We start from the raw sequence: 41,687 nt of genomic DNA on the forward strand, positions 1-41,687 counted from the left end.
CCCCCCCCCCCCCCCCCCGCCGATTACGAGGCCAGCGAGCCGGCGGCGTTCACCTTGACCGCCTCATGCGCCTCGACCCGGCTCTTGACCCGCCCCAGCGAGCCGATCGCCACCGCCGCGATCAGCGCCGGCACCGCCAGCAGGCTCAGGATCACGCCCATGTCGAGCTGCATCGCCATCAACCAGCCGCCGGACAGCGACCCCACCACCGAACCGCAACGACCCACGGCGTTGGCGTAGCTCACCCCGGTGGCGCGGTTGCTGGTCGGGTAGAAGGCGGCGGCCAGGGCGTTGGCCCCCACTTGCGAACCGCTGACGCAGAACCCCACCCCGAACACCGCCAGCACCAGGAGCCAGAGCTGGCCGGCGCTGGCGCCGCACAGGGTCACGAAGACGGCGCCGATCACGTAGGTGACCGCCAGGGTACGGCAGGCGCCGAAACGGTCCATCAGTCGCCCCAGCAGAATGGCGCCGAGGGTGCCGCCGATCTGGAAGGTGGCGGTGACCCACGAGGCGCGGCTCAGGCTGGCGCCGGTGTTGTGCAGCAGGGTCGGCAGCCAGCTCGAGATCAGATAGATGATCAACAGGCTCATGAAGAAGCTCACCCACAGCAGCACGGTGCCGACGGCGAACGGAGCGCGGAACAGCTCGCGGACCGGCGCCTGGTCGCTGGCTTCGTGCGCGGTCAGCTCCGGGTGGGACGACTGGGCCGGCGCCAGACGCGCCACGACGGCGTCGATCGCGGCCTGCGGACGGCGCTTCAGCACCAGGAAACGCAGCGATTCCGGCAGGCTGCGGAGCAGCACCGGCACCAGCAGCAAGGGCAGCACGCCGCCCAAGAACAGCACGCCGCGCCAGCCGAAGCTGGCCAGGATCTGCGCCGAAGCCAGGCCGCCCAGCGCCGAGCCCACGGTGAAGCCGCAGAACATCAGCGTGACCAGGCTGGAGCGGCGCGCGCCCGGGCAATACTCGGAGGTCAGCGTGATGGCGTTGGGCATGGCGCCGCCCAGGCCCAGGCCGGTGAGAAAGCGCAGCACGATGAGCCAGGTGAGGTCCGGCGCCGCGGTCGAGGCCAGGCTGGCCAGACCGAAGAAGGCCACGGACAGCACCAGGATGGTCTTGCGCCCGACCCGGTCGGCGAGCGGGCCGAACAGCAGGGCGCCCGCCATCAGGCCGAACAGGCCGGCGCCGAACAGCGGGGCGAGCGCCGCCGCCGTCAAATGCCATTCCTCGCGGATGGCCGGGGCGATGAAGCCGATGGCGGCGGTGTCGAAGCCGTCGACCGCCACCACCAGAAAGCAGAGCCAGAGAATGCCGCGTTGCAGCCGTGAAAATGGCAGGGCATCGATGAAGTGCTGGACGTCCAGAGAGGCGCGCATGGGTTATCTCCTGAGTAGTGTGTGGGCGGCGCGTCGTGCACGCCGCTTCCGTTTTTGTTGTCGTGCGAATGCGGGATTGAGGGATCAGGCCACCTTGACCGTGATCGGGGCCAGGCCGTCGACGCGGGCCACCATGGTCTGGCCGCGCTCGATCGCGCCCACGCCTTCCGGCGTGCCGGTGAAGATCAGGTCGCCCGGCTGCAGTTCGAACAGGGTGGAGAGGTTGGCGATGGTCTCGCTCACCGACCAGATCAGGTGGGTCAGGTCGCTCTTCTGGCGGGTTTCGCCGTCCACGGTCAGCACGATCTCGCCGGCAGTGATCTCGCCGACGTTATCGCGCGCGCTGAGGACGCCGATCGGGGCGGAGTAGTCGAAGGCCTTGCCCACTTCCCACGGGCGGCCCATCTCGCGCATCTTCATCTGCAGGTCGCGGCGGGTCATGTCGAGGCCGACGGCGTAACCGAAGATATGGCTGGCGGCGTCTTCCACGGCGATGTCCTTGCCGCCCTTGCCGATTGCCACCACCAGCTCGATCTCGTAGTGGTAGTTGCTGGTCTGGGTCGGGTAGGGGATGGTCACGGTTTCACCAGCGGCCACCGGCACGACCGATTCCGGATCGTTCGGCTTGCAGAAGAAGAACGGCGGCTCGCGGTCCGGGTCGAAGCCCATTTCGCGGGCGTGGGCGGCGTAGTTGCGGCCGACGCAGTAGACGCGGCGCACCGGGAACAGCTCGGACGAACCGTCGACGGGCAGGCCGACGGTGGCAACGGGGGTGAACAGGTAACTCATGGTGGTCTCTTCCTGGTTTGATGTGGATCAGGGTCGGGTTCAAACGGTGGCCGGCTGCGGCGCGTCGGGCTGCCGTGCCGGCTCGGCGCGGCGGAACGCTTCGAGCTCGGCGCAGGCGCGGTCCACGGCGACGATGTTCGGGTAGGGCGACAGATCCACGCCGAAACGGCGCGCACTTTCCACCTGCGGCACCAGGTACACGTCGGCCAGCGTCGGCGTGTTGCCGAAGCAGAAATCGCCCCGGGTTTGGTCGGCCGCAAGTAGTGCTTCCAGCGCGCCGAAACCGGTCTCGATCCAGGTGGCGCACCACGCCAGCACGGCGGTTTCGTCACAGCCGAGCGTCTTGCGCAGGTACTCCAGCACGCGGCGGTTGTTGAGCGGATGGATGTCGCAGCCCACCAGCGCCGCCAGCGCACGGACGCGGGCACGGCCATCCGGGTCTGCCGGCAGCAACGGCGGGGTCGGGTAACGCTCTTCCAGCCACTCGATGATGGCGGGCGACTGGATCAGCGTGTGCTCGCCGTCGACCAGCGCCGGCACCAGCCCTTGCGGGTTGAGCGCCTTGAAGGTGGCGCCGAGGTGCTCCTCGCTGCGCAGGTCGACCGGCAGGTACTGGTAGTCCAGCCCCTTCAGGTTGAGCGCGATGCGCAGGCGGTGCGAGGTGCCGCTGCGGAAGAAGTTGTAGAGCTTCAGCACGTCGTTCCCCTCAGCCGCGCGCCAGGCAGTTGTCGGCGTTCCAGCCGTACAGCCATTCCATGGCGTCGTAGAAACGCTCGGCGCTGCGGCCTTTCCACAGCTCGTTGCGCACCAGCCGCTCCACGCCCTTGGCGTGGAAGATGCGGCCCATCTCGCGGGCGGAGAGCACGATGCGCGCGGTGCGGGCGACGCGAGAGCGTTGGTAGAGCTCGAAGGCCTTAATGAAGTCGTTGCCGTTGACGCGCAGCGCTTCGCCCAGCGTCACGGCGTCTTCCAGCGCCATGCAGGCGCCCTGGGCCAGGTATTGCAGCGTCGGGTGGGCGGCGTCGCCCAGCAGCGTGACGCGGCCGAACGACCAGGTGTCGATCGGTTCGCGGTCGGCGGTGGCCCAGCGTTTCCAGCTCTTGGGCAGCTCGATCAACTGGCGTGCCTTGGGGCAGATGCCCTGGAAGTAGCTCTGCACCTCTTCCGGGCTGCCTTCGGTGACGCCCCATTCTTCCTTGTCGCGGCTGTGGAAGGTCACCACCACGTTGTACTGCTCGCCGCCGCGCAGCGGGTAGTGCACCAGGTGGCAGTTGGGGCCGACCCAGATGCTGGCGGCGTTCCACTGCAGGTTTTCCGGGAAATCCTTCTTGTCGATCACGGCGCGGTACACCACGTGGCCGGAGACGCGCGGCGGATCGTTGACGAACTGCTTGCGCACCACCGACTTGACGCCGTCGGCGCCGATCAGGGCGATGCCGCGATAGGCGTTGCCGTGCTGGTCGTAGACGGTGACGCTGTCGGCATCCTGTTCCACGCGCTCGACGTGGGTGCCGGTCAGGAACTCGACGCGGCCGGTTTCCTTGGCGCCTTCCAGCAGCGACAGGTGGACGTCGACGCGATGGATCACGGCGTAGGGGTTGCCGAAGCGTTTACGGAACGCCTCGCCGGTGGGAATGCGGCCGACCAGGGTTTCGTCGAGCGCGTCGTGCATCACCATTTCGTCGGTGTAGACGGCGCGGCCGCGCGCCTTGTCGCCCACGCCCAGGGCGTCGAAGGCGTGGAAGGCGTTGGGGCCCAGCTGGATGCCGGCGCCGATCTCGCCGATCTGCGGCGCCTGCTCCAGCACTTTGACGGAAAAGCCTTGGCGTACCAGGGCCAGGGCGGCGGCGAGGCCGCCGATGCCGCCACCGGCGACGATCACGGGAAGGGTCTGAGTCATGTCTGTCTCCTCGATTTACAGGGGTTGGCTGTGCTGGCTGGCATCAGCCACGGTGGCGGACTTCGTAGAGGCCCAGCTTCTTGTGCAGGGGGGCTTCGTCGGCGATGAAGACGAAGGCCGGGGTGTCGGCGGAAGCGTTCTTCAGCGTCACCGGGGCGAAACCCGGAGCGCAGCAGGTGTCGGCTTCGGCCAACGTGAAGGTCTTGCCGTCGATCTCGGCGGCCACGCTTCCCTCGATGAGGTGGAACACCGCGGCGGGCGAGCGCGCCGGCAGCGCGAGCGTTTCGCCCGGGCGCAGCATCAGCGCCGCGTAGCCGAGAATGTTCTGGCAATCGCCGCCGGTTTCCGGGTTGACGTAGGCCACTTGCACCGCTTCGCCGGCCGGCTGGCGTGCCGCCAGGGCGAGCAGGGCGGCGCGCACCTCGGCCCAGGGGTAGCGCAGCATCGGGTAGCGCGGGGCGTTACGGCTGAAGATCGGGGAGGGCACCACGCCGCCGCGCAGGTAGGCGCGCTCGCTGCCTTCGCCGTTGATGGTCTGCGGCTGGCCTTCCTCGACGTAGGAGGCTTCCATGTAATAAACCAGCGGCAGGTCGAGCACGTCGAGCCACACCACCGGGGCGTCGCCGTCGTGGCCGTGTTCGTGCCACAGCCCGGTCGGGGTGAGGATCAGGTCGCCGCGCTGCATCGGGCATTTCTCACCGTCCACCGTGGTGTAGGCGCCTTCGCCCTCGACGATCATGCGCACCGCGTTCGGGGTGTGGCGGTGCGACGGCGCGATCTCGCCCGGTAGCAAGAGCTGCATGCCGAGGTAGATGGCGGAGCTGGCCTGCATTTTTTCCAGTCCGTGGCCGGGGTTGGCCAGCACCAGCACGCGGCGCTCGGCCTTTTCGATCGGAGTGAGCTCGCCGGCCTGCATCAGCAGCGGGCGCAGCGCCTCGTAATGCCAGTAGGTGGCCTGGGTGCGCGGGCGCGGTTGTCCCGGGGGCAGCACGGCGCGCAGGCTGGGCCACAGCGGCACCAGGTTCTGGGCGCCGAGGGCGGCGCGGTAAGCGGCGGGCAGATCGTCCAGTCGACCGAGTTCCAACATGAGCTGTCTCCATACGTGTGGGCCTGGCACCGAGCCGGATTCGAAACTCCTGATCCAACTCAAGGCGTTCAAGTCCTTGTTGTGATGGCTCTCAATGTAGTGAGCGGTCGACATTCGGTCTATGCAATGGTATGAATGGACGTCATTCGAAAAACGAATAGTGCTGGAGGGGAAATGCAGACAGCGGACGTGCGCCTGTTGCAGGTGTTCGACGAGATCTACAAGACGCGCAGCGTCACGCGCGCCGCGGACAACCTGGGGTTGGGGCAGCCGGCCGTCAGCATCGCGCTGGCCAAGCTGCGCGAGCATTTCGACGACCCGCTGTTCGTACGCATCGCCAACGGCATGGAGCCGACGCCGATGGCGCGCGAGCTGGAGCACGCGGTGCGTCAGGCGCTGGATGCACTGGACCTGGTGTTCGGCCACCGCATCGATTTCGACCCGGCCAGTTCCGAGCGCACCTTCTGCATCAGCATGACCGACATCAGCCAGCTGGTGCTGTTGCCCAAGCTGTGGGCGCAGCTGCGCAAGACCTCGCCGGGCGTGCACATCGACATCGTGCCGCTGTCGACCGAGACACCGCGCATGCTGGAAACGGGCGAGGCGGATCTGGCGCTGGGCTTCATGCCGCAGCTGGAAGCCGGCTTCTACCAGCAGTCGCTGTTCCGCCAGCGCTACGTGTGCGTGGCCAGCACCGACCACCCACGCATCCACGACGAACTGACCCTGGCGCAGTTCGAAACCGAGGAGCACGCCGTGGTCACCTCGTCAGGCACCGGGCACCTGATCCTGGATCGGGAAATCGCCCGCCAGGGCATCACCCGCCACATCGCGCTGCGCGTGCCCAATTACCTGGGCATCGCCTTCGTGGTCGAGCAGACCGACATGCTGGTGACGATTCCGGAACGACTGGCGCAAGTGCTGGAAGGGCGCGGCCGTTTCAAGGTGTTTCCGGTGCCGTTCGAGCTACCCGACTACGCCGTCAAGCAACACTGGCACGAGCGCTACCATCACGATCCGGGCAACCGCTGGCTCAGGCGGGTAATTTCCGACCTGCTGTCCGCGCCCGCCGCCGGAGCGGCTTAGGCCTCCCGCCACATCGCGTCGCCGGCAAACGACTCCGCCAGGAAATCGAGCATGGTGCGCAGCGTCGCCGGCATATGCCGGCGCGAGGCATAGACCGCGTAGATGCCCAGGTCGCGTGGCCGGTAGTCGTCGAGCACGGCCACCAGCTCGCCCGTGTCGAGCCAGGGCGCGGCCGCCTGCAGCGGCTGCATGGTGATGCCGACGCCCTGGCGCGCCGCTTCCAGCAGGGCGGCGGTTTCGTTGGCGCTGACGTTGCCGCCCACCGGCACCGAGACCGGCTGCCCGTCGCGGGAAAACGCCCACAGGCTCTTGCCGAAGTAGGAATAGGTCAGACAGTTGTGCAGCGCCAGCTGCTCGGCGCGCTGCGGTGTGCCGTGTTCGCGTAGGTAGGCGGGGGAGGCGCACACCACCGAGCGGCACAGCCCCAGCTTGCGCGCGATCAGGTTGGGGTCGAGGTCGTTGGTGATGCGGATGGCGAGGTCGATGCCTTCTTCCACCAGGTTCACCGAGCGGTTCAGCAACTGCATGTCGACGGCGGTGGCGGGGTAGCGCTTGACGTACTCCGCCACCGCCCGTGCCAGGTAAGACTGCCCCAGCCACACGCTGCAGGTCAGACGCAGGATGCCGCGCGGCGCGGCCTCGGGGGCGGTGACGGCGGCCTGCATCTCGTCTTCTATCTCCAGCATCTGGCGGCAACGCGGCAGCATCTCGCTGCCGGCCGAGGTCAGACTCAGCTTGCGCGTGGTCCGGTGCAGCAAGCGGGCGCCGGCCCACTCCTCCAATTCCGCCAAGTAGCGCGACACCATGGCGCGCGACATGTCCAGGCTGTCGGCGGCGTGAGACAGACTGCCGCGTTCCGCCACTTCGACGAATACGCGCATGGCTTTCAATCGATCCATGATTTGCTCGATTCATGCAACAAACTGATCGCCATTATGCGGTTTTTTGCATCGCTCCGAACCATTACCATGCAGCCCATATCGTTATTCGTCGCAAGGACACCATCATGAGCACAACCGTACTGCATTACCTCTACGACCCGCTGTGCGGCTGGTGCTACGGCGCCGCGCCGCTGGTCGAAGCCGCCCGTGCCATCCCGGGGCTGCGCGTGGCGCTGCACGGTGGCGGCATGATGAGTGGCGCCAACCGCCAACCGGTGAGCGTGGCGCTGCGCAACTACGTGATGCCGCACGACCACCGCATCGCCGCGCTGACCGGGCAGGTATTTGGTGCCGATTACTTCGACGGCCTGTTGCGTGACACGGGCGCGGTATTCGACTCCACGCCGCCGACCACCGCCATCCTCGCCGCCGAAGCGCTCGGCGAACGTGGCGCCGACCTGCTCAAGCGCATCCAGATCGCCCACTACGTCGAAGGCCGCCGTATCGCCGACACCGAAGTGCTGAGCCAGCTGGCGGCCGATATCGGCCTCGACCCGACAGCTTTCGCCGCCGAGTTTGCCCGTCAGGACGGCGCGGCCACCCAGGCCCACATCGCCGCCAGCCGTCACTTGCTGGGACAAGTCGGCGGACGGGGCTTCCCGACCTTCGCGCTACAGCAAGGGGACGTGCTGACGCTGCTCGATGCCGGCCGCTTCTTCGGCCAACCTGCCGCTTGGCTCCACTTCCTCGAACGGCAAGGACGACCAACGTTGGCCGAAGCCCCCGCGGCGGCAGCCCAGCCAGGCTGTGCCAACGGCAGCTGTACCATCTGACCGACCCGAGCACGCCGCAGCATGGGTAAAGCGCAGCGCAACCCATCGAGTCGGCGAGCCGCAACATTTTCGATATCCATCCCGCTTTTCGCCGTGTCCGGCGTGGCACGGCACCTCATCCAAGGAGAACACCATGAACGTCGTCATCATCGGCATCAGCGGCCGCGTCGGCTCGCGCCTCGCCACCGAACTACTGCAACGCGGCCACCAGGTCACCGGCATCGCCCGCGATATCGGCAAGGTGGCGCCACGCGCCGGCGTAACGCTGAAACAGGGCGACGCCACCGACTCGGCGGCACTGGCGCCGCTCTTGGCCGGCCACGACGCCGTGATCAGCGCCGCGATGTTCCTGTCGAGCAACGCCGACAGCCTGATTTCGGCAGTCAAGCAAGCCGGCGTGCCGCGCCTGCTGGTAGTCGGCGGCGCCGGCAGCCTGGAAGTCGCCCCGGGTGTGCAGCTGATCGACACCCCGGAATTCCCCGCGATCTACAAGGCCGAGGCGAGCGCCGGCCGCGACTTCCTGAATGCCCTGCGCGGCGAGGCGGCGCTGGACTGGACCTTCCTGTCGCCGTCCGCGCTGTTCGAACCCGGCGAACGCACCGGCCGGTTCCGCATCGGTGCCGATGAACTCCTGATCGACGCCCAGGGCAAGAGCTGGATTTCGATGGAAGACTACGCCATCGCGCTGGCCGACGAGTTGGAAGCGCCAATGCACGCGCGCCGCCGCTTCACCGTCGGGTACTGAGCCGTCAACGGCGGCGTTCCGCCATAAAGCGACAGCCTTGGGCAAAACCCAAGGCTGTTGTCTATCGGCGACGCTGCACCGACGTGTTCGCGTCACGGCCGGAATGCCACCCCGGGCGGTCTCGCTTTGCCGAAAGGCTAGCGCCGCGCCAGGATCTGCAGCCGGCCAAGCACCTGGCGCTTGCTGACCACGCCGAGAAAGCGCCGGTCGTTCAGGTTGTCCACCACCGGTATCCGCTCCAGCGGACTGGTGGCAAACAGGGTCCAGGCTTCCTTGAGGCTCGCCTGGGCCGGCAAGAGGTCGAAGGCCGTCTCGATGAGGCCTTCGATCGCGTCGTCCTGCCGTTCGGGATGGTCGCACAGCAAGGCGGCCAGCCGGTGGATCGAGACCACGCCGACAAAGCGGCCGGCGCTGTCGATGACGTAGAGGTAACGCGTTCGCGTCTGCTGGAAACAGGCGTTGGCCTGGGCCACCGTCGTCGACGGCGTCAGGTGGGTGGTGACGCTTTCCAGGAGCGACATCAGCTCGGTATCGTGGAGCTCATCGACCCGCGCCAGGTACGCATGGCGCCGGTTCAGCACGTCGTAGAGCGAGTTCGTCCTGATCTTGCGCGAAACGGCATACGCCAGAATGCTCCCGGCCATGAGCGGCAGCAGCAGGCCCGCGTTCATGGTCATCTCGAACACCATCAGCACCGCCATCAGCGGGGCGTGACTCACCGCCGCCATGAACGCCCCCATGCCGATCAGGGCGATCAGGGTGCCATCGCCCTGGGGTAGCACCGGGTACATCGCCACGGCAGCGGCGACAATCGCCCCCAGCGCCGCGCCGATGAACAACGACGGGGTAAAGATGCCGCCCACCGCGCCCGACCCCACGATCAATGCCGTGGCGGCTATCTTCGCCAGCAGCGCCCATGGCACCGGCTCGGACAATGGGTGCCCCTGCAGAATATCGATGATCGGCGCGTAGCCATTGCCGCACACCTCGGGAATGAACACCGCGATGGCCCCCATCAGGAGGCCGCCCAAGGCCATTTTCCACGGCATCGTGAGGGCAAGTTGCCGGAAAGCCTGCTTGCTGTTGTCGAGCACCAGCAAGAACAGCGGCGCCAGCAAGCCGGCCAGCAGACCGATCGGCAAGATCAGCAAGTAGACGCCCAGGCTCGGCACGGCAACGCCCGAGGCGAGGGCGAACGGCGCGTCGTGATGGCCGAAGGCGAGAATCGTCAGCGAGGCGGTGACCGCCGAGGCAAACAACGGCACCAGCAAATCCACGGTGAGGGCGCCCAACACGATTTCGGCAACGAACATCGCGCCCGCCAACGGCGTGTGGTAAACGGAAGCCAGGCCCGCCGCCGCGCCGCAGGCGGTCATCAAGCGCAACTGGCGTTCATTGGCCCAGCGCCGTCCGGTCAGCGACCCCGTCACCGCCGCGAGCTGCACCATGGCGCCTTCGCGGCCGATGGAACCGGCGGAAACGATCGAGGCCAGCGAAGACAGGCTGCGCAGCAGGGAGGGCCAGAGGGGAAGACGGCCGTTTCCATCCGATACCGCATCCATATACTCGCCATGCGACGCACCATGCTTGCGTTGCGCGTACAACAGGATCAAACCGGCCAGACCCCCGCCAAGAGCCGGAACGAACAAGCGCCAGCGCCAGTCGAGCTGCGCCATGATCACGGTGATATCCTGCGCCGAGCCGAACAGCACGCGGTCGCCGACATCGATGGCGTGCCGGAACAGACTGGTCACGCCCGCGGCGAGCATGCCAATCGGCACCGCCAGCAGCAGATTCACGGCGTTAATGTCGAGTCGTCCTAGTGTGCGGGAGCGGGCAGCATGCATATGACGGGCATCTTGAGGGAGAGGTTGACTTGCTGATTGCCCGGCATTATAGCGAAGTTGCCGAGCGGCTCGCGTTCGCGGGCGGCCGCAATCAAACGTCCTTGCCCTATTTGTTTCAGATGCAGAGCGGCGTGGGGCAAGCACCTCACGTCAAGCCGGAGAACGACGATGCGAAAACCACTTGCCATGATACTTGCCGCGTCACTGGCAACAACCGTGGCGCAGGCTCAAACCATGGACGCCCCGGATATGGCGCACATGGACCATGCTGCACACATGGCGGCCATCGCCCGGCAGCAGGCGGAAGTGGCGCAACGGGGCAAAGAAGTGATGCCGTTCGATCTGGGCGCAACCCAGCACATCTTCACCAAGACGCCAGAGGGCGGCATTCAGCGGGTCGTGGCACGACGCGCCGAAGATGCCGAGCAGGTGCGGCAGATCAGGCTGCACCTAGAAGACATCCGGAAACAGTTCTCGCAAGGCGATTTTTCCGGACCGCGCCATATCCACGGCGAACAGATGCCGGGGCTAGCGGCGCTTCAGGCGGCCAAACCCGGTCAAATCGCCGTCACGTACCGCGCCATTCCCGAGGGTGCGGAGCTGATCTACTCGACGGCCGACCCGCGGCTTGTCACCGCGCTGCATGACTGGTTCGACGCGCAAGTGTCCGACCACGGCAAGGATGCCGTAGCGGGCCACTGACACGGATGTCTCGCCGATAACATCGAGCCCTCCCGGTGAGGCCGCCACGCAGGGCGGTCGCCTTGTCGCTACCAGCACAGCATCCATGGTGCGCAGGAATGCCTTATGCGTGCTTGTGCGGCAGAAGGGGGCTGTCCTCATGGCCGCAGCGACTGCCGCCGAGGTGGCTCGCCGGCGTCGCCGGGCCTCGCCACGTCACGCCGCCAGGTTGATCCAGCTCGCGCAGGATGCCGCAATCGCGCGTGGCCCGGGCCGCCAGGCACTGGCCGCGCAGATCGATCAATTGCCTTTCCAGGGCCTGCAGCTCGGCCATCCTGGCCTGCACATGCTGCAGGTGGGTATCGATCAGTTCGTTGATCGACTCGCAGCTGGCATCCGGCTCGACGCGAGCCTGGAGCAGCGCCCGAATCTCGCCATGCGTCATGTCCAGCGCCCGGCAGCGGCGGATGAACGTCAGTCGCTCCACGTGGCTGTGGTCGTACCTGCGGTAGTTGTTGGCCTGATCGCGCACCGCCGCCGGCAGCAGACCCTCGCGTTCGTAGTAGCGCACGGTTTCCACCGGGCAGCCCGCCTGTTTTGCCAATTCACCGATTTTCATTTACCGCCCTTCGTTGCTTGACCCTGCAGTAACTACAGGGTGTTCAATGCACAGCATACGATGAAAAACGGAGCCTCACCATGGCCGGCTGCTGCGACCACGACCCCAATAACAAACCCGTCCCCTTGAAGCGGCATGCGGTCCCGGCTCGACGCCATGCGGGCCCGAAGTATCGTGTGGCTCCGATGACAGCGCAAAGCCATCGGCACGACCACGCTCACGACCATGCCGATGGCCAGTGCTGCGCTCCCGCCGCGATCGCCTTTGGCGCGCTCGCCGCGCCGGAAACGGTCGCAAACGGCATGCGAACCGCCATGCGCATCATGCAGATGGACTGCCCCACAGAAGAGGCGCTGATTCGCCGGAAACTGGACACGATGGCGTCCGTCAAGAGCCTGGAGTTCAACCTGATGCAGCGGGTGCTGACGGTGGTGCATGCCCCCGATGCGCTGGCCCCGATCCTGGAGGCGGTGCGCTCACTCGGCTTCGAGCCCGAAGTCCCGGATGCCCAAGGCCAGCTTGCAAAGCCGGTGGCGCAGAAGAAACCGTGGTGGCCTTTGGCTCTTGCCGGCACGGCGGCCATCGCCTCGGAGGCGGCGGGGTGGGGCGGTTTGCCGGGCAGCCTGTCCGCAGCATTGGCCATTCTCGCGGTCGCTTCATGTGGGCTGACCACCTACAAGAAGGGATGGGTGGCGATTCGCCACCGCAACCTGAACATCAACGCCCTCATGAGCATCGCCGTGACCGGCGCACTGTTGTTGGAACAGTGGCCCGAGGCGGCCATGGTGATGGTGCTGTTCACGCTCGCCGAACTGATCGAGGCCAAGTCGCTCGACCGGGCCCGCCATGCGATCAAGGGGCTGATGGAGCTGGCCCCGGAGGTGGCGACCCGTTTGCAAGCCGACGGGACGTGGCAGGAGGTCGAGGTCAGGACGGTGACGGTGGGCAGCCTGGTCCGGGTCCGACCCGGCGAGCGTATCGGGCTCGATGGCGAGATCGTGCGCGGCCGCTCCAGCATCAACCAGGCACCGATCACGGGTGAGAGCCTGCCGGTTGACAAGGGCGAGGGCGACGCCGTGTTTGCCGGCACCATCAACCAGTCGGGCTCCTTCGAGTACCGCGTCACGTCTGTAGCGGCCGATACCACGTTGGCGCGCATCATCCATGCCGTCGAACAAGCACAAGGTTCAAAAGCACCAACGCAGCGCTTTGTCGACCAGTTCGCCCGCGTCTATACCCCGGCCGTGTTCGCCATTGCCCTGGCCGTGGCCGTACTGCCGCCCTGGCTGCTGGGCGGCAACTGGCACGACTGGATCTACAAGGCGCTGGTCTTGCTGGTGATCGCCTGTCCGTGTGCGCTGGTGATTTCCACTCCGGTCACCATCGTCAGCGGCCTGGCCGCCGCGGCGCGTCATGGCATTCTGATCAAGGGCGGCATCTATCTGGAGCAAGGCCGCCTGCTGAAATGGCTGGCGCTCGACAAGACTGGCACCATTACCCATGGCCAACCACAACAAACCGACTTCGAGCTACACGCTGACGTCGCAGCGGAACACTGCCGCCGCCTGGCGGCCAGCCTGGCCGGCCGTTCTGACCACCCCGTATCGCAAGCCATCGCCAGCCGGGCCGAACAAGGCGGTATCAAACGGGACAATGTCGCCGCTTTCGAGGCGCTACCGGGGCGTGGCGTACGCGGCATGATCGCCGGCAAGCGCTACTTTCTCGGCAATCATCGCCTGGTGCATGAACTCGGTCGGTGCGCTCCTTCGCTGGAAGCGCGTCTCGATGAGCTGGAACGCGAGGGCAAAAGCGTCGTCATGCTCATCGACGAACACCAGGTCCTGGCCTTGTTCGCCGTGGCCGACACGGTCAAGAGCTCCAGTCGCGACGCCATCGCCGAACTGCACGAATTAGGAGTCAAGACAGTCATGCTGACCGGCGACAACCCTCATACGGCAGAAGCGATAGCGAAGCAAGTGGGCATCGACCAGGTTCGCGGTAACCAGATGCCCGAAGACAAGTTGAAAGCCGTCGAATCCTTCGAAAAAGCAGGTCCGGTGGGGATGGTAGGGGATGGCATCAACGACGCCCCGGCACTGGCTCGTGCCCGCATTGGCTTTGCCATGGGCGCGATGGGCACCGACACGGCGATCGAAACCGCTGACGTCGCCTTGATGGATGACGACTTGCGCAAGATTCCGACCTTTATCCGCCTGTCGCGTGCCACTCGCGCCGTGCTGCTCCAGAACATTACCCTGGCGCTGGGGATCAAGGGGCTATTCCTGGCACTGACCTTGGGCGGACTGGGAACGATGTGGATGGCGGTGTTCGCCGACGTGGGCGCGAGCCTGCTGGTCGTCGGGAATGGCTTGAGGCTGCTGCGAAAGTAGGCATCGTTTACAGCCCTCATTCCGGGCAGCCAAACGGCATCGGCCGCTTCAATCCGGCACCGGCAGGCGGCTGGACGATTTGATTTCCCGCAGCGCGAGGCTCGACTGGATCGAGTGAACACCCGGCATCTTGCGCAGCACGTTCTCGACGAAATCGCTGTAACCATCCAGGTTTTCCGCCACCACCTGCAGCAAGTAGTCGGCCGCCCCCGTGATCTTGTGACAGGCCAATACCTCCGGACGATCCCGTATCGCCTCCTCGAAGCGATTGGGCGCCTCGTCGGCATGCACGGCGAAGCTCACACTGACGAAGGCCAGCACGTCGTAGCCCAGTTTGCGGCGGTCGAGGTTGGCCTGGTAGTCCTTGATGTAGCCCTCGTCCTCCAGCCGCTTGAGCCGGCGCCAGCACGGCGTCACGCTCAGCGAGAGCTGTTCGGCCAACTTGGGGTTGGACAGGGCGCCATCCTGCTGCAACAGGCGCAAGATGGTCCGATCCGTCGCATCCAGCTCATGCCTTGGTTTGTTTCCGCTCATTTTCGCTGCTTTGTGAGTTTATCTTTCTCAAAGAATAGCTATTTTTGAGTTCAAAAAGCAAAACACATCCCGCCGGCAGACTACATACTTGTTCCCGTCATCTTCTTCACCGGATTGTCCACACCATGCTGACCGTCTACAGCCCAGCCCACCGGCTGCACCATGCTACCGAACTGAAAGACGGCCTGATCAAGCCGTGCTTCGAAATGCCCAGCCGGGCCGATACCATCCTCGCCCGAGTGCAGGCCGTCGGCCTGGGCGAGGTGATCGCCCCGCGCGACTACGACACCTCCCGCTATGCCCGCGTGCACAGCGAGCGCTATGTGCGCTTTCTCGAAAACGCCTGGGCCGAGTGGAGCGCACTGGGCCGCACGCACGATGCCTTGCCGCTGATCTGGCCGGTGCGCGATCTGCGCAGCGACATCGAGCCCGAGCACATCGACGGCAAGCTGGGCCTCTACGCCATGGACGCCGGCGTGGCGATCACCGCCGGCACCTGGGAAGCGGTGCGCACCAGCGCCAACCTGGCCCTGACCGGCATGGTCAAGCTGGAAGAGGGCGAGTACAGCGCCTTCGCGCTGTGCCGTCCGCCCGGTCACCACGCCGCCGCCGAATACATGGGCGGCTACTGCTACCTGAACAACGCTGCCATTGCCGCCCAGGCCTGCCTCGATGGCGGTGCCAAGCGCGTGGCGGTGCTCGACGTCGATTACCACCACGGTAATGGCACCCAGAGCATCTTCTACCAGCGCGCCGACGCGATGTTCGTGTCCCTGCACGGCGACCCGAAACAGTCCTACCCCTATTTCCTGGGGCACCGGGACGAGCAGGGCGCCGGCGCCGGGCTGGGTTTCAATCACAACTACCCGCTGCCGCACGGCACCGATTGGGGTGGTTACGGCGAGGCGCTCGCCCACGCCTGCCGCACCATCGCCTCCTATGCACCGGACGCGGTGGTGGTGTCGCTGGGGGTGGATACCTTCAAGGACGACCCGATCAGCCATTTCCGGCTCGATAACGAGGACTTCCTGCGCATCGGCGAGGTCATCGCCGGCATCGGCCGACCCACCCTGTTCGTGATGGAAGGGGGCTACATGGTCGACGACATCGGCGTCAACGCGGTGAACGTGCTGCGGGGTTTCGAGGCGGCGCGCTGAGTCTGTCGAGTTGCCTGCCCCAGGCGGTGAGGCTGATGCATAAATGTCATCGGCCAGTGAAATAAACGCGCTTTGCCCAGCGTGGCGGTGCCCGTAATATCGCCCATGCAATCACGGGCTACGCGGCAACCGTGCCCCATCCGCGCCATCAACGAGCAAGAGAACCCCGATGAACATCACCATTCGCCCCGCCCACAAAGAAGATGCCGCGCTGATTCTGCGCTTCATCACCGAGCTGGCCATTTACGAGAAAGCTGGCGACCAGGTGGCCGCCACCGTGGCGTCCATCGAAGCCAGCCTGTTCGGCGAGGATTCGCCGGCGCGCGCGCTGATCTGCGAAGTGAATGGCGAGGCGGCGGGCTATGCCGTCTACTTCTTCAATTACTCCACCTGGCAGGCGAAAAAGGGGTTGTATCTCGAGGATTTGTATATTTCGCCAGCCATGCGCGGTGATGGCGCCGGCAAACGCATGCTGCAGCAGCTGGCGGCCATCGCGGTGGAAAACGGCTGCGGCCGTTTCGAGTGGAGCGTGCTGGACTGGAACCAGCCCGCCATCGATTTCTACCGGTCGATCGGCGCCGAACCGCAAGACGAGTGGGTGCGCTACCGCATGTCGGGGTCCCCGCTGCGGGACTTTGCCGCCAGCGCCTGAGACGGTCGCAGGTCCACCGGAAATGCCGCGCGCCAACGATGAGAACCTGGCTCGCTTATCACGAAGACGGAGCCTTTGGAGCCGGTGAGGGCGAGGGGGTGTCAACCAAAGCAAAGAGGGTGCCCAAGGCACCCTCTTTGTTTGATTTAAAACGGAGCACGGTCAAGCGGCAAGCCGTTTCTCAGCCTTGCAACAGCGCCTCGTGCTGCAGTCCGAACATCAGGCCGCCCCAGTGCCTGCCCTGGTGGTAGATCGGCACCGAGACCAGCGCGAAGATGTCGCCGACGTCGCGCACGTAGGCCTGGAACAGGAACTCGCTCTTGTCGGTGCTGGTTCGATGCAGCATCGGGTTGCCCTTGTGGAAGCGCTTGTCGCGGCTTACCAGCGTGTTGCGTGCCACATCGTCGGTCTGCGGTTGGCAGTATTTGCTGACGTGGGTGGGAGGATAGGCCTCGTCGCCGACGCAGATCACCGCCAGGTCGCAGCCCGGCATGTCGGCGGCCAGCCGGTCGAAGTAGGGGCGGAAGAGCTGCTCGTAGGCCTTGTCGTAACTGGTGTGGTACTGCTGCGGGTTGGTGCCGGGAATCGGCTTGAAGGCCTTGTCGAACAGATCGAGCCCCTGGCCGGCGAGCTGCTCGAGCATCGCTTCGCACTCTACCTTGCTCTGGCGCAACCGGGCGGTGATGCGGTCGAACGCGGCGTCGGCCACCTGGAACAGGCCGAGTTTGGCCATGACCTGCTCGGCCGAGCCGATCAGCTCCCGAGAGGGGCCGATGCTGCCCTCCATCAACGTGGACATCTGTTCCGACAACTGATGCATGCGCCCGACGCTGCCGTGGATGTCGCGGTTGTTCTCGCTCAGTGTGCTCATGGCGCCCTGGATGGCACCGATCTCGCGATTGACCTGCTGGCTGCCCTGGACGAACTGGTTGAGCTGGCTCGTGGCGTCATCCAGCACGTCGCTCGCCTTGAGGATGCTCTCGGCGATCGACTGTGCCGCCCCTGCCGTCTGCCGCGATTGTTCGTGGATTTCCTGTACCTTGCCGCCGACGCTCGAAGCGAGGGTGTTGGTGCGTTCGGCGAGCTGGCGCACTTCGTCCGCCACCACCGCGAAACCGCGCCCAGCCTCGCCGGCGCGGGCCGCTTCGATGGCAGCGTTGAGCGCCAGCAGGTTGGTCTGATCGGAAATGCCGCGGATCTGCGCCACGCTGGAGATGATCGCCTCGGTGTCCTCCAGCAGCTTGTCGATGCTCCGGGTGAAGCCGGTCATGATCTGGGCAGCCTCCCGCGCATTCTGGTTGGCCACCGCCATCTCCTGGCTGGTGCTTTCGGCCCCCTGGGTCAGTTCGCTGGCCACGCCGGAGATCACGCTGACGCTGGCACTGACGTTTTCCATTTCGGCGCTACTGCGTTCGGTGCGAGCGAAGATGCCTTCGGCCAAGGTTTCCTGTTCGCGCGCCTTGTTGTCGGCATCCTTGATCTGCTTGCCGATCTGCGCCGCCTTGATCGACAGCACGATGTTGTTGTGGCGTACGCCCACCATGGTCTCGCACACCGTGCCCCGGTACTTGTTGGCCGATTCCACCGAAGTGCGCAGCGCACCGCCCACCGCCGGGTATTGGTAGGTCAGGTTGCGCGCATGCTTTTGCTGCACATGGTGGATCGCCCCTTCGAAGCGGCTGAGCGGCCTGAAAACCTGGTTCACCAACCAGACGGTGCTGGCCGCCAGCAGCACGATGGCCGCGCTGGCGAACCCAGCGGCCGCCATTCCTGCGCCCAGATTGAGCAGCAGCAGGCTGCCCAGCACCGTCACGGCAAGTTGACTCAGCACGACCCCAATGAAAATGCGCTTCATGTATTTTTTCCTTTTTTGTCGTTCTTTTTTTCTGCAACGCCGATGGCGCCCTGCCGCCATGCCTTGTGCGGGTGCATGGTGCGGCGGCACGCGCCTTATCGACGTTGCTGGTCCCAATGAGGAGGCGGCGCGGTCAGACGAGTTCGGTGACGTCCTCCGTGGCAGCGGCCCTGTCCCGATGCCGGCCCGGCGGCTCGGCGAGATCCAGCGCGGCGGCGTGGTCGCGGCAGAAGGCTTGCCCGGCACGGTAGCCGACGTCGAACAGCAATTCGAGGTTGGAGCTGGTCCAGTCCATCACCTGCGGCCAGTGCTCGTCCGGAATGCCGCCCATCAGGTCCACTTTGAGCAGCTGACGTTTGGGCTGACCGGTAGCGGGGTCGATGTTGTGCTTGTATTCGAACAGGCGAATGTCGTCCTTGGCGATTTCCACCAGCGGCGTGATGATCGAGTGCACCCAGGCGTCGTAGAGCCCGCGCGGCTTGCGGATCAGCTTGTCGGCACCGAGGATGTCGAACACCACCAGCGTGTCGATATCGCAGTGCTTGCCGGGTGAGGCCGGGTCGTCGTTCACCAGCGCCTTGAAGTTGAGCGTATCGATGGCGGCGCCTTCAATGTAATCCTCGCCGTCCAGGGTGTAGGGCGGGTAGATCAGCGGGAAGGAGAAGGCCGCCTTGAGGTGTTCCGGTGTGATCTCGTCCTTGCCCCAGATGACCATCTTCTCGCGGTTCATGTTATAGGCATTGATGTAGAAATCGGGCGCTACGGCGGCGATGGCGTCGAAGTCGACGACCTGCTCGGCAAATGGCAGGTGAGCGCACAGGCCCAGGCTCGATGGCGACAGGTTGCTGGGCGACATCGTGGCGAGACCGAGCTTGACCCAGTCTGAAAACAGCCCGCTGCCAAACGGCGAGCTGGGATCGAAGAACGGGGCGGTGAAAGGGTTGCGGGCGAGCCAGTCGCGATACGCGGCGGCTTCGGCTCCCGGTTTCATGAAGACCTTGTAATTGACCGGCAGCATGCCGTAGATCGGGTCCGAGACGCCAATTTGCGCCCACTGCCGCAATGCCTCCATGGGATCGCCGGCCTTGGGGGCGGCATAGAGCAAGCCCATCAGCGCGCCGGCCCCTGAGGTGGAAATCACGTCGAACTCCACCCCATGCTCCAGGAAGGCAACCAAAGCTCCCGCCATCAGCGTGGAATTGGGGGCGCCACCGCCTATCAGCAGGGCTTTCTTGTGCTTCTTTGTCACTGCCTTTTCTGCCATTGTCATTCTCCAGACGAACATCGCCATATCATAATGAAAACCAAATGTAATTGCCGATCGAATTTTTACCGGTTGTCGGGTTACGAATGCAAGGCAATATCTCGTGGAGTTTGCACGATCATTATGAAAATTGATTGATCTCGACGCGTGCCGGAAACCTTCCGACAACGACACCTGACGGACGGGCACAACACCTTGCGAGGCGCCGCCTCCCACAGAATCTTCCTCGGCCGATGCCGTGGTACACAGGCGCGCCGCGATTGGGTATGCTGTTACTGTTCGGTGACAAAATTGCCGGGCTGGCGGGCCGCACCTACCGCAATACAACAAGGGTGCCCAATAACCACACGTTATGGAGCAGATACCGTGAGCATTTTTGAATTGCCCGATTTCGACGGGCATGAGCAGGTCGTTTTCGCCTCCGATTCCCAATCCGGTCTCAAAGCCATCATCGCCATCCACAACACGCACCGTGGCCCGGCCATGGGTGGCTGTCGCATGTGGGCCTACCCCGACAGCACCGCCGCCGCGACCGATGCGTTGCGCCTGGCGCGTGGCATGACCTACAAGAACGCCATGGCTGGCCTACCCATCGGCGGTGGCAAGGCGGTGATCATCGGCGACGCCCGCACCAGCAAATCGCCCGAACTGTTCCGTGCCCTGGGCCGCGCCATCGACCAGTTGGGCGGTCGCTACATCACGGCAGAGGACGTGGGCACCAGCCCGGCCGACATGACCTTCGTGCGCGAGCAGACCCGCTACGTGGCCGGCCTGTCGGGCGATCTGGGCGGTACTGGCGATCCGTCGCCGGCAACGGCGCTGGGCGTGTTCGTGGGTATTGAAGCGGCGGTACGCCATCGCCTCGGTGTCGATTCGGTCGATGGCCTGACGGTGGCCGTGCAAGGGCTTGGGCATGTCGGGTATGATCTCGCCCGTCGCCTGCACGAGGCGGGAGCCCGGCTGATCGTAGCCGACATCGACCGTGCCAACGGCGAGCGTGCCGCGGCAGAATTCGGCGCCCGCATCGTGGCTCCCGACGAGATCGTCGATGCCCAGGCTGACGTGTTCGCCCCCTGCGCCCTGGGCGCGGTGTTGAACCGACAGACCCTGCCACGGCTCAAATGCTCCGTCGTCGCCGGTGCGGCCAACAATCAGCTCGCCACCGATGACATCGGCGAAATGCTGCGCGATGCCGGCGTGCTGTACGCCCCGGATTACGTCATCAACGCCGGCGGCATCATCAAGGTCTGCGCCGAGTACCTGCAAGAACCGGTGGACAGCGTGGAAGACCGTGTGCGCGCCATCTCCGGGACGCTGGACGAAGTATTCCAGATGGCCGAGCGCGACGGTGTCGCCACCAGCCGCGCCGCGGACACGCTGGCGCGTGCACGCTTCGCCTGAAGGCACTGCGTCTTGCGCGGAGCGGCTACGCTGCTCCGTGTCGGTAAATACGCCGCCTTCCCTCGAGGAAGGCGGCGTTTTCGATCGCTCCGGCGACAACCAAACAACAACGAAATGATACCCGTCGGGCGACGACGGCCATGATGACGCAACAAAGGGTAGGGCAACGATGATAGGCATGTTCGATTCCGGCCTGGGCGGACTCTCGGTGTGGCGCGAGCTGACCCGGCTGCTGCCGCAGGAGCCGGTGATCTACCTCGCCGACCGCGCCTACTGCCCTTATGGCGGCCGCAGCCACGAGGATATTCTGGCCCGGTCGGAAAAAATCACCCGCTACCTGGTCGAACAGGGCGCCAGGCTGATCGTCATTGCCTGCAATACAGCCACCAGCGCCGCCGCGCGTGAACTGCGCCGGCGCCACCCTGAGCTGCCCATCGTCGGCATGGAGCCTGCGGTCAAGCCGGCGGCACTGCACTCGCGCAGCGGGCAGATCGCCGTGCTGGCGACCCGCGCCACCTTGAAGGGTGACAAGTTCCTCGAGCTGAAGGCGCAGTACGACGACAGTGTCGACATACTGCCGCTACCGGGCGATGGCTTCGTCGAACTGGTGGAGAATGGCGACCTCGCCAGCGAACAGGCGCAACGCGTGGTGGAGCGTCAGCTGCAGCCCCTGTGGGCGCACACCGTCGACCAGGTGGTGCTGGGCTGCACTCATTACCCGTTTCTCTCCCCCCTGATCGAGCGTGCGCTACCCGCTGGCGTCAAGCTGATCGATCCGGCACGGGCGGTAAGCCTGCAAGCCGAGCGTCTGTTGCAACGGCACGGCCTCGCCAGCCCGCCGGGCACCGTGCCAGCCTATCGTTTTGTCACCACCGGTGAAGCACCCGGCATGCACCATTTTCTGCGTCAGGTCCTGGGGCATCACGCCGAGGTGGATACGGTGGACCTCGATCGCATCCCCGCCCGTTGAGGCGGCTTATAAAAACGGCCAGCGCGTCCCCAGCAGTTTCAGCAGGTCGTTTTTTCTCAAGTGCCCCAGCAGCTCGCCCTTAGCTCCGATCACCGGCAGCCGCTCGCCGTGGTGGGCGGCCATCAATTCCAGGCTTTCGGCCAGGCTCATGTCGGCGCTGACGCGGGGAAAATCCAGACGTATCAACGCGTCGGGAATTCGGCGGTCCGGATCGCTTTCCTGTCGTTGAAGAGCATGAAACTCGTGCACCGGCACCGCACCCATGAAGCCCCGCCAGGGATCGGTGATGTAGACATGCTGCCAGCGCCAGTGGGCAAAGGCATCCGCCAGTTGCCGCAGGCTGGCGGGGTAGGGAAGATGCGGCGTGTTCTTCTGCATGATGTCGAGCACGGCATGTCGGTCCTTTTCGCTCCTGGGCAGGGCATGGGCGTAAATCGAGCGGCAACCGAGCAGGCGGACGGTCAGATGCGCGGTGGCTACCGCCAACATCAGCGGCACGGCAGCGCCGGGCGTGCGGGTCATTTCAAGAAGCATGATAATAGCCATGAGCGGGGCCTGGGTGGCGGCGGCCAGGAAGGCCCCCATGCCGGCCACCACCCACAAGGGACCGGCCGGCTGGCCGGTCAGCCCGGTTATCGCATGGCCGCACACAGCGCCCAGAACGGCGCCGACGAACAGGGTCGGCGTGAAGATGCCCCCCACCGCCCCCGAGCCGGTGGCGGCCGCGGTGGCCAGCAGCTTGCAGGTCAGCACGCCCAGCAGCAAACCGAGCGGCCAGGAGGTGTGCAGCAGCTGGCCGACGGTACTGTAGCCGTTGCCCCATACGTGGGGCGTGAGCAGCGACAAGCCGCCGACGCATGCCCCACCCAGTCCCAGCTTGAACCATAGCGGCAGTGGCAGTTGGCCGAAGATGGCCTTGCTCCGATGCAACAAGCGCTGAAAACCTGGCGTGAGCAGACCGGCAACGATGCCCAGCAGCGCGAACCCTAACCCGCTGCTGTCTCTCTGTGTGGTCAGCGGAGGCAGTTGATAGATAGCGGCGTCGGCAAACAGGCAGGCGCTGGTCAGCTGCGCGCCGGCGGCCGCCAGCAGCAGGGGGCCCAGTGTTTCGATGGTGACCGAGCGCAGGATGATTTCACCGACGAACAACGCGCCGGCAACAGGTGTGTTGTAGGCCGCACTGACGCCGGCGGCGGCACCGCAGGCCAGCAGCAGGCGGCGGTGGGCGGTGCCGAACCGGCCCAGCGCAGCCGGCAGGTTGCCGGCCAGGGCAGCCAGCTGGATCATCGAACCTTCCCGTCCGATCGAGCTGCCCGAGACAATGGACATGGCCGACGAGGCGGCACGCAGCAGGGTGGCACGCAGTGAGAGCCGGCCATCGCCCAAAGCAATGCTTTCCATGTAGTCGGAAGCATGCTGCCGAATCTGCGGGAGCTGTTGCAGGATCCACCCCGCCGCGATGCCTCCGATGACGGGCGTCAGCACGCGCAGCCCGGGGGAGAGCGCGCCGGCCACCTGCACCGGACCACCATCGCCGCCGAACAGCCAGCGGCTCGCGCCATCGAGCAGCAGTCGGAAACCGTGAGTCGCCAGGGCGCCCAGGCAACCGGTGAGGGCTGCCACCGCCAGTAGCAGCGGCAGCCCGAACGGGGAGGAACGATGCGGAGTCATGCCCGGCTTACTTGAGCTGCAGCGCCTTCTTAACGGCCGCCAGGCCGTCTCCACCCTGGGTGGTCTGCACGCCGGCCAGCCAACTCGCCAGAAGCTCCGGCGATTGCTTCAACGCCGCCCTGGCCGCGACCTTGGCATCCTGCTTCTTGTCGAGGATGTCGCTGATGATGCGGTTTTCCAGATCGACGTTGAACTTCATCTGGGCGAACAGCTTGCCGGCATTGGGGCACTGGCTGGCAAAGCCCTTGCGCGTGACGGTATGCACGCTGGCGCTGCCGTAGTTGGGGCCGAAGTAAGCGTCGCCACCGGCCAGGTAGTTCAGCTTGAACTTGGTGTTCATGGCGTGCGGTTCCCAGGCGAGGAACACCACGAAATCCTTGGCGGCGACCTTGCGGGTGACCTGGCTCAGCATGCCGGCCTCGCTGGATTCCACCAGCTGCCAGTCACCCAGGTTGAAGTCCTTGGCCTTGATCATGTTCTGGATGTTGCGGTTGGCCGGGGCTCCCGCTTCGATGCCATAGATCTTGTGCCCGAACCGATCGGCGTGTTTCTGCAGATCGGCAAAGCTCTTCACCCCCGCGACGGCGACGTAGGAGGGCACGGCCAGGGTGAATTTCGCCTGATCGAGGTTGCTTTGCAGCGATACGATCGAGCCATCCTGGAGAGGTCCTTCCACCATCGGTTTCTGGGCCGGCATCCAGTTGCCGAGAAACACGTCGGCCTGGCCCATCTGAAGACCGCGATAGATGATCGGAACCGACAGCGTGTCGGCTTTCTGGTGATAACCCAGCGCCTCCAGCACGATGCCGGCAATGGCGTTGGTGGCCGAGATATCCGCCCAGCCCGGTTCGGGCATGCGGATGGTGGTGCAGGACTCGGGATCGGCAGCCCAGGCGGCGTGGCCGGCGCTCAGTGCCAACAGCGCGCATGACAGGGTAAACGTGTGTGTGTAACGCATGGTACCTGCTCCTTCGTTTGGGCGATGGGATTCAACCACCGTGTCCGTGAACTTTGGGGAAGCGCGCCATTGCTTCGAGCGTGTCGAGCTCGATGTGGTTGCGCATGTATTTCTGGCTGGCATCCTGGAAGGGTTGGAAGTCCCACGCCTTGCGTTGCCCCATCGTTTGCGCCTCGTAGTGGAAGCGCCGGCGTTGCTGGCTGGCCAAAACCTCCTGATGCAGCGCGGGCAGGTCCCAGCGTTCGGCCACCTCCCGGCGCAGGGCGTGCATGCGGTCGGCCTGGCTCGGGTCGTCCGCCAGATTGTTTCGCTCCAGCGGATCCACGCGCAGATCGTACAACTGGTCCAGATCGACGGGGCTGTGAATGTACTTGAAGCCGCCGCGCCGGATCATCACGAGCGGGGCGATGGCACCTTCGCCGAGGTATTCGCCGATGACTTCATCGTGCCCGCCTTGCCCGGCGAGATGAGGCCACAGGCTGCGCCCGTCGAGGGGTTCTGGGGGGGCGGGGCTATCGCCGTCATGCGCGAGGTCCACCAGCGTGGGCAGTATGTCGGCCAGCGAGACCGAGGCGCCGACACGGCCGGCAGGGAAGCGTGCCGGTGCACTGACGATCAGCGGCACGCGGGCAGCGCCCTCGAAGAAATTCATCTTGTACCAGAGTCCGCGCTCTCCCAGCATGTCACCATGATCCGCCAGCAGGATGACGATGGTGTCGTCGGCCTGACCGGTCTGCAGCAGGGCGTCCAGCACCGCGCCGATCTGGTCGTCAACGAAGGAGACCGCGCCGTAATAGGCATGTCGGGCATTGCGAATCTGCTCGTCGCTGAGCGGGGTGCTGTCCATATCGCTGACATGGCGCAGCCGCAGGCTGTGCGGGTCGGCCTCCACGTCAGCCGCCGTGACCTTGGGCATATCGATCTCGTCGTGGCGGTAGCGGTCCCAGTAGCGCTGCGGGATGGCGTACGGATCGTGCGGGTGGGTCAGCGAGACCACCATGCAGAACGGCCGCGGGTCGTTGCCGCGGGCGAGGTCGAACAGCTTCTGCCGCGCGGCGAACACCACCTCCTCATCGAAATCGAGCTGGTTGGTCCGCACGCAGACGCCGGCATCGATCACCGAGCCCATATTGTGATACCAGCTGGGACGCACTTCGGGCTGCGTCCAGTCCGGCGTCCAACCGAAGTCGGCAGGGTAGATGTCGGTGGTCAGGCGTTCTTCAAAACCGTGCAGCTGGTCGGCGCCACAGAAATGCATTTTCCCGGAGAGGATGGTGTGGTAGCCGGCATGGCGCAGGTAGTGGCCGAAGGTCAGGACTTCCGACGGCAATTCCGATGCATTGTCGTAGCCGTGGATGCGCGAGGGAAGCTTGCCGGACATGAATACGTAGCGGGCAGGTGCGCACAGCGGGCTGTTGGTGTAGGCCGAATCGAACACCACCCCGGAGTGGGCCAGTTTGTCGATGTTGGGGGTTTGGCAGACGGTATTGCCGTAGGCGGCCAAAGCGCCCGGCGTCAATTGGTCGGCCATCAGAATCAGGATGTTGGGTTTCTTGCTCACGACGCACTCCCTTGTCATTGGCTTGGCTTATGCTTGGAAACAATGTAGCGTCTGATAACAACCGTGTGAACGCTATAAAATGATATGAAGGCATAAGAAAACGATATGGCAAAACCACCCCGGCTTCCGGCCTTGCACACCTTGCTCTATTTCGAAGCGGCCGCGCGCCACCTCAACTTCACGGCGGCGGCGGCCGAGCTTGGCAGTACGCAGCCGGCAGTCAGCTTGCGTGTGGGTCAATTGGAGAGCGAACTCGGCGTCCCCTTGTTCACGCGGCGCCATCGCGGAGTGAGCCTGACGGCGGACGGAGCGCGTCTCTTCGAAGCGGTGCGTCAGGGGCTGGACCTGATCGGGGAAGTGACCGGGGAGATACTGGCGCGCCGGCGCCAGCCCTTGCTCACCCTGGCAACCGACTTCGGTTTTGCCGCCTATTGGTTGATGCCGCGCTTGCCTGCGCTAAGAGAGGAGATGCCGGAGCTGGAAGTCAGGATCATCACCTCGCAGCAGGCGATCGACCTGCGCGACGAGGTAATCGATGTCGCCATTGCCTTCGGCGAAGGGCACTGGCCGGGCTGCGTGGCCGAGAAGCTGCTGCCGGAAAGTGTCGTGCCCGTGTGCAGCCCGTCCTTCCTCGCGGCGTCGGGCTGGCGGCGCGAGACGATTCCCTGGGCCGAGGTGCCCTTGCTTCACCTGGAGCGTCCCACCCCGGCACGGTGGATGGACTGGCCCGACTGGTTCCAGCGGCATCGGCTGCCCGATCATCATCCCGGGCACGACCTGACCTTCAACAATTATCCCTTGGTGCTTCAGGCCGCCATGAGCGGACAGGGCGTGGCCTTGGGCTGGCTGCCGCTGGTGCAGGATCTGCTGGCAGGTGGACAACTGGTCAGTCTGGTCGATGCGCCGATCACTACGCCGCGCGGCTATTTTTTGGTGCTGCGGGAGTCGACCCGATTGACGGGCGTAATTGGGCGTTTCCGACGCTGGGCGCGTGAGGTGTGCGCGAATGGGGCTCAGGAACAGGCTGGGCCGGACGGTACATCCGCATAGGGTGACGACAAGAGGGTAGGCAGGCGGAGAGCTGGCTCGCGAAACCGGGCGAAGCCGTTGGCCTGGTCGACACGCCGCATGAAAAAGGCCCGGCAGCCGCCTTCGGGTGCCGGGCGTTGGGGCTATCCGCTCGGGCGATCAGACCTTCCAGTCGTCATCGGCCTGCAGTGCTTCGAGTACGATCCCGCTCAATTCGGCACCGTCGCCTTGCTGCAGGTACTGCTGCAGTTCGCGGCGCATGCGCGGTTCCCAGAAGCGTTTGATGTGTTGCGAAATGCCCGCGAGGGCTTCCTGGTGATCCGGCATGGCCTCGAAGAAGCTGCCGATCTGGTTGGCCATGCGGGTCAGGTGATGTGTATCCATGGTGCGTTCTCGGTTTCAATCGGAGGAGCGTGGGAGCGGGGCGACGATACGTTCGGCATGGCTGTAGGCGACCCAGCGCTCGGGGCGGGCAAAGCCGATCAGGCACAGGCCGGCCTGTTGGGCAAGGTCCACCGCGAGCCGGGTCGGGGCCGAAATCGCCACCAGGGTGGAGAAGCCGGCAGTCACGGTTTTCTGCACCATTTCCATGCTGGCGCGACTGGTGACCACCATGAAGCCATCGCGCTCGGCGGGGTGCGAGGCCAAGGCCGCACCGATCAGTTTGTCGAGGGCGTTGTGGCGGCCGACGTCTTCACGCAGCAAACGCAGCTCGCCGCTGTCGTCGCACCAGGCGGCGGCGTGCGTCGCCCCGGTAACTTGCTGCAGCGCCTGATGCCGGCGCAACCCGGCCAGGGCACGCCGCACCGCCTCGGCATCCAGCGTTCGCGGCTGCGCCAGAGGCCGCAAGGGACGAATGGCGCGCGCCAGGCTTTCGGTCCCGCATAGCCCGCAGCCGGTACGGCCGGTGAGGTTGCGGCGCATTTCCTTGAGCCGGGCGAAGCAGCCGGCGGCAATCTCGAGCTTGACCGTGATGCCGTCGCAGCCCGTCTCCACCTGGATGTCGAACACTTCTTTCGGCGTGTCGACGATGCCCTCGCTGATGGCAAAACCCAGCGCGAAGTCTTCCAGGTCGAGCGGAGTCGCCAGCATCACCGCGTGCGAGATGCCGTTGAACTCCAGCGCCACCGGAATTTCTTCGGCCAAGGTGTCGAGGCTGTCGGCCACCACCCCGTTTTGCCAGGTTTGCACCTGACGGGTGGTGGCGCCGCTGGGGCTAGGAGAGGACTCGGGCGCCCCCATCATGCCTTGCCTTCTCCAGCCTGCTCGAGCAGTTCGAGCTGGGTCTGGTTGAAGCGCTGGTAGCTTTGCTGCCACTCGGACGGCTGCGTTACCGGCAGCACCTGCACCGCGGTGACCTTGTATTCCGGACAGTTGGTGGCCCAGTCCGAATTGTCGGTGGTAATCACGTTGGCGCCGGATTCCGGGAAGTGGAAGGTGGTGTACACCACGCCCGGCTGCATCCGCTCGCTGACCTTGGCGTGCAGCACCGTCTCGCCGGCCCGGCTGGTCACCGCCACGCTGTCGCCATCCTTGATGCCGCGCTCCTCTGCATCGTGCGGATGAATCTCCAGCACGTCTTCCGGATGCCACATGCTGTTGGCGGTGCGGCGGGTCTGGGCACCGACGTTGTACTGCGACAGGATGCGGCCGGTGGTGAGGATCAGCGGGAAGCGCCGGTTCACCTTTTCATCGGTGGCGATGTACTGGGTGACGAAGAACTTGCCCTTGCCGCGCACGAAACCGTCGATGTGCATGGTCGGGGTGCCATCCGGCGCGTCGTCGTTGCACGGCCACTGCACGCTGCCGTGCTTGTCGATCTTCTCGTAGCTGACACCGGCAAAGCTCGGTGTGAGACGGGCGATCTCGTCCATGATCTGCGACGGATGGGTGTAGTCCATCTTCATGCCCAGGGCGTTGGCCAAGAGCTGCGTGACTTCCCAGTCGGCGTACTTGGCCAAGGGTTTCATCACCTGGCGCACGCGCGAGATGCGGCGCTCGGCGTTGGTGAAGGTGCCGTCCTTCTCCAGGAACGAGGAGCCGGGCAGGAACACGTGGGCGTACTTGGCGGTTTCATTAAGGAAGATGTCCTGTACCACGATGCATTCCATCGCCGACAGCGCGGCGGTGACGTGCTGGGTGTTCGGGTCGGACTGCACGATGTCCTCGCCTTCGCAGTAGAGGCCCATGAAGCTGCCCGAGAGCGCGGCGTCGAACATGTTAGGGATGCGCAGGCCCGGCTCCGGGTCCAGCGTCACGCCCCAGGCGTCTTCGAACAGGTGGCGCGTGGCGTCGTCGGAAATGTGGCGGTAGCCCGGCAACTCGTGCGGGAAGGAACCCATGTCGCACGAGCCCTGCACGTTGTTCTGGCCGCGCAGCGGGTTGACGCCGACGCCTTCACGGCCGATGTTGCCGGTGGCCATCGCCAGGTTGGCGATGCCGATCACCATGGTGGAACCCTGGCTGTGCTCGGTAACGCCGAGACCGTAGTAGATCGCCGCGTTGCCGCCGGTGGCGTACAGCCGCGCGGCGCCGCGCACCAGCTCGGCCGGCACGCCGGTGATCTCGGCGGTGGCTTCCGGCGAGTTTTCCGGCTTGGCGACGAAATCTTTCCAGTCGTGGAAGGATTTCTCCTCGCAGCGCTCGGCGATGAAGTCGTCGGCCAACAGCCCTTCGGTGACGATGACGTGCGCCAGCGCGGTGATCATCGCCACGTTGGTGCCGGGTTTCAGCGGCAGGTGGTAGTCGGCCTGGATGTGCGGGCTGTTGATCAGATCGATCTGGCGCGGGTCGATCACGATCAATTTGGCGCCCTCGCGCAGGCGCTTTTTCATGCGCGAACCGAACACCGGGTGGGCATCGGTGGGGTTGGCGCCGATCACCAGGACCACGTCGGTCTGTTCGATCGACTTGAAGGTCTGGGTGCCGGCCGAGGTGCCGTAGGTCTGGCCCAGGCCGTAGCCGGTGGGCGAGTGGCAGACGCGGGCGCAGGTGTCGACGTTGTTGTTGCCGAAGCCGGCGCGGATCAGCTTCTGCACCAGATAGGTTTCTTCGTTGGTGCAGCGGCTGGAGGTGATGCCGCCGATGGAATCCTTGCCGTACTTGGCCTGCAGGCGCTTGAACTCGCTGGCGGCGTAGGCAATCGCCTCATCCCAGCTCACTTCGCGCCACGGGTCGGTGATCTTGCTGCGGATCATCGGCTTGGTGATGCGGTCCGGGTGGGTAGCATAGCCCCAGGCAAAACGGCCCTTGACGCAGGCATGGCCCTCGTTGGCCTTGCCGTCCTTCCACGGCGTCATGCGCACTACCTGGTTGCCCTTCATCTCGGCCTTGAAGCCGCAGCCGACGCCGCAGTAGGCGCAGGTGGTGATCTTGCTGTGTTCCGGCTGGCCGAACTGGATTACCGATTTTTCCTGCAGCGTAGCGGTGGGGCAGGCGTCGACGCAGGCGCCGCAGGAGACGCACTCGGACTCCATGAAGGCCTCGCTCTGGCCCGGCGACACGCGAGACTCGAAGCCGCGTCCGGAGATGGTCAGCGCGAAGGTACCCTGAGTTTCCTCGCAGGCACGCACGCAGCGGTTGCAGACGATGCACTTGGCCGGGTCGTAGCTGAAGTAGGGGTTGGATTCGTCCTTCGGGCTGTCCAGGTGGTTTTCGCCGGCCAGGCCGTAGCGCACTTCGCGCAGGCCTGTGACGCCGGCCATGTCCTGCAGTTCGCAGTTGCCGTTGGCCGAACAGGTCAGGCAGTCGAGCGGGTGGTCGGAAATGTACAGCTCCATCACCCCCTTGCGCAGGCTCTGCAGCTTGTCGCTCTGGGTGCGGACCACCATGCCGGCCTCGGCCGGGGTGGTACAGGAAGCGGGAAAGCCGCGCCGGCCTTCGATCTCGACCAGGCACAGGCGGCAGGAGCCGAACGGTTCCAGGCTGTCGGTGGCGCACAGTTTGGGCACCATGGTGCCGGCTTCGGCGGCGGCGCGCATCAGCGAGGTGCCTTCCGGTACGGTGACTTGCTGGCCGTCGATTTCCAGCGTGACCAGCTTGTCGGAAACGCGGGCCGGGGTGCCGAAGTCGGTGTCGTGAATCTGGGTGTTCATCGTCTGTTCCTTACTCTGCCGCGTCGTTGGCACCGAAATCTTCGGGGAAATGGTTGAGTGCCGACAGCACCGGGTAGGGTGTCATGCCGCCCATCGCGCACAGCGAGCCGTGCAGCATGGTGTCGCACAGGTCGCGCAGCAGGGCGATCTGCTGTGGACGTTTTTCATCTTTCTGGATGCGCTGGATCACCTCGACGCCGCGTGTCGAGCCGATGCGACAGGGCGTGCACTTGCCGCAGGATTCGATGGCGCAAAATTCCATGGCGTAGCGCGCCTGCTCGGCCATGTCGACGGTGTCGTCGAAGGCCACGATGCCGCCGTGGCCGACCACGGCGCCGAGCGCGGCGAAGGCTTCGTAATCGAGCGGGGTGTCGAACTGCGACTCCGGCAGGTAGGCGCCGAGCGGACCGCCCACTTGCACCGCACGGATCGGCCGGCCGGAGGCGCTGCCGCCGCCGAAATCGTGCAGCAGTTCACGCAAGGTCAGGCCGAAGGCTTTTTCCACCAGGCCGCCGTACTTCAGGTTGCCGGCGAGCTGGAACGGCAGCGTGCCCTTGGAGCGGCCCATGCCGTAGTCGGCGTAGAACGCGGCACCTCGCGCCAGGATCACCGGCACGCTGGCCAGCGAGATGACGTTGTTGATCACGGTAGGTTGGCCGAACAAGCCGGAGAGCGCCGGCAGCGGCGGCTTGGCGCGCACCACGCCGCGCTTGCCCTCGAGGCTCTCCAGCATTGCGGTTTCTTCGCCGCAGACGTAGGCACCGGCGGCCTTGCGCACGTCGAGCTTGAAGCGCTTGCCGGAAGCGAGGATGTTCTCGCCGAGGAAGCCGGCGTCTTCGGCCAACCTGATCGCCTGGTTCAGTACGTCGAAAGAATGCGGGTACTCGGAGCGGACGTAGATGTAACCCTGGGTCGCGCCCACGGCGAGGCCGGCGATGGTCATGCCCTCGATCAGCATGAACGGGTCGTCTTCCATCACCATCCGGTCGGAGTAGGTGCCGGAGTCGCCCTCGTCGGCGTTGCACACCACGTATTTCTGGGCGGCTTCGGCCAGCGCCACGGTGCGCCACTTGATGCCGGTCGGGAACGCCGCGCCACCACGGCCGCGCAGACCGGAGTCGAGCACTTCCTGCACGATCGCCGCGCCATCCATGCTCAGCGCGCGCTTGAGACCGGCAAAGCCTTCATGCGCCTGATAGTCGGCCAGCGACAGCGGGTCGGTGATGCCGACGCGGGCGAAGGTCAGGCGTTCCTGCTTCTTCAGATAGGGGATGTCGTCGGTCAGTCCGTGGCCGAGCGGGTGTTCCGCGCCATGGACCAGCGCGTCGAACAGCTCCGCCACGTCGTCGGCCTCGACCGGGCCGTAGGCGACGCGGCCGCGCTCGGTCTCTACCTCGACCAGGGGTTCGAGCCAGAACAGGCCGCGCGAGCCGTTGCGTACCAGCTCGATGTCGACACTGCGGCGCGCTGCTTCGGCGGCGAGGGCGGCGGCGGTGTCGTCGGCGCCCAGGGCGAGGGCGGCGGAATCTCTCGGGACAAACAGGCGGATGCTCATTGTGCCTCCTTCACGTTGGCCAGGAGGCGGTCGAGCTTGGCGGCGTCGACGCGCGAGACCATCTTGTCGTTCAACTGGATGTTCGGGCCGGTGGAGCACAGGCCCAGGCAGTACACCGGTTCGAGCCCGATGCTTTGATCGGCGCTACGGCCGTGCAGGCTACAGCCCAACACCTGTTCCGCGTGCGCGGTCAGCTCGCGGCTGCCGCGCGCCTGACAGGCCTCGGCCTGGCAGATCTGCAGCGTGTGCTGCGCTGGCGGTGTGGTGCGGAAATGGTGATAGAACGTGATGACGCCGTGCACTTCGGCACGCGACTGGCTGAGCGCCTTGGCGATGTCGGCCACCGCCCAGTCCGGGATAAAGCCCAGCGTATCCTGCACGTCGTGCAGAATCGGCAGCAAGGCGCCGGGCTGGTTCTGGTGCGTCTGGAGGATGGCCTGGAGCGACGCGTGCGCCAGGTCTTGTTCGGTCGTCATTGGATATCCCCTGTTGAAAACCTGCTTCCGATCTTGCTGTCGGCCCCGGTCGGGCACAGGCGTGGCTCTTCACCCCGTCCGGGGCGCTCGCGACAGATCGTGAACAGATTTTGAGAGCCTGCTCTCAATCATTCTCGGACATCCTTGATTGTCCCGCTGAAAAGCGCGACCGATCTGTCTGAATCCGACGCCGAATGGTTGGGAACACGCCATTCCATATGCTTCCAAAAACATAATGAAAGCCGTGATGAGCCGCAGTGTGCTAGGTTATGGGGTGCTTTTCAATATGAACCAGATTGCCGGACGATTATGCAATCAAAACATAATATGGCGCAGCGCCTGCGGGTGCAAAGCCAGCTGGTATGGGAACTGGCCGCCGACAGCGGCGACCAAATCCCGTTCCGCGTGATCGAGTTGCTGACGGCGGTGCAGACGCACGGCAGCCTGCTGACCGCCGCCAAGGCCTGCGACACCTCGTACCGGCACGCCTGGGGGCTGGTGCAGCAGGCGCAGGACGCGCTCGGGGTGCCGCTATTGGACATGGCGCGCGGCAAGGGCGCGGGGCTGACGCCGCTGGGGGAAAAACTGGTGTGGGCCAACCGCCGCATCAAGGCGCGCATCGGGCCCTTGCTGGAAACGCTTGCATCAGAAATCGAGACCGAACTGCGCCACGCCCTGCAGGCGGTAGGTGCGCCGCTGCGGCTGCACGCCAGCCATGGCTTTGCCGTGGAAATGCTGGTGCGCACCCTGAGCGCCGCGGGCATGGCCATCGACCTCAAGTACCGCAGCAGCCAGGACGCCGTGGCGGCGCTGCATGCGGGGGAGTGCGACCTGGCCGGCTTCCACGTGCCGCTGGGCGAATTCCAGAGGACGATCGCCGCCAGCTACGCCGAGCACTTCGATCGCCACGAGCAGCGCGTCATTCATATCGTGACACGGCGCCAGGGCCTGATGGTGGTGCGTGGCAACCCGCGCAAGATCTACGAAATCGCCGACCTGGGACGGCCGGAGGTGCGCTTCGTCAACCGTCAGCCGGGCTCGGGCACCCGGCTGTTGCTCGACAAGCTGCTGCAGAAAGCCGGCGTATCGCCGCTTCAGGTGCACGGCTATGAACAGGCGGAATTGACCCACGCGGCGGTGGCGGCGTTCATCGCCAGCGGCATGGCCGACGTCGGGCTCGGCATCGAGACCGCCGCGCGGCGTTTCGACCTGGACTTCCTGCCGCTGCAGACCGAGCGCTATTTCTTCCTGGTGCGCCGCGCGACGTTGGAGCATCCCGCGCTGCAGACCATGATTGCCGCCTTGCAAAGCGCCGAGTTCCGGCGCGACATTGGCCAGCTGCCCGGCTACGATGGCGCCCAGTCCGGCGCCATCCTCAGCGTGGACGAGGCGTTTCCGGAGCTGGCGGCACCGTACTGAGCCCACCGGCCCGGGACGCGTCGGGCAACCATCGCCCGTCCCGGCAGGAAGGGATCAATCGTGCAGCGGCCTGGCCGCGCGATCCTCGGCGGCGTTGGCCATCAGGTCCAGCGCCAGCGGCGACTTGTCGCGCAGCAGCCAGCCGAAGAACACGGTAGCGGCCAGCGCGCCGGCCAGTTGCGCCACGATGAAGCCCGGCGTGTCGAGCGGGCGGATGCCGGAGAAGGTGTCGGTGGCGGCACGCGCCAGCGTCACGGCCGGGTTGGCGAACGAGGTGGACGCGGTGAACCAGTAGGCGCCGACGATGTACGATGCCACGGCATAAGGCACCGCATCCGGCCGGCTGCGCGAACAGCCGAAGATCACCGCCAGCAGGCCGAAGGTGGCGACGAACTCGCTCCACCATTGCGACGGGCCGGTGCGGATGTGCTGCGAAGCGAACAACAGCGGCTCGCCGAACATGCCGTGCGCGGCCGCCACACCGCAAAATGCACCGAAGAGCTGGGCGAGCGCATAGAGCAGGGCCTCGCGGCCGGACAGCTCGCGGCGCAGCGCCGCCGCCAGCGAGACGACCGGGTTGAAGTGGGCGCCCGAGATGCCGCCGAAGGTCAGGATCAGCGCCACCAGGCCGCCGCCGGTGGCGATGGCGTTAGCCAGCAGCGCCACGCCGACATTCCCGCCCGACAGGCGCTCGGCCATGATGCCGGAGCCCACCACCGTGGCCAGCAGCAAGGCCGTCCCCAGCCACTCGGCCACTAAACGACGCGGTAAATCCATTGATTACTTCTCCCCCGGCTGGCGCAGTCCACGCTGCCCGGTGTTGCAGGTTTTATTGGTCATGATGGTGTTGTCTCTCAGCGCCGCTCAATGACGCGTCAGCCCTTGCAGCCGCTCGACACCGACCGGTTCCTCGGCCTGCAGCGGCACCACCGCCCAGCGCTGGGCATGGCGGGTGGCCACGGCATCGATCTGCGCCAGCTCATTGGCGGCACGTCGTCGCAACAGCGGCGACGTCGGATTGGCCAAGGCCAGGCTGTTGTTGATGATCCAGGCCCAGGGTTCGATACCGGCACGGCGCAGATCGGACTGCAGGTTGGCGGCCTCGAGCACCGGCGTGGTTTCGGCCAAGGTCACGATCAGCACCTTGGTCTGGGCCGGGTCCTGCAACTGCATCATCGGGGTGGTGAAGTGGATGCCGCTGGCGCCCATCTGGCGCGCCACCTCGCGGTGATAGGCGCCGGTGGCGTCGAGCAGCAGCAGGGTGTGTCCGGTGGGGGCGGTATCCATCACCACGAACTTGCGTCCCGCCTCGCGGATCACGCGCGAGAACGCCTGGAATACGGCGATTTCTTCGGTGCACGGGGAGCGCAGGTCTTCTTCCAGCATGGCGCGGCCCTGCTCGTCCAGCCCCTTGCCCTTGGTGGCCAGCACCTGTTGGCGATAGCGCTCGGTTTCGGTGTGCGGGTCGATGCGGCTGACGCTCAGGTTGGCGAGCGAGCCCTCGAGCGTTTCCGTCAGATGGGCGGCCGGGTCCGAAGTGGTCAGATGGACCGGGTGGCCACGGCGGGCCAGCTCGACGGCGACGGCGGCCGCCAGCGTGGTTTTGCCGACACCGCCTTTGCCCATCAGCATGATCAGGCCGTGCCCGTCGCCCGCCAGTCCGTCGACCAGCGTGGCCAGATCGGGCGCGTCGGGAAGGACAATGGCCTCGACGGCGTCGCCCGCGCAGTCTTCCTGCGACGCCAGCATCCGGCGCAGCGCCGGCAACCCCACCAGGTTGTACGGCATCAGCGGCACGTGGTCGGTGGGGAGATCGCGCAGCACGGGCGGCAGCTCGGCCAGTGCGGCCTGTTCGCGCTGCCAGACGGCGGCCGCCAGCGCGTCACCCGACGTTTCCGATTGCGGCAGGATGCCGTTGACTACCAGGTAGTGCTGGGTCAGCCCGATGGCCGCCAGTTCTTCATGGGTGCGCGCCACCTCGCGCAGGGTCGAGCGTTGCGCGCGGGCGACCAGGATCAGGCGGGTGCGACGCGCGTCCGATAAGGCTGCCACGGCCCCCTGGTACTGGCTGCGCTGCTTTTCCAGTCCGGCCAGCGGACCGAGGCAGGAGGCATCGCCTTTGCCTTCCTCCAGGAAACCGCTCCAGGCGCCCGGCAGTTGCAGCAGGCGGATGGTATGTCCGGTCGGCGCGGTGTCGAACACGATATGGTCGTAGCCGGCCTGCAGGGCCGTGTCGGTCAGTAGCGCGGTGAACTCGTCAAACGCGGCGATTTCGGTCGTGCAGGCGCCGGATAACTGCTCCTCGATGCCCTTGACCACCGTCTCCGGCAAGACGCCGCGCACCGGGCCGACGATGCGGTCGCGGTAGGCCTGGGCGGCGGCCTGCGGATCGATTTCCAGTGCATTCAACCCCGGCACCGCGTCGATCGGCGTGACCACGTTGCCGATGGTGACGCCGAAGACCTGGCCGACGTTGGAGGCCGGATCAGTGCTGACCAGCAGCACGCGTTTGCCTTGGTCGGCCAGCCGGATGGCGGTGGCGCATGCCAGCGAAGTCTTGCCGACACCGCCCTTGCCGGTGAAGAACAAAAACGGCGGAAGATGATCGAGGAACAGCATGGGCATCCTTTCTTGGAGGCTCAGCAGCAACCGCTGCCGGAACAACAACCCGAAGCCGGTTTCAGCTCTACCGCAAGCTGGCTGATGCCGGCCCAGCGCGCCAACTCGGCGCGGCGCGGGTAGCGGCCGGCCAGCGCCAGTTCACCGTCCACCAGGATCAGCGGCAGGCCTTCCTGGCCCGAGCGCTCCAGGAACGCTTTGACGGCGGCGTTCTCGGCGAAGGCGAGCGGTTGCTGCGCCAGGTTGAAGCGGTCGATCTGGCCACCGTTCTGCTTCAGCCAGTCCACGTCGCTGGCAAACGTCACCAGCGCCTGGTCGACGTCCACGCCACAGACGCCGGAGCTGCAGCACAGTGCGGGGTCGAATACCTGAATGGTTGCCATGGGTGAATCTCCTTTACGCGGTAAGGGTGGCGATCTGGTCCATCTCGGCCTTCAGTGCGGCCTTGTCCTGCTGCAACGTGGCCAGCGGCAGCGCCAGGAAGGCCTCGATACGGGCACGCAGAATGCGGTAGGCGGTCATGAAGGCCGCGTCGATTTCCTCGTCGGTACCGGTTGCGTGAGCAGGATCTTCCACGCCCCAGTGGGTACGCAGCACCGGACCCAGATAGGCCGGGCAGGTTTCGCCGGCGGCGCTGGCGCAGACGGTGATCACGATGTCGGGAGTCGCCGGCAGGTTATCCCACGACTTGCTGTAATAGCCCTCGGTCGAGATGCCTTCGCGCGCCAGCAGGGCGAGCGAACGGGGGTGGACCTGGCCGGTCGGCCGGCTGCCGGCGCTCATCGCGCGCCAGCCTTTCGGCGCCAGGTGGTTGAAGGTGGCCTCGCCCAGGATCGAGCGGCAGGAGTTACCGGTACACAGGAACAGGACATTCATTCGGTTCAACTTTCGGGCGACGAGGTGGGAGTCGGGGAACGCGCCGCCTCCGGGCAGCATGATTCGGCCGGCGGGACGAGGCAGTGCTCCGGGTGGCCGGCGCAGCACTCTTCCGTCAGGTAGGCGATCAATTCGAGCATCTGGGGCAGGTTGGCCCGGTAACGCTGGAAGCGGCCTTCCTGCTCCACCGTGACCAGCCCGGCATGGTTCATGCCCTTCAGGTGGAAAGACACGTTGTTGGGCGGCAGATCGAGCGTGGCCGCGATCTGGCCGGCAACCATGCCGTCCCGACCGCACTTGACCAGCAGGCGGTAGATGTCGAGCCGGATCCCGGAGGAGAGCGATTCGAAGAGCTTGGTGGCGGTGTGCTTTTCCATAAATCAATACTACAAGAATTATTGAAATATAGTCCAGCCTGATTTCCCACGCTGTTCCCTCGTCGGATTGCCTAGGGAAGAGGGCGGCTCGAAAGTCGGAATCGGCACGCCGCCTTGAAATTGATAGAGAGATGCCAGTTGGCGGCCTGGCACGGCGTGTCGCCCGATCAGGGCGCCCGCCGTCACTCAGGCAAAGCGTCGTGCCGCGTCCAGGGCCAGGCCGCAGCCGATGCTGCCATAAAGATCGCCCTCCACCGCACGTGCCGTCGGCAGCACGGCGGCGATGCGTTGGCGCAGCAGCGGCACGCCGCTGGCGCCACCGGTGAAGAACACGGTATCGACGTCACCGGCCTTGACGTTGGCGTCCAGCAGCAGGCGGCGCACGGTGCTCTCGATGGTGTCGATCTGCTGGGCGATGGACTGGTCGAACTGGGCGCGCGTGATGTCGTGCTGCAGGCCGGCTTCGATTTCGCCGAGCGGCAGCGTGACCAGGTCGGCCGAAGACAGCCCGATCTTGGCCGCTTCCACCTGGATCGCCAGCCAGTGCCCGGCGCGCTTGTTGACCAGCGCGAACAGCCGGTCGAGCTTGTCGCTTTCCAGCGCCTCGTTGTACACGTCCTTTAGGCTGGCCAGGGCCTGACGCGTGTAGGCGAAGTTGATGGTGTGCCAGGTGGCGAGGTTGAAGTAGTAGCTGGATGGCATTTCGGCGCCGCTTTTGAGCCGGCTCTTGAGGCCCAAAAGCGGCATCACCGCATGCAGGCTGAGCTGCTTGTCGAAATCGGTGCCGCCGATGTGCACGCCGCAGTTGGCGAGGATGTCGTCGCGCCGGTCGAGCTTGCCGGCGCGCTCCGGCGAGACGCGGATCAGCGTGAAGTCGGAGGTGCCACCGCCGATGTCGACCACCAGCACCAGTTCCTCGCGCTCGACGCGGCTCTCGTAGTCGAAGGCGGCCGCGATCGGTTCGAACTGAAATTCGATATCGCTGAAGCCGGCGCGGCGCGCGATCTCGCCCAGCGTGTCTTCGGCCAACTTGTCGGCCTTGGGGTCGTCGTCGACGAAGAACACCGGACGGCCGAACACCGCCTGGCGGAAGTGGCGCCCGGCCTGGCGCTCGGCTCGGGTCTTGAGACCGTCGATGAACATCGCCAGCAAATCGAGGAAGCGCAGCACGCGCCCCTGCACCTCGGTCTGGCCGTTCATCAGGCCCGTGCCGAGGATGCTCTTGAGCGAGCGCATCAGCCGCCCCTCGTACCCTTCGAGGTACTCGCCGAGCGCGGCGCGGCCCACGGCCACCGAGTCTTCGTCGGCGTTGAAAAACACCACCGACGGCAAGGTCGCCTTGCCGTCTTCCAGTGCCAGTAGGCTGGGTTGGCCGGGGCGGTGCCACCCGACGGTCGAATTGGACGTGCCAAAATCCACGCCGCAGGCGTTGGTCGTCATGCTGCTCTTACTCCGCTTTGCTTCTGGAAGGCGCGCGAGTATAGCGGAAACTGGGCCATCCCGCTTGTCCACATTCTGTTGCCGGACCGATTTCGTAATCGCGACAGTCACGTACAGATGCGGGAAGTGGCGCGTCGGCCTTCGCCCCTGGTCGTCGTCATATAACAATGGCTCATGTTGTTGTTTCCAAACGATATATTGCCTACTTCACCTGATTTTGTGCGGCGCAGCGGCGAGCGCGACAGCGCCGCGAGGGCGATTGCTGGCGCGCCGATTTACTGAAATGATCGTCGCGCGGTCGAGGTTCGGGGCAGGCGAGAGGCAATGCCACCCCGAACCTCGACCGCGAAACCCACCTTTACCCCACATGCTTGCGGCGTGCCCGCCACCACGGTTGCCGCGAAATAAGAGCCAAGATTGGCCGAGGAGAAAACATGAAGAAACTGGCTGCATGCCTGATGCTGTCGCTAGCGTCCGTCGGCGCTTTTGCCAAAGACTGGAAAGTCATCCGCTTCGGCGTTGATGCCAGCTACGCCCCGTTCGAATCGAAAGCTGCCGACGGCAAGCTGGTCGGTTTTGACGTCGATCTGGGCAATGCCATCTGCGAGAAACTGAAAGCCAAATGCGTGTGGGTCGAGAACGACTTCGACGGCATGATCCCGGCGCTCAAGGCCAAGAAATTCGACGGCATCCTGTCGTCGCTGTCGGTCACCGAGAAGCGCGCCGAGCAGATCGCCTTCTCCGACAAGCTGTTCAACGCCCCGGTGCGCATGGTCGCCAAGAAGGGCAGCAACCTGCTGCCCACCGCCGAATCGTTGAAGAGCAAGCGCATCGGCGTCGAGCAGGGCACCACCCAGGAAACCTACGCCAAGGCCTACTGGGAGCCCAAGGGTGTGAACGTGGTGCCGTACCAGAACCAGAGCCTGGTGCTGGCTGACCTGGGCTCGGGCCGCCTCGATGCCGCCCTCCAGGACGCGGTGCAGGCCGACATCGGCTTCCTCAAGACCCCGCAGGGCCGTGACTTCGCCTTTGCCGGCCCGGAGCTGAAAGACCCGAAAACGCTGGGCACCGGCACCGCGATCGGCCTGCGCAAGGACGACGCCGACCTGCGCCAGCAGGTCAACCAGGCACTCGCCGCCATTCACAAGGACGGTACCTTCGACCGCCTCGCCAAGAAGTACTTCTCCTTCGACATCTACAACTGATCGGTACTGATTCAGTCCTGCCCACGACGGGCGGGACTGGGACGTGCATGCTCCGGAGACACCCGTGGTTACGGTGTCTCCGGCGTGCGTCTTAAGGAGAATGCCATGTTTCTGCAAGGCTTTGGCCCGCTGATTTTTGAGGGAACGCTGCAGACCATCAAGCTGGCACTGGTGTCGATGCTGCTCTCCGTCCTGATCGGACTGGTGGGCGCCTCGGCCAAGCTGTCCAGCCACCGACCGTTGCGATACCTCGCCACGGCCTACACCACGCTGATCCGCAGCGTGCCCGACCTGGTGATCATGCTGCTGCTGTTCTACAGCCTGCAGATGCTGCTCA

Annotated in this window: 38 protein-coding genes; 13 read left to right on the forward strand and 25 right to left on the reverse strand. The window is 65.4% G+C overall.

The annotated features are described in order from the left end of the window. Positions 1-23: 23 nt before the first annotated feature. From AC3WG5_RS15335 to AC3WG5_RS15355, 5 genes are all read right to left on the reverse strand, one after another. A complete protein-coding gene (locus AC3WG5_RS15335; RefSeq protein WP_008954180.1) occupies positions 24-1,379 on the reverse strand; it encodes an MFS transporter in 1,356 nt (451 codons plus the stop codon). An 84-nt stretch (positions 1,380-1,463) separates the two neighbouring features. Beyond that, the gene (locus AC3WG5_RS15340; protein WP_008954181.1) at positions 1,464-2,168 is read right to left on the reverse strand and encodes a fumarylacetoacetate hydrolase family protein; all 705 of its coding nucleotides are present in this window, start codon (positions 2,166-2,168) and stop codon (positions 1,464-1,466) included. A gap of 39 nt (positions 2,169-2,207) precedes the next feature. After that, positions 2,208-2,864: a maleylacetoacetate isomerase gene (gene maiA, locus AC3WG5_RS15345; RefSeq protein WP_008954182.1), complete on the reverse strand. Its 657-nt coding sequence runs from the start codon at positions 2,862-2,864 to the stop codon at positions 2,208-2,210. A 10-nt stretch (positions 2,865-2,874) separates the two neighbouring features. Then, positions 2,875-4,068: a 3-hydroxybenzoate 6-monooxygenase gene (locus AC3WG5_RS15350; RefSeq protein ID WP_008954183.1), complete on the reverse strand. Its 1,194-nt coding sequence runs from the start codon at positions 4,066-4,068 to the stop codon at positions 2,875-2,877. Positions 4,069-4,111: 43 nt separating this feature from the next. Beyond that, a complete protein-coding gene (locus tag AC3WG5_RS15355) occupies positions 4,112-5,155 on the reverse strand; it encodes a cupin domain-containing protein (protein WP_492569384.1) in 1,044 nt (347 codons plus the stop codon). A gap of 174 nt (positions 5,156-5,329) precedes the next feature. On the opposite strand from AC3WG5_RS15355, the gene AC3WG5_RS15360 reads away from it, so the two are divergent. Then, the gene (locus AC3WG5_RS15360; protein ID WP_294865919.1) at positions 5,330-6,241 is read left to right on the forward strand and encodes a LysR family transcriptional regulator; all 912 of its coding nucleotides are present in this window, start codon (positions 5,330-5,332) and stop codon (positions 6,239-6,241) included. On the opposite strand, the gene AC3WG5_RS15365 is transcribed toward AC3WG5_RS15360, so the two are convergent. Then, the gene (locus AC3WG5_RS15365) at positions 6,238-7,140 is read right to left on the reverse strand and encodes a LysR family transcriptional regulator (protein ID WP_492569385.1); all 903 of its coding nucleotides are present in this window, start codon (positions 7,138-7,140) and stop codon (positions 6,238-6,240) included. The two genes, AC3WG5_RS15360 and AC3WG5_RS15365, sit on opposite strands and share 4 nt — an antisense overlap. A 107-nt stretch (positions 7,141-7,247) precedes the next feature. Between AC3WG5_RS15365 and AC3WG5_RS15370 the strand changes: the two genes are divergently transcribed. Both AC3WG5_RS15370 and AC3WG5_RS15375 read left to right on the forward strand, forming a co-directional pair. Continuing rightward, positions 7,248-7,955 (forward strand): DsbA family protein, encoded by a 708-nt coding sequence (locus tag AC3WG5_RS15370; RefSeq protein WP_492569387.1) that lies wholly within the window; start codon positions 7,248-7,250, stop codon positions 7,953-7,955. A 133-nt stretch (positions 7,956-8,088) separates the two neighbouring features. After that, positions 8,089-8,700 (forward strand): NAD(P)-dependent oxidoreductase, encoded by a 612-nt coding sequence (locus AC3WG5_RS15375; RefSeq protein WP_492569389.1) that lies wholly within the window; start codon positions 8,089-8,091, stop codon positions 8,698-8,700. A gap of 137 nt (positions 8,701-8,837) precedes the next feature. On the opposite strand, the gene AC3WG5_RS15380 is transcribed toward AC3WG5_RS15375, so the two are convergent. Continuing rightward, positions 8,838-10,499 carry a ClcB-like voltage-gated chloride channel protein gene (locus AC3WG5_RS15380; protein WP_492569390.1) on the reverse strand — a complete coding sequence of 554 codons (1,662 nt, stop codon included), beginning with the start codon at positions 10,497-10,499 and terminating at the stop codon, positions 8,838-8,840. 216 nt (positions 10,500-10,715) lie between these two features. Here AC3WG5_RS15380 and AC3WG5_RS15385 point away from each other — a divergent pair, with 216 nt between their 5' ends. Next, positions 10,716-11,249 (forward strand): aspartate carbamoyltransferase, encoded by a 534-nt coding sequence (locus AC3WG5_RS15385; protein ID WP_482581782.1) that lies wholly within the window; start codon positions 10,716-10,718, stop codon positions 11,247-11,249. A 103-nt stretch (positions 11,250-11,352) separates the two neighbouring features. On the opposite strand, the gene cadR is transcribed toward AC3WG5_RS15385, so the two are convergent. Continuing rightward, positions 11,353-11,847, reverse strand: coding sequence for a Cd(II)/Pb(II)-responsive transcriptional regulator (gene cadR / locus AC3WG5_RS15390; protein WP_492569392.1), 495 nt, complete (start codon positions 11,845-11,847; stop codon positions 11,353-11,355). A gap of 185 nt (positions 11,848-12,032) precedes the next feature. On the opposite strand from cadR, the gene AC3WG5_RS15395 reads away from it, so the two are divergent. Further along, a complete protein-coding gene (locus AC3WG5_RS15395) occupies positions 12,033-14,237 on the forward strand; it encodes a heavy metal translocating P-type ATPase (RefSeq protein ID WP_492569394.1) in 2,205 nt (734 codons plus the stop codon). Positions 14,238-14,285: 48 nt separating this feature from the next. On the opposite strand, the gene AC3WG5_RS15400 is transcribed toward AC3WG5_RS15395, so the two are convergent. Beyond that, entirely contained in the window at positions 14,286-14,771 is a 486-nt protein-coding gene (locus AC3WG5_RS15400; RefSeq protein WP_492569395.1) for an Lrp/AsnC family transcriptional regulator, read from the reverse strand. Positions 14,772-14,896: 125 nt separating this feature from the next. Between AC3WG5_RS15400 and AC3WG5_RS15405 the strand changes: the two genes are divergently transcribed. Both AC3WG5_RS15405 and AC3WG5_RS15410 read left to right on the forward strand, forming a co-directional pair. Next, entirely contained in the window at positions 14,897-15,928 is a 1,032-nt protein-coding gene (locus tag AC3WG5_RS15405; RefSeq protein ID WP_492569397.1) for a histone deacetylase family protein, read from the forward strand. Between the two features lie 169 nt (positions 15,929-16,097). Then, positions 16,098-16,580 (forward strand): GNAT family N-acetyltransferase, encoded by a 483-nt coding sequence (locus tag AC3WG5_RS15410; RefSeq protein ID WP_294865937.1) that lies wholly within the window; start codon positions 16,098-16,100, stop codon positions 16,578-16,580. A 181-nt stretch (positions 16,581-16,761) separates the two neighbouring features. Here the strand turns inward: AC3WG5_RS15410 and AC3WG5_RS15415 are convergent, their stop codons facing one another. Next, entirely contained in the window at positions 16,762-18,435 is a 1,674-nt protein-coding gene (locus AC3WG5_RS15415) for a methyl-accepting chemotaxis protein (RefSeq protein ID WP_492569399.1), read from the reverse strand. A 133-nt stretch (positions 18,436-18,568) separates the two neighbouring features. Further along, positions 18,569-19,699 carry a patatin-like phospholipase family protein gene (locus tag AC3WG5_RS15420; protein WP_492569400.1) on the reverse strand — a complete coding sequence of 377 codons (1,131 nt, stop codon included), beginning with the start codon at positions 19,697-19,699 and terminating at the stop codon, positions 18,569-18,571. A 366-nt stretch (positions 19,700-20,065) separates the two neighbouring features. Here AC3WG5_RS15420 and AC3WG5_RS15425 point away from each other — a divergent pair, with 366 nt between their 5' ends. Together AC3WG5_RS15425 and murI are read left to right on the forward strand one after the other, a co-directional pair. Further along, a complete protein-coding gene (locus AC3WG5_RS15425; protein WP_294865942.1) occupies positions 20,066-21,100 on the forward strand; it encodes a Glu/Leu/Phe/Val family dehydrogenase in 1,035 nt (344 codons plus the stop codon). Between the two features lie 178 nt (positions 21,101-21,278). Next, a complete protein-coding gene (gene murI, locus AC3WG5_RS15430; RefSeq protein WP_492569401.1) occupies positions 21,279-22,070 on the forward strand; it encodes a glutamate racemase in 792 nt (263 codons plus the stop codon). A gap of 6 nt (positions 22,071-22,076) precedes the next feature. Here the strand turns inward: murI and AC3WG5_RS15435 are convergent, their stop codons facing one another. The 3 genes from AC3WG5_RS15435 to betC are packed head-to-tail and all read right to left on the reverse strand — an operon-like array spanning position 22,077 to position 26,260. Next, positions 22,077-23,741: a ClcB-like voltage-gated chloride channel protein gene (locus tag AC3WG5_RS15435; protein ID WP_492569403.1), complete on the reverse strand. Its 1,665-nt coding sequence runs from the start codon at positions 23,739-23,741 to the stop codon at positions 22,077-22,079. 7 nt (positions 23,742-23,748) lie between these two features. Further along, positions 23,749-24,699 (reverse strand): choline ABC transporter substrate-binding protein, encoded by a 951-nt coding sequence (gene choX / locus AC3WG5_RS15440; protein WP_492569405.1) that lies wholly within the window; start codon positions 24,697-24,699, stop codon positions 23,749-23,751. Between the two features lie 31 nt (positions 24,700-24,730). Then, entirely contained in the window at positions 24,731-26,260 is a 1,530-nt protein-coding gene (betC, locus tag AC3WG5_RS15445; protein ID WP_492569406.1) for a choline-sulfatase, read from the reverse strand. 105 nt (positions 26,261-26,365) lie between these two features. Here betC and AC3WG5_RS15450 point away from each other — a divergent pair, with 105 nt between their 5' ends. Continuing rightward, positions 26,366-27,310, forward strand: coding sequence for a choline sulfate utilization transcriptional regulator (locus AC3WG5_RS15450; RefSeq protein ID WP_492569407.1), 945 nt, complete (start codon positions 26,366-26,368; stop codon positions 27,308-27,310). A 138-nt stretch (positions 27,311-27,448) separates the two neighbouring features. Here AC3WG5_RS15450 and AC3WG5_RS15455 read toward each other — a convergent pair whose 3' ends face one another. Genes AC3WG5_RS15455 through AC3WG5_RS15475 form a run of 5 tightly spaced genes read right to left on the reverse strand, consistent with a single transcriptional unit; the run spans position 27,449 to position 33,414 of the window. After that, on the reverse strand, positions 27,449-27,673 hold the full coding sequence (locus tag AC3WG5_RS15455; RefSeq protein WP_014087212.1) for a formate dehydrogenase subunit delta: 225 nt from the start codon (positions 27,671-27,673) through the stop codon (positions 27,449-27,451). A gap of 15 nt (positions 27,674-27,688) precedes the next feature. Further along, positions 27,689-28,534, reverse strand: a complete 846-nt coding sequence (gene fdhD, locus AC3WG5_RS15460) for a formate dehydrogenase accessory sulfurtransferase FdhD (protein ID WP_492569409.1) — start codon at positions 28,532-28,534, stop codon at positions 27,689-27,691. Next, on the reverse strand, positions 28,531-31,383 hold the full coding sequence (fdhF, locus tag AC3WG5_RS15465) for a formate dehydrogenase subunit alpha (protein ID WP_492569410.1): 2,853 nt from the start codon (positions 31,381-31,383) through the stop codon (positions 28,531-28,533). Before fdhF ends, fdhD begins: the two co-directional genes overlap by 4 nt. Positions 31,384-31,393: 10 nt before the next feature. Next, positions 31,394-32,938, reverse strand: coding sequence for a formate dehydrogenase beta subunit (locus tag AC3WG5_RS15470; RefSeq protein WP_492569411.1), 1,545 nt, complete (start codon positions 32,936-32,938; stop codon positions 31,394-31,396). Next, the gene (locus AC3WG5_RS15475) at positions 32,935-33,414 is read right to left on the reverse strand and encodes a formate dehydrogenase subunit gamma (protein WP_482581748.1); all 480 of its coding nucleotides are present in this window, start codon (positions 33,412-33,414) and stop codon (positions 32,935-32,937) included. Before AC3WG5_RS15475 ends, AC3WG5_RS15470 begins: the two co-directional genes overlap by 4 nt. A gap of 309 nt (positions 33,415-33,723) precedes the next feature. Here AC3WG5_RS15475 and AC3WG5_RS15480 point away from each other — a divergent pair, with 309 nt between their 5' ends. After that, complete coding sequence (locus AC3WG5_RS15480) at positions 33,724-34,833, forward strand: substrate-binding domain-containing protein (RefSeq protein ID WP_492569413.1); 1,110 nt, start codon at positions 33,724-33,726, stop codon at positions 34,831-34,833. Positions 34,834-34,887: 54 nt separating this feature from the next. Here AC3WG5_RS15480 and AC3WG5_RS15485 read toward each other — a convergent pair whose 3' ends face one another. From AC3WG5_RS15485 to AC3WG5_RS15510, 6 genes are all read right to left on the reverse strand, one after another. Continuing rightward, positions 34,888-35,610 (reverse strand): MIP/aquaporin family protein, encoded by a 723-nt coding sequence (locus AC3WG5_RS15485; RefSeq protein WP_492569415.1) that lies wholly within the window; start codon positions 35,608-35,610, stop codon positions 34,888-34,890. Between the two features lie 87 nt (positions 35,611-35,697). Next, entirely contained in the window at positions 35,698-37,452 is a 1,755-nt protein-coding gene (gene arsA / locus AC3WG5_RS15490; protein WP_492569416.1) for an arsenical pump-driving ATPase, read from the reverse strand. A gap of 20 nt (positions 37,453-37,472) precedes the next feature. Continuing rightward, complete coding sequence (gene arsD, locus AC3WG5_RS15495) at positions 37,473-37,835, reverse strand: arsenite efflux transporter metallochaperone ArsD (RefSeq protein WP_482581742.1); 363 nt, start codon at positions 37,833-37,835, stop codon at positions 37,473-37,475. A gap of 13 nt (positions 37,836-37,848) precedes the next feature. Continuing rightward, a complete protein-coding gene (locus tag AC3WG5_RS15500; protein WP_492569417.1) occupies positions 37,849-38,328 on the reverse strand; it encodes an arsenate reductase ArsC in 480 nt (159 codons plus the stop codon). A 5-nt stretch (positions 38,329-38,333) separates the two neighbouring features. Then, positions 38,334-38,705, reverse strand: a complete 372-nt coding sequence (locus AC3WG5_RS15505) for an ArsR/SmtB family transcription factor (RefSeq protein ID WP_008954214.1) — start codon at positions 38,703-38,705, stop codon at positions 38,334-38,336. Between the two features lie 186 nt (positions 38,706-38,891). Then, the gene (locus AC3WG5_RS15510) at positions 38,892-40,145 is read right to left on the reverse strand and encodes an Hsp70 family protein (RefSeq protein WP_492569419.1); all 1,254 of its coding nucleotides are present in this window, start codon (positions 40,143-40,145) and stop codon (positions 38,892-38,894) included. Positions 40,146-40,579: 434 nt separating this feature from the next. Between AC3WG5_RS15510 and AC3WG5_RS15515 the strand changes: the two genes are divergently transcribed. Both AC3WG5_RS15515 and AC3WG5_RS15520 read left to right on the forward strand, forming a co-directional pair. Next, positions 40,580-41,350, forward strand: a complete 771-nt coding sequence (locus tag AC3WG5_RS15515) for an ABC transporter substrate-binding protein (protein ID WP_008954216.1) — start codon at positions 40,580-40,582, stop codon at positions 41,348-41,350. A gap of 105 nt (positions 41,351-41,455) precedes the next feature. Continuing rightward, positions 41,456-41,687 (forward strand): ABC transporter permease subunit (locus AC3WG5_RS15520; protein ID WP_492569421.1); only part of this gene is annotated, 232 nt, incomplete at its 3' end.

It is taken from the genome of Pseudogulbenkiania sp. FW507-F1 (genome assembly GCF_058781125.1).

Excerpts from the sequence above, each read along its gene's own strand:
- cadR (WP_492569392.1), bottom strand. The coding sequence starts at position 11,847 with ATGAAAATCGGTGAATTGGCAAAACAGGCGGGCTGCCCGGTGGAAACC.
- arsD (WP_482581742.1), bottom strand. The coding sequence starts at position 37,835 with ATGGCAACCATTCAGGTATTCGACCCCGCACTGTGCTGCAGCTCCGGC.
- AC3WG5_RS15405 (WP_492569397.1), top strand. The coding sequence starts at position 14,897 with ATGCTGACCGTCTACAGCCCAGCCCACCGGCTGCACCATGCTACCGAA.
- fdhF (WP_492569410.1), bottom strand. The coding sequence starts at position 31,383 with ATGAACACCCAGATTCACGACACCGACTTCGGCACCCCGGCCCGCGTT.
- AC3WG5_RS15470 (WP_492569411.1), bottom strand. The coding sequence starts at position 32,938 with ATGAGCATCCGCCTGTTTGTCCCGAGAGATTCCGCCGCCCTCGCCCTG.
- AC3WG5_RS15505 (WP_008954214.1), bottom strand. The coding sequence starts at position 38,705 with ATGGAAAAGCACACCGCCACCAAGCTCTTCGAATCGCTCTCCTCCGGG.
- AC3WG5_RS15450 (WP_492569407.1), top strand. The coding sequence starts at position 26,366 with ATGGCAAAACCACCCCGGCTTCCGGCCTTGCACACCTTGCTCTATTTC.
- AC3WG5_RS15375 (WP_492569389.1), top strand. The coding sequence starts at position 8,089 with ATGAACGTCGTCATCATCGGCATCAGCGGCCGCGTCGGCTCGCGCCTC.
- fdhD (WP_492569409.1), bottom strand. The coding sequence starts at position 28,534 with ATGATGGGGGCGCCCGAGTCCTCTCCTAGCCCCAGCGGCGCCACCACC.
- choX (WP_492569405.1), bottom strand. The coding sequence starts at position 24,699 with ATGCGTTACACACACACGTTTACCCTGTCATGCGCGCTGTTGGCACTG.
- AC3WG5_RS15410 (WP_294865937.1), top strand. The coding sequence starts at position 16,098 with ATGAACATCACCATTCGCCCCGCCCACAAAGAAGATGCCGCGCTGATT.
- AC3WG5_RS15335 (WP_008954180.1), bottom strand. The coding sequence starts at position 1,379 with ATGCGCGCCTCTCTGGACGTCCAGCACTTCATCGATGCCCTGCCATTT.
- AC3WG5_RS15395 (WP_492569394.1), top strand. The coding sequence starts at position 12,033 with ATGACAGCGCAAAGCCATCGGCACGACCACGCTCACGACCATGCCGAT.
- AC3WG5_RS15455 (WP_014087212.1), bottom strand. The coding sequence starts at position 27,673 with ATGGATACACATCACCTGACCCGCATGGCCAACCAGATCGGCAGCTTC.
- AC3WG5_RS15510 (WP_492569419.1), bottom strand. The coding sequence starts at position 40,145 with ATGACGACCAACGCCTGCGGCGTGGATTTTGGCACGTCCAATTCGACC.
- murI (WP_492569401.1), top strand. The coding sequence starts at position 21,279 with ATGTTCGATTCCGGCCTGGGCGGACTCTCGGTGTGGCGCGAGCTGACC.
- AC3WG5_RS15360 (WP_294865919.1), top strand. The coding sequence starts at position 5,330 with ATGCAGACAGCGGACGTGCGCCTGTTGCAGGTGTTCGACGAGATCTAC.
- AC3WG5_RS15480 (WP_492569413.1), top strand. The coding sequence starts at position 33,724 with ATGCAATCAAAACATAATATGGCGCAGCGCCTGCGGGTGCAAAGCCAG.
- AC3WG5_RS15420 (WP_492569400.1), bottom strand. The coding sequence starts at position 19,699 with ATGGCAGAAAAGGCAGTGACAAAGAAGCACAAGAAAGCCCTGCTGATA.
- AC3WG5_RS15435 (WP_492569403.1), bottom strand. The coding sequence starts at position 23,741 with ATGACTCCGCATCGTTCCTCCCCGTTCGGGCTGCCGCTGCTACTGGCG.
- AC3WG5_RS15515 (WP_008954216.1), top strand. The coding sequence starts at position 40,580 with ATGAAGAAACTGGCTGCATGCCTGATGCTGTCGCTAGCGTCCGTCGGC.
- AC3WG5_RS15485 (WP_492569415.1), bottom strand. The coding sequence starts at position 35,610 with ATGGATTTACCGCGTCGTTTAGTGGCCGAGTGGCTGGGGACGGCCTTG.
- AC3WG5_RS15350 (WP_008954183.1), bottom strand. The coding sequence starts at position 4,068 with ATGACTCAGACCCTTCCCGTGATCGTCGCCGGTGGCGGCATCGGCGGC.
- AC3WG5_RS15400 (WP_492569395.1), bottom strand. The coding sequence starts at position 14,771 with ATGAGCGGAAACAAACCAAGGCATGAGCTGGATGCGACGGATCGGACC.
- AC3WG5_RS15415 (WP_492569399.1), bottom strand. The coding sequence starts at position 18,435 with ATGAAGCGCATTTTCATTGGGGTCGTGCTGAGTCAACTTGCCGTGACG.
- AC3WG5_RS15355 (WP_492569384.1), bottom strand. The coding sequence starts at position 5,155 with ATGTTGGAACTCGGTCGACTGGACGATCTGCCCGCCGCTTACCGCGCC.
- AC3WG5_RS15340 (WP_008954181.1), bottom strand. The coding sequence starts at position 2,168 with ATGAGTTACCTGTTCACCCCCGTTGCCACCGTCGGCCTGCCCGTCGAC.
- AC3WG5_RS15365 (WP_492569385.1), bottom strand. The coding sequence starts at position 7,140 with ATGGATCGATTGAAAGCCATGCGCGTATTCGTCGAAGTGGCGGAACGC.
- AC3WG5_RS15370 (WP_492569387.1), top strand. The coding sequence starts at position 7,248 with ATGAGCACAACCGTACTGCATTACCTCTACGACCCGCTGTGCGGCTGG.
- arsA (WP_492569416.1), bottom strand. The coding sequence starts at position 37,452 with ATGCTGTTCCTCGATCATCTTCCGCCGTTTTTGTTCTTCACCGGCAAG.
- AC3WG5_RS15385 (WP_482581782.1), top strand. The coding sequence starts at position 10,716 with ATGCGAAAACCACTTGCCATGATACTTGCCGCGTCACTGGCAACAACC.
- AC3WG5_RS15500 (WP_492569417.1), bottom strand. The coding sequence starts at position 38,328 with ATGAATGTCCTGTTCCTGTGTACCGGTAACTCCTGCCGCTCGATCCTG.
- AC3WG5_RS15475 (WP_482581748.1), bottom strand. The coding sequence starts at position 33,414 with ATGACGACCGAACAAGACCTGGCGCACGCGTCGCTCCAGGCCATCCTC.